A 53,885-nucleotide genomic window follows, 5' to 3' on the forward strand; every position below is an offset into this window, starting at 1 on the left:
GTGCCTGTAACGGGAATAGAACACCGCCCCCGGGCACCATTCCCAACAGGTAAGCTACTGTTTCCCTTCAGCTTTAACTGGAGCTGACCAAGGGCGTAGTACATGCTGGAGCTATGCCGTTGCTTCCAGCCATTTGCTCAGCACTTCAAGCGGATAACCCTTACCATATCCATGCCCTACGCCTTCGGTTTGCCAGCCACCTATCTGGTCGACGATGTCGGACGGACACTCGACAGCGCGAAGCCTGTCACGCATCGAATGACGAAAGCTGTGCATGGTGCAACGGCTCGGTACATATGGCTTCATCCATTTGTTCAGCGCGGCACTGGCAGAATTAGCGTTCGTGGTTTTCGATTTGTTGTACCGGGGAAAAGCGAACTGGCTGTCAACGTTCTCAGAGAGCAAGCGCTTGGCGGCCCACAGTGACGCCCCGACCAGAGGCACCTTTCGGTTGCTACCTGATGTCTTCAAGCGACGCCAAGGATGCTCTTGGACAACTACGTGAGGCACTGGGTCATTCAGCTCGAAATCCTCTTTGAGCAAACCCGCAGCTTCTGCAAGCCGCATCCCTGTGTCCGAGATCAGAGCAACCAGCCATCGCAAGTCGTCATCAAGGGACCGGCATTGAGATTGCAGAGAGCGGATCGCTTCGATTGGCATAGGGTCTCGATCTTCGACACCAGCACTCCTGTCATAATACACACCAGAGAATGGGTTGGTCAGTGTGATACCGGCTTCAGAAGCAGCGAAGTTGATGACTGATCTGACGGTCCCAAAGATGCGGGTGATACTGCTACCCGCCAATTCTCGCTTCACCAGCTCGTCGCGAAACGCATTGGCATCCACCTTGGTATAGCTTCTGATGTCTTTGTCCCCGCAGACATCCAAGACATAGCCACACGACCGCTCAGCAGCCCTGTGGAAGGTGATTGGGCGTCCTTGCCCCTTCAGCTGCAGATAGACTGATACGGCTTCTGAGAGCTTTACAGCGTCAACGCTGGCTTGATCGCTGCATGACATCGAAGACCCAAGCTCGGCGGCAGCTCCCATCCTCAGAAGATGCTTACCCGGTAGGTCTACGTCTTGGATGCGTAGGTGATACCAGTGTTCATCCAGTTGCTGAGCAGCTCTTTGCGCTCGGGACTTTGCGACCGCCTCTGATCTTGTCCGCAGCGAGAACGATATTTTTCCGGTGGTATAGTGGTGATCGAGGTCCTTCGGGACCCGTCGTGTGAAGTAGAAGACCCCTGCTTTCACAAATGAGAAGGGAACGGTTTTGTTCTCCAGCATGTACTACGCCCTTGGTCAGCTCCAGTTAAAGCTGAAGGGAAACAGTAGCTTACCTGTTGGGAATGGTGCCCGGGGGCGGAATCGAACCACCGACACGAGGATTTTCAATCCACTGCTCTACCCCTGAGCTACCCGGGCACGGGAATGGCGTTTGCCATTGGGTGGAGGCCTTCTATGACTTGCCACAGGCAGTGTCCAGAGGCTTTTTGACATTTTTTCAATGCGGGCGAGACGTGGGGCTTTCGGTTGGTTCCGAGGTCGTCTCGGCGTCTTCTTCACGTTGCGATGGCACCGCATAAGAACCGTTTAGCCATTTTGCCAGATCGATATCCGCGCAGCGTTTGGAGCAGAATGGTCGAAAGGCCTGCTGGGTATCTTCTCCGCAGATCGGGCAGCTCATTTCAGGATCTCCGTCAATGGGATACGACCACGTTTGCGCTGTAGTTCGAAATGGCCAAGCGGGGTCCAACCGGCCAGGATCGTCTCGTCAGGATCGGACTTGAATGCCGACCGCAAGGCCGATTCGAAACCCCTCCGGTCTTTCTTGGGCATCGGTGCAAGGTCCAGAGTGATCTGCCCCCCCAACCCGCGCACGCGCAGGGCGCGCGGCAGGGCTTTGGCGCAGGCGAAGTTAGCTTTGGTTCCCGCCGCGAGAGATGTGTCGGCGCCGGTGTTCACATCCACCGCAACCAGCGCGCGGGTCGGTTGGATATAGAGGTGTCCTCCACCGGGAAGCGTTTCGGAAATCCCCTTTGCTGTATCGAGCGCATCAACGACACCGTGGTCCTCAAATCCGCCGGATGTGGTCACGACCTCAGCCGGGTCCGTCCAATCACGCCAGGCCAGGATATGCGGACCATCGCCCTCGCTCAGCAATTCTGGTTCACTGCCCGTATCAGCCAATACCTGCTCGGCAAGTACCAGCATGGCTGAGATATCTTCAGCGATTTCATCTGCATCCGCCGCCTGACAGCACGAGCGCAGGATCAGGCCGTGCGTGCTGTTTCCCATTTGCTCATGCGCGATTTCGAGAAGTTGGTCGCGCATATCTTCATCACGGATTCGGCGCGAGATGTTCAGGCCGGGCGCGTCAGGTGTCACGATCGCAAAGCGGCTTTTGAACAAAATACGATTCGAGACGGGTATGGCTTTGCCGGGCTCGGCATATCCGGTCACCTGCACCAGTAGCAAAGCGCCGGGTGCCAACCCTTTGACTTGCCTCAGAAAAGCCGGGCCGTCGGGTGTGGTGAGAAACATGCCGCCCTGACCTTTGACCGGACGATCGGCGCGGGCGCGGTAGATCGTACCTGGCGCAGGGGCATCTGTGGCGATCAGGAAATCGTCGAGAACACCATCCACCATCAGAGCTGCAGCTTCGCGTCCCTGAATATGATCCAGAATGATGGTACGACCCTTCATGATACCTCGCGATATAAGGGATAGCCGATGCCTTGCAGCAGTGCAGCCGTTTCGGACAGGGGCAGGCCGACGATACCGGTGAACGAGCCTGAAATCCACGGGATGAACGCACCGGCAGGACCTTGTATTGCATAGGCTCCGGCCTTGCCCTGCCAGTCATCGGTCGCAAGATAGGCATTGATTTCGCTGTCGGACAGACGTTTCACTTTTACCTGAGAAACCACGTCACGCTGGAGGATTTTATCCCCGCGCCGCACAGCGACCGAAGTGATCACCCGATGGCGTCGGCCGGACAGGGCGTGCAGAAACTCTGCAGCTTGTCCCGCGTCTTCGGGTTTGCCAAGAATGCGGCGACCCAGTGCGACCGTTGTGTCAGCACACAAGGTGATATCATCGCTATCAGCTTGAACAGCCTGAACTTTTTGCCGGGTGATGCGGCTGCAATAGGGGGTCGGCAGTTCGCCATTCAGCGGGGTTTCATCGATATCTGGCGGACGGATCGCATCGGGCTGAACGCCAAGCTGCGCCAGCAGGTCCAGCCGCCGCGGGCTGCCCGATCCGAGGATAAACGCCATGTACGAAGCGTTACTTGAAGCGATAGTTGATCCGACCCTTGGTCAGATCATATGGGGTCATTTCGACCTGAACTTTGTCGCCGGCCAGAACACGGATGCGGTTCTTGCGCATCTTGCCTGCCGTATGTGCGATGATCTCATGGCCGTTTTCCAGCTCGACCCGAAACGTCGCATTAGGCAGGAGTTCCTTCACGACACCGGGAAATTCGAGCGTATCTTCCTTGGCCATGTTGTCTCCATCATTAGGTTGCACCTGCAGAATCTGCAGATCGTGCGCTTAAATGAGCCTATTTCGGCCTTATTTCAAGGGCGAAGTCACCTAAAGGGGTGATATTGTGACTGAATCGACCCGAGCGTCTTGCTCGGTCCAGTGCGTGCGGTTCAACACCCACCCGTCTGCGCGGACGTTTGCAATTGTGGACAGGTCGGCCTCGGCATAGGTCCAGCCGGCGGTATTCAGCGTGCCCTCGGCAAGCACTCCCGTCGGTGGGAACCCGATATCGGGCGGGCCAAACACGCCACCCATGCCGGTATTCATGTCGACTGCTTCGGACCATTCATTGCTGCCAACTAACGATGACATTACCGTAACACATTGATTTTCAAGGGCACGAGACATGGCGCCGATCCGCACACGCCAATACCCGGACAGGGCTTCGGTGCAGGATGGTACGAGGATCAAATCGGCCTCGCTCAGGGCCCGACCCAAGAGAGGGAACTCACTGTCATAGCAGATCAGAACGCCGATTTTACCCAATGCGGTATCAAACAGTTTCAACGAACCGCCCGGGGCGATGTCCCAGGCCTCGCGTTCAAACCGTGTCATGATCTGCTTGTCCTGATGATCGAGACGACCGTCAGGAGCGTAGAACACTGCGCGGTTCACCGGGCGCCCTGGTCCGTCGATGACCGGGGCGGAAGCCCCCAGAATGTATGTGTTGTACATCTTTGCAAGGCGCGAATGCACAACTTGTACATCTTCCATCCGGTCGGAAACCGCCCGGATTGAGCGTTCGAGATCACCGGCCACCTTAGGGCCGTCGAGCGTCGACAACTCCATTGCGCCATATTCGGGAAAGACCAGAAGGCCGGCACCTTGTCCTGCGGCCTCGGAAACCCATGCCTCAAGCTTGTCTTCATATTGAGCCCAACTATCGAGCCAATCGAGGTCGTAGGCGGCGGTGGCGATTTTCATTCCCGAGTCCTATGTCTGGTCGCTGCGCGACACTAGAACAGCAGATCGTCCAGGGCTACTGCAATCGCGGCACGGGTGATTCTGAAACCTATGTTGCGACTTACTGTTTCGAGGCGGGTGTGTGTTTATTGGCAGGTTTTCTCGGCCGCCGGTGCAGAGATTGCATCGAATGGCTGATCAGAGGTCGATTTGACCTATCGAAGAACCTGAACGAAACAGGCAAGGAACTCCACCTCGGGCATCAGTTTTTCAAGTTCTTCAAGCGTGCGAAGGGGCAGTTTTACATCAAGAACATTGGCCCCGGGGATATCGGCTCACGGAAACAAGGCGCTGTCATTTGTAACGGCATCGAGCACCAAGGATGCGGTCTGAAGGGCAAATCCGGAGATCAGGTATGTCGTCGATCCGGTCGGTCAGGCTGGTTTGTGCAATCCCGAAAAAGCGGTGAAATGCCCTGTCCAGACTTTCGTGAATCTCGAACCCTTCATCGAAAGCGAGGAAGGCAAATCCTAGTGAAATCTACAGCCAGATGATGTGCTTCCGTAGCAGGAAAACCTGAAAATTAGCCAAGGCGACTTAATGGACGCGATCAGGCTGTCGCAAAACGGTCACTAACACGCGCTCTGATCGTCGATAAACTGCGGCTCAATCGAGGCTTCAGGTTCATTTTGGGTGTGGATGTCGGGCTTGATTATCGGATCGGATCACTCGGGATTTTCCGCACGGAACAGGGCCCATGCGTCCTGCGAGGTGCCGTCCGGCTTGGTGCATATACCCACCTGACCCGAACCAGTGTCTTTGATCTTGTAGCTGCCGCCGATCTCAAGGCAGTAGGCTGCTGCGGGGTTCACCACCTGATGCGTTTTTCCATGTGCCTTGCGGTACAGCTCCCATGCATCGGCGGACGTACCGTCGCTCAGTGCGCAGCGAGACGTGGTCAGGTCATATTCGCCTCCAATTGAGCCACAGTACACGGCGGCGGGATTTGCAAGGCCGACCGGCTTGCTGCCATCCGCGCCCGCATGGTGTTCGCGAAAATAGGTCCATGCATCGATCCGGGTGCCGTCGGGCAATTGGCAGATACCGCTCTGACCGTCCGGACCGTCATGGATACCGTAGAGCCCGCCTTGCGCGATGCAATATGTTGCCGCGGGATTGGCCAGACCGGTGTTGGCAGAGCTTGCGGCGGGCAGGGCCATTGAAAAGGCCATCGTCAGGGTCGCAATCGTGCCTGCGGAATTCAATAGACGCTTTGTCATGGTCACCTCGCAACATTGTGGACAGGGCAGGTTCTGAGGATTTTCGCCGTTTTGCAGATCGATCCGGTCCTGCACGGATACTGGGATCAGAGTTGTTCCACCTTGATCGAGTCTGCGGGATAAAAGGCCAAGTGATCCTTGATTTCGGCCACCGCGTCGATCGGGTTTTCATAACTCCAAGCGGCGTTTTCGGTGACTGAGGATTTGTTTACGATCGAGAAATGCGTGGCGTCTCCCTTGCCTGCGCATTGGGTGACTTTGTTGGTCCGATCTAGAAAGGCCATCGCAATGTCCGCACGCGGGAAGTAGATAACCGGGTCTTTGTCGCCTTCCAGAAGTTCCAGCGCGTTGTTGGTTTCACCCAAAATCGCGCCGCCTGAACGGACGCTCCATTTGCCCGGTGCTTTGCGGATCGTGATGGTGTCTGTCATTCCTGTTCCTTCCCTCGTCGTGTCAGGGCTTCTCCTCTGCCCAAACTATGTAACAATCCTGTGTCAGACCGGTGCGGTTGCGGCATCCAACCACAGTTGAGCGGCGTCGCCCAGCCTTGGCCGGACTTTTTCCGCCACGTCGCGGTGATAGGCGTTCAGCCAAGCACGTTCCTCTCGTGTCAGCATTTCGACTACAATCAAACGCCTGTCGATTGGGACATAAGTCAGCGTACGCCAGTTCAGCATGGCGCGTTCGTCGTCACCGCTGGGCAGGTTTGGGGCCTCTTCCACTACGACAAGGTTCTCAAGCCGGATGCCAAAAGCACCCTCGCGGTAATATCCCGGCTCGTTCGACAGGATCATACCCGGCTCAAGCGGGACATGGCTGACCCGAGACAGGCGCTGAGGGCCTTCATGCACGCTGAGATAGGTACCGACCCCATGACCGACCCCATGGTTGAAATCCTGCCCGGCCAGCCACAGCGGCAGCCGCGCTACGCATTCGATATCGCGTCCTGCCAAGCCAACAGGCCAGCGTAGCATCGACATGGCGATCATGCCTTTGAGGACGCGTGTAAAGCAGGCCTTCTCCTCATCCCCAACATCGCCGATTGCAATTGTGCGGGTGATATCGGTGGTGCCGTCCAGATATTGCCCACCGCTGTCCAGCACCAGCAGGTGACCGTTTTCCAGCCTGCTGTCGGTTTCCTCGGTCACGCGATAATGCATGATGGCCCCGTTCGGCCCGGTGCCCGCGATGGTGTCGAATGAGATATCCTGCAGCGCGTTGTCCCGGCGGCGGCTTTCTTCCAGCCGCGTTACTACCTGTGTCTCTGTCAGGGTGCCGGGCTTCTGCGCGTCCAGCCAACACAGCAGTTCGATCACCGCTGCGGCATCTCGCAGATGTGCCTCGGCCGTGCCTGCGATTTCGGCCGGGTTCTTGCGGGCTTTGGGCAGGGCGCAGGGATCGCCGCCATCGACCATACGGTCCCCCAACGCATCCGCTACGATCTGCGGAACCGTTCCCGGATCGACCTGTACCTTGCCTTCAAGTGCCTCAACCGCTGTCAGGAACGCGTCGGGTTGGTGTTGGGTGACCTGCGGGACCAGATGATCCTTCAGCCCGTTCAGTTTGGCAGCGGCCATGAACAGATCCACCCGCCCATCACCGTGCAGGATGGCAAAGCCATGGGCCACAGGGTTGTATGCGATGTCCGCGCCGCGGATATTCAACAACCACATGATCGAATCCGGCAAGGTGATCACCGCTGCCGCGCGATCTGCGCTCTGCAGGTCACTCGCGAGGCGCTTGATTTTGCTCTCGGCGCTTTCACCTGCAAATTCAATCGGATGTGCCCTGACAGGATTCATCGGAGGGTCGGGTTGATCCGCCCAAATTCGGTCTACAAGGTTATCACAGCGCACCAGTTCGACGCCGCTGCCTTCAAGCTCTTTCTGTGCAGACGAAATCTGTCCTGCAGCGTGGAGCCACGGATCAAACCCGACTTTGCCGCCATTTGGCAATTGCTCTTTCAACCACGCGCTCAGGCTGACATCTGGCCATGGGACCGGAGTGTAATCCTGTGCGACCTGGGCCTTTACCTGAGTGCGATAGCGCCCGTCGATGAAAACCCCGGCAATGTCCGTGAGCGCCGCGCAAAACCCCGCAGAACCGGTGAATCCGGTAAGCCAGGCCAGCCTTTCATCCCGAGGGGCCACATATTCACCCTGATGCGCATCCGCACGCGGGATCAGGAAGCCCTGCAGGCCTTCGCGCGCCAGCTCGTCCCGCAAAGCGGCCAATCGTGGTGGGCCTTGCTCGGGGCGTGCGGTCACTTCGAAACTCTGGAACATGGGCGGCCTCATTCGTCGGTCTTGCTGCGCGCAAACCTGCGGCCTGCGGTAGGAAATGTCCAGCGCCCCGGCGCACACTATTCTTCTGTCTCAAGAAAGCGTTGAATGGCCTGGATATACGGGTTGTAGGCCTCATTTCCAGGCAATGGTATCTGGTTGCCGGTCTCAAGGATCACGAGCGAGGCATTGGGGATTCCAGCCGCCAGTTTGCGCGCCTCGGATAGGGGGTGAACGGCTGTGTGCCGCCCGTGCAGAACCAGAGTGGGGCATTGCACCATCGGAAGAAGTTGCAGCACCGAGGTGCTATTGGCGATGTCACGGTAGTGAAGTCTTTCCTCGCTTGAATAAAGTGTCTGCAATTCATTGACCATGTGCCGAACGCTATCCAGCGGACCTTCTGGAAAATAGCTGAATTCAGCGCCCATAGCATAGCCGCTGCCCGGCGTGTTCCACCCTTCCGCGATCAGTGACCGGATCGAGTCGGGTTGTTTGGTATCTTCCCGGTAATCTCGCCCTTCTGCCCATCCGCCGGAGATAATCAGCTTGTCAATCCGCTCGGGGTGCCTTGCGGCGAAGTGTAGGGCAGGGAAGGTGCCGCCCATTTCACCGAGAATGGAAAAGCGGTCAAACCCCGCTGCATTCACGACGGTCAGGATTTCTTCTATTCTGCGGTCATACACCGCCTGATGGTCGATGTTTGAGCTGACGTCATTGTCCTTGTTGTAGCGTAACAGGCGGAAACGGTTTGCCATGTCCTGTAACCGGGTACGCTCGGACGGGATGCGCCATTCCGCCTCCAGATCGTGCACGACCGAACCGATGCGCAGTACCGGCAACCCATCACCGGAAAGCGTGTATGGAACAGCGCGACCCTTCGCACCGCGCGCGTAACGCAGCCGTTGCGTATGGTTGTCTACGCCTGAATCGGTGTCGGCGTCACAGGTCACATCCGCCGCCATTTGCAACCCGCGCCGTACGACTGTCCGAATGATCCGCTGCGCTTTGCCATCGTCGCCGACTGCTTTACGCGCCGCTGCAATTCGTGCGCTGATGGTAGAATCCGAGACAAAGCGGCCACTCCATACACGCGCGATGATCTCGTCCCGGGGCACCAGCTTACCTGGGTGCTGGGCCAAGAGGACCAACAGATCGAATACCTGAGGTTCGATTGCGACGGGCTCACCCCGGCGGGTCAGGACGTGTCGATCCACATCCAGAATACAGTCTGCAAACTCATAGCGCATGGGGCAAATACACTCCGTTTCTCGCGGAACGACAAGGTTCAACAACAATCTCAAGGGTTTCTAGGGCGTATCTCAGGACCAGCTACAAGCAGGCCGGGCAGGGTTGGGACACTATCCAAGCAGATAAACAGGAGAACGAATAATGTTCCTGCCCTTCGATATAGCGCTTATGCGCTATCCGTTACGCCACCATAAGCAAAGTCGACTTCAGCGGTGCAAAAACTGGCTTGGATGGCACTAAGTCTGCACCGTCGAAGCAGGGCCGTCAACTGGCCCGCTTCATCCCCATCACGCGCGCGCGGGCGCGCGGGTCGCTGTCGAACAGTGCGGCCAACTGCTCGGTCATAGCACCTGCAAGCTGCTCGACATCGGTGATCGTGACGGCGCGATCATAATAGCGGGTCACGTCATGGCCGATCCCGATGGCCAACAATTCCACCATCTTGCGTTTTTCCACCATTGCGATCACGTCGCGCAGGTGTTTTTCCAGATAGTTCGCCGGGTTCACGCTGAGCGTGGAATCATCCACCGGCGCGCCATCCGAGATCACCATCAGGATCTTGCGGGCCTCACGCCGCGCGAGCATCCGGCGATGCGCCCATTCCAACGCCTCACCGTCGATGTTTTCCTTCAGCAGGCCCTCTTTCATCATCAGACCCAGATTGGGTCGCGCGCGACGCCATGGGGCATCGGCGCCTTTGTAGATGATGTGGCGCAGATCGTTCAGTCGCCCCGGTTGTTGCGGGCGGCCATCGTTCAGCCACGCCTCGCGCGCCTGACCGCCTTTCCAGGCCCGGGTGGTAAAGCCCAGAATCTCGACCTTGACGTTGCAACGTTCCAGCGTCCGCGCCAGGACATCTGCACAGATCGCGGCAATCGAGATCGGACGGCCCCGCATCGAGCCGGAATTGTCCAGAAGCAGCGTCACCACTGTATCGCGGAATTCGGTATCTTTTTCGACCTTGAAGCTTAGCGGCGTGGTCGGGTTGGCCACGACGCGCGCCAGACGTCCGGCATCCAGAATGCCTTCCTCGCGGTCGAATTCCCAAGACCGGTTCTGCTGTGCCTGCAAGCGGCGTTGCAGCTTGTTGGCGAGACGGCTGACCGCACCTTTCAGCGGCTCCAACTGCTGATCCAGATACGCACGTAGGCGCTCCAGCTCTGCCGGTTCCGCCAAATCTTCAGCTGCGATCTCTTCGTCGTGGGTGTTCAGATAGACCTTGTAATCCGGGTCCGCCTCGGACGCAGGTGGCGGGGCAGGCGGTTCTAGCGGAGCCTCGCCCTCGGGCATTTCAGCCTCATCGCCCATCTCATCCTCGGCCATCTCGTCCATCGAGACCTGGGCTTGAGACTGGTCCTGCTGTTCTTCCTGAGTTTGCTCAGGCGTCGCGTCGGCGTCCTGTTCGTCCTGATCATCCTGCCCGGTGCTGTCGGGATCGGGCTGCTCTTCGGCGTCTTCTTCGGCCTGATCTTCCTGTTCGTCGTCCAGTTCATCCGGGTCATCACCCAGCTGATCGCCGTAACCCAGGTCTTTGATCATCTGTCGGGCGAATTTGGCAAATTCGGCCTGGTCCGAGAGGATTTCGTCAAGATTTTCCAGCGTCCCGCCGGCCTGTTCCTCGATAAATCCGCGCCACAGGTTCATGACATTCTCGGCGGCAGGCGGCATGTCGCGGCCCGTGGCCAGATGCCGGATCAGATAGCCTGCCGCCACAGCCAATGGCGCATCCGCAGGCTGTTTGCACTGATCATAGCCGCGCCGGATCGCCTCGTGCCCGATCTTGACGTCGATATTCGACGCGGTGCCGGGCATGTCCCGCGCACCCATCGCCTCGCACCGGGCGGTCTCCATCGCCTCATAAAGATCCCGCGCCATATCACCTGGAGGGGCATATCGCGCATGGGTCGCGTCATCATGATATTTGCGTTGTAAAGCTAACGCGTCTGCCGTTCCGCGCGCCAACAGAACCTCTTCGCGCGTCATCCGGCGTGAGACCTGCGGCAAACGCATCGACTCGCCCGACAGGCCCGATGGATCAACAGTGTAGCTCACCGACAATTCGGGGTCGTCGGCCATAACTTTAGTAGCCTCGGCCAGAGCCTTCTTGAACGGATCAGCAGGATTGTCGTTCTTCTGCACCATGTTCAATCGCCCTTTGTGTTGCAGTGACCCGCCGCATCAATGCGAAACCGGATCCCCCTTCATCTGGCCAAAAATACCTCCGCCGGAGGCATTGCGCCCCGCAGGGCGCAATTCATATTGCTTAGCCCAAGCTCGCGCTCGCCGCGCTTTCCGGCAGTTCCTCATCAAAGCAGCGCTGATAGAACTCAGCAACCGTCTGGCGCTCTAGCTCGTCACATTTGTTCAGGAACGACAGGCGGAAGGCATAGCCGATGTTGCGGAAGATTTCTGCGTTTTGGGCCCAGTTGATCACGGTCCGGGGGCTCATGACGGTCGACAGATCGCCGTTCATGAAGGCGGTCCGGGTTAGGTCGGCGACGGTGACCATCTGGCTGACGGTCTTGCGGCCCTCGGCGGTGTTGTAATGCGGCGCTTTCGACAGAACGATCATAGTCTCGGCATCGTGGCTGAGATAGTTCAGCGTCGAAACCAGAGACCAGCGGTCCATCTGCGCCTGGTTGATCTGCTGTGTACCGTGATAGAGGCCGGTGGTGTCGCCCAGACCCACAGTGTTGGCCGTCGCAAACAGGCGGAAGTTCGGGTTCGGTGTGATGATCTCGTTCTGGTCCAGCAAGGTCAGTTTGCCGTCATGTTCCAGCACGCGCTGGATCACGAACATCACATCCGCACGGCCTGCGTCGTATTCGTCGAAGACGATGGCAACGGGGTTGCGCAGCGCCCAGGGCAGGATGCCTTCGTGGAATTCAGTGACCTGCTTGCCGTCGCGCAGTTTGATCGCGTCCTTACCAATCAGGTCGATCCGGCTGATATGGCTGTCGAGGTTCACGCGCACGGCAGGCCAGTTCAGACGGGCGGCAACCTGTTCGATATGGGTCGATTTCCCGGTGCCGTGATAGCCCTGAATCATCACCCGGCGGTTATGGGTAAAGCCCGCAAGAATCGCCAGCGTGGTTTCGGGATCGAACTTGTAGGTCGGATCGATCACCGGCACGCGGTCGCTGCGTTCGGCAAAGCCTTTGACTGCCATATCGCTGTCAATGCCAAACACCTCGCGAACCGAAATGTCCTCGGTGGGTTTTGCGTTGATGTCGATCGATCCGTCAGCCATGCGCCTTGTCCTTATCCTTTGGCCCGTTCACCGGGTTTGAACCCGTGTGTGGTGCAACATATTGCGGGCAAGGGCAAGGGAAAGAGGTGACCGGATCACGTTAGCCAGATGTTTCTTTGAAACTGGCCTTATGCTGGCGCGGGTTCTAGTGAAAATCCCGGCTCGGGAACAGACGCTTGGCCTGTTCGCGCGGATGGCGGGCGCTTGGGCCGTTCTGCCGGGGGCGCGGGGTGTCATCCGCTTGCGGTTGGGTGATGCCGATGGCCTCATCCAGCGGATGCCCAAGCTCGGACAGTTTATGCGACATATCGGTGATTTCCTGCGCGATCAGATGCACGACGATCCCCTCGCGCTGCAGATACCCGCAGACCTGCAGCAACCGCCCGCCCATCACGATGCGGCGAAAGCGTTCATAAACCTTGGGCCAGACAACCACATTGCTGACCCCGGTTTCATCTTCAAGCGTCAGAAAGATCACGCCCGAGGCGGTTCCCGGCCGTTGGCGCGTGATCACCAGCCCGCAGACGCTGTAGCGGCCCAGCGGGATGTCCTGCAGCGTGGCATGCGGCACAAGGCCGGGGATGGATGGGCGCAACAGCTCCATCGGGTGCGAGCGTAGGGTCAGACGGGTCGAGACGTAGTCTTCGACAACCTCCTCGCCCAGATGCATCACCGGCAGGTTGACCTGCGGCTCATTGATGCTTTCGCCATCGATAGGGTCATTGAACAGCGGCAGGGCGGTCCGGCTGCGGATGGCTTTGACATGCCACAGGGCGTCGCGCCGGGTCAGGTCCATGCCGGAAAACGCATCCGCCTCGGCCAGACGGGTCAGCACATCCGGGCGCAGCCCTGCGCGCAGCCACAGCGTTTCGGGGTCCGGATAGCCATTGCCCCGCGCAGCCACGATCCAATCTGCGTCCTCCTGCTTGAACCCTTTGATCTGGCGAAAGCCCAGCCGCAGGGCCAGCGCCCCATCGGCGCGGCGTTCCAGCAGATTGTCCCAGGTCGAGGCGTTGACGCAGACTGGGCGGATCTCGACCCCATGCTCGCGCGCGTCCCGCACGATCTGGGCGGGGGCATAAAACCCCATGGGCTGCGAGTTCAGTAGCGCGCAGGCAAAGATCGCCGGGTGGTGGCATTTCATCCAGGCCGAGACATAGGCCAGCATCGCAAAAGCCGCCGCATGGCTTTCGGGAAAGCCGTAATCGGCAAAGCCTTCGATCTGGCCAAAGCAGCGGTCGGCGACCTCGGGCGTATAGCCGTTGTTCAGCATCCCTGCGATGAACTTGTCACGATATGTGCCAATCGTCCCCATGCGCCGGAACGAGGCCAGCGAGCGGCGCAGGTGATCCGCCTCTTCCGCCGAAAACCCTGCACCAACCACGGCGATTTGCAGGGCCTGTTCCTGAAACAGCGGCACGCCCAGCGTGCGCCGCGTCACCTCTTCCAAGGCAGGGCCGAAGGGTTCGGACTTTTCCAGCCCGTTGCGCCGCCGGATATAGGGCTGCACCATATCGCCCTGGATAGGGCCGGGGCGGACGATGGCAACCTCGATCACCAGATCGTAGAATTCGCGCGGCCTCATCCGGGGCAGGAAATTCATTTGTGCCCGGCTTTCGACCTGAAACACGCCCACCGCATCAGCGGCACACAGCATGTCATAGGTCGCCACGTCCTCTTGCGGGACGGTCGCGATGCTGAGGGTTTCGCCGTCATGCTGCCGCATCAGGTCAAACGCCTTGCGGATACAGCTGAGCATCCCCAGCCCCAATATATCCACCTTCAGAATGCCAAGCGCGTCGATGTCATCCTTGTCCCATTCGATCACGGTGCGGTCTTCCATCGCGGCGTTTTCGATCGGGCAGAGCTCATCCAGCCGCTGCTTGGTGATGACAAACCCGCCCACATGCTGCGACAGGTGGCGGGGGAAGCCGATGATCTCGCCAATCAGGCGAACCGTCTGCATCAGGCGTCGGTCCTTGAGGTCGAGGCCCAGTTCCTGCAGCCTCTCGGCATCAACGCCGCCATTGCTCATCCCCCAGATCTGGCCGGACAGGCCCGCGGTCACGTCCTGAGACAGGCCCATCACCTTGCCCACCTCGCGGATTGCCGCGCGGGATCGGAAATGGATGACCGTGGCACAGAGGCCCGCGCGGTGGCGGCCATATTTCTCATAAATCCACTGGATCACCTCTTCGCGCCGCTCGTGTTCGAAATCCACATCGATATCCGGCGGCTCACCCCGGTACTTCGAGACAAAACGCTCGAACACCATGGCGATCATGTCGGGGCTGACATCGGTGATGCCCAGCAGATAACACAGGATCGAATTGGCGGCTGATCCGCGCCCCTGACACAGAATGCCCTGCGAGCGGGCGAATTGCACAATGTCATGCACGGTCAGGAAATAGGCCGGGAAATCCAGATCCGCGACCAGGGCCAGTTCCTTTTTCATTAGGCTGATGGCCTTCTCGGTCGGGCCGCCCGGATAGCGCCGTTTCAGCCCCTCGCGCGCCAGACGTTCCAGCCGCGCCTGCGGGGTCTCGGTGCTGGCAATCTCGTCTGGGTATTCGTAAGACAGCTCGCTCAGGTCAAAGCTGCAGCGATCGGCGATTTCCAGCGTGCGGCGCAGCGCGCCGGGGTGGTCCTGAAACAGCCGGGCCATATCCGCATAGCCTTTCAGCCGCCGTTCGGCATTGGGCAGGGCGCGGGTGCCGATCTGGTCAATCGTGATGTGCTCGCGCATGCAGGTCAGCACATCGGCCAGTTGGCGACGGTTGCCACGGTGCATCAACACATCGCCCACCGCCACCATGGGGGCCGAGGCCCGCAGCGCCGCCTGCGCACAGGCCGCCAGATAGGCCCGGTCACTGCCGTCATAACGCGGTACGGCCCCCAGAAAGACCGCGTTGGGAAACTGCCGCCGGACGGTCTGAATGTCGGGGATGGCCTGTTTCAACCCTGACTGAGGCAGCGCGATCAGGATCATCCCCTGACAGGCCGCCAGCATGTCTTTCAAATCCAGATGACAGTCGCCTTTCTCGGCCCGTCGCTTGCCCAGGGTCAGCAGCCGGGTCAGCCGCTGATAGGCGGCGCGGTCGCGGGGCAGGGCCAGCCAGTGCACCGCGCTGTCGCGCAGAACCAGACGGCAGCCGACGATCAACTTGGGCAGGGCGGGTACGTCCGGTTTGTCGATCGGCTGCACATGCCCGACCTCTTGCCGGGATGAGGAATCGAGCCGGTGTTGCGAGCGGATTTGAACTGCGCCTTCCGCCTCGCGCCGCAGTTCTTTCAATGCGCTCCAGCCCCGGACCACCCCGGCCAGTGAGTTCCGGTCGGTGATCGCGATGGCCTTCAGGCCCAGCTCTGCCGCGCGGGTTACCAGCTCTTCTGGGTGCGAGGCTCCGGTCAGGAAGGTGAAATTGGTGGTCACGCACAACTCGGCATAGCCGGGGTCCTGCGCGTGTGAGCTGGGCGGGTTCGGTTTGCTCATGCGAATTCCCCATGCACGAACCATCCCGGATTCTGCGGCGTGTAATACAGCCACAATCGCCGCCCCTGCCGGGTTTCAACCTGCCAGTAATCGCGCAAGCCTGTGCGCCAGTTCTCATCCTCCAGCCACCATTCGGGGCAGATGCGTTCGGGACCGGTTGAGCGGCCTGTGGTCAGCGACATCCGCCGCCAGCGAAAGCGGCGCGGCGGGTGCGGGCCCGATCCGGCGATGGGTTCCGGCGGAAACAGCTGCAGGGGGCGCGGGCGCAGGGCGCACCAACCCCCTGCAGGGTCGGAATAGGCGGCGGGCGAGATGATGAAGCTGCGCTCGGGGATATGGCTTTGCGCGGGCAGTAGGCGGTGGACCTGTTCCAACCCGATCCGGGTGCCGATGCGGGTGATCAGGTCATCCAGTTGATCCTTGCCCCGGCTTGCGGCGCGGCTGATCTGGCGCACGGGCAGGGGTTCCACCAGCGTGGCCTCCAGCCGCAGCTGATCGACGCCAAAGCCTGCATCCACCTCGGCCAGTCCACGCTCGAACAGGGGCAGGATGCGATATGGATCACGCAAGGGGCGGGCCAGCCGCAGTTCGACCTGCTGATGATCCTGATCCACCCGGCGCAAGGTCATGCACAGCTTGCGCGCGCCCATTTCCTGCGCTTTCAGCTTGTCGCAGAGCCGTTCCAGCAGCCGTTCCGCCCCGGCCATCATGTCGGACAACAGCCCAATGGGCTCGGGCAGGGTCATGCGCACGCCGTAATGGGGCGGATCGGCCAGCGGGGTAATCTGTTCGGGCTGATCCCCCAACGCCTGATCCAGCCGCATCAGTACCTCGGGGCCAAAGCGGCGTGTCAGCGGCGCGCGCGGGGTTTGCGCCAGTTCGCCAATCCGGCGCAGGCCCAACCGTTGCAGCGCGACCGAGGTATCCTCATCCAGCCGCAGCGCTGCCACCGGCAGGGCGCGGATGGCCTTCAGCGTATCCTGGGTCGCGACCCCTTCGCCATAATGCGCCAAGGCCCAGGCCGCACCGCGTGTGGGGGCAAGGCCGATCTGCACCGCCAGCCTGGCCCGGGCCAGACGCCTGCGCATATCGGTCAGCATCATCTCTTCCCCGCCCGCAAGATGCGCCGATCCTGTGATGTCCAGAACCAGCCCATCCTCACCTTCCAGCCCGACCCAGGGGCAATAGCGCGTGGCCCAGCGGCGCAGGGCGTGCAGAAACCGTTGATCTCCTTGCGGGTCGGCGGGATGGCTTTGCAGATCGGGACAAAAGGCGCGGGCATCAGAATAGGGCATGCCGCTGTGCAGGCCCTGCCGCTGGGCCTGTACATTCAGGCAATACACCCGGTTTGCATTGTTCTGTTTCAGCGTCAGAACAAACGGCCCATCGACCGGGCGCACACGCAAAGCCCGGTCACTTGCCAGCCGGGGAAACCAGAGTGAAACGATGCGGCGCTGCATCCCGCCGAACATATAAAACCCCCAAATGTTCTACATTTGTTCTTATATGTTCTTGACCCTCAAAGAGTCGAGTCCTTGAGGGTCAGATTGTCAGGGATTCAGAACCCAGGCGCTTACTTCAACGCCCGCGCCAAAAAGGCTTGTGTGGTCTGGTGCGAAGGGTGGTCAAACACCGCTTCGGGCGGGCCTTCTTCGATGATCCGACCGCTGTCGAGGAAACAGATCTTGTCGGCGGCCTCGCGGGCAAAGCCCATTTCATGCGTGGCCATCATCATCGTCATGCCCTGTTTCTTGAGCATCAGCAGAACATCCAGCACCTCGCCCACAAGTTGGGGATCGAGGGCCGAGGTGATTTCATCAAACAGCATGACCTCGGGCTGCATGGCCAAGGCGCGTACGATGGCGACGCGCTGCTGCTGCCCGCCCGACAATTGGTCGGGATAGTTGTGCATCCGGTCGGCCAGTCCGAACCGGGCAAACAGCGCTTCGACCTCGGGCTGCAATTCAGCGCGCGTCAGCCCACGCACCCGGCGGGGCGCGAGCATGACATTCTCAAGCGCGGTCATATGCGGAAACAGGTTGAAGCTCTGGAACACGATCCCGATCCGGGCACGCACCGATTGCGGGTTCAGACCGGGGATTGAGATATCCTCGCCATCCAGAAAGATCGCGCCGTCTTCGATGGGTTCCAGCAGGTTGATACAACGCAGCAGAGTCGACTTGCCCGACCCGGATGCGCCGATCAAGCAAACCATTTGGCCCTCATCAACGGTGAGATTAATCCCGTCACAGACCGTGCGGTCGCCAAAGCGTTTCACCACGCCCTGAAGTTCCAGTTTGGGCATCAGCGCCTCTCTCGCATTTGGCGGGCCATCAGGTGATCGGCGTAGCGTGTGGCGGGGATGGTGACGATCAGGAAGATGATCGCCGCGCCCACATAGGGAGTGAAATTCGCCAGCAGCGACTTGAACACTCCGGCCTGACGGAAGATTTCGACCGGGCCGATGAAGCTGAGCAGAGAGACATCCTTTTGCAGCGCAATCAGCATGTTCATCTGTGAGGGCACCACGTTGCGGATCGCCTGCGGCAACACCACGTCGCGCATCACCTGCCGTTCCGACAAACCCAGCGATAATGCGGCGGCGCGCTGGCTGTGGTGGACGCTGTCGATGCCCGAGCGGAAGATTTCAGCCACATAGGCCGAATAGGTCAGGATCAGCGCCAGCGAACCCCAGATATAAGGTGAATTCCACGGGCGCGGCAGGCCCAGCCCCGGAATACCGAAGCCGATCAGATAGACCGTCAGGATCACAGGCACGCCGCGGAAAATGTCGGTGAACGCCGCGCCAAAGATGCGCAGCGGAAACAGGGCGGGCGATTTGGCATCCCGCGCCAAGGCAATCAACAGGCCAAGCACGGCGATCGCCGGTGCGGACCACAAAAAGATCATCACGTTGATCCGAAACGCCTCAAGCAGTTTCGGGAAGGTTTTGACAAGCGTCTCGCCGTTAAAAAAGCTCTGCTGAACCTTCGACCAGCCCGGCGCGAGCGGCACCAGAAAGTAGATCGCGGCCACAACAGTGACCGTGCTAATCGTGGCGATCACCAACGACCTGCGTCGTTGGTGCGCCTCATACCGTTCGCGGCGGGTCATCCCCGCCGCCTTATGATCTGCCATGTTATTTGATCAGAGGGACACCAGTGGTGTCCTGCAGCCATACGGCTTCGATTTCGGCCAGTTTGCCGTTAGCTGCCAGTGCCGCCAGCGCCTCGTCCACGCAGGCTTTCAGAGGGTTGCCTTCTTCCATCAGCATGCCGAAATGATCCGGATTGTCATTTTCATCCGCCGGGAACTGACCGATGACCTTTGAGCCTTCGATCATCACTGCGCTCAGGAACAGGGCGGTGGGCAGGTCGAACAGGGCCGCATCGATCTGGTTGGCCGACATGGCGGCGTTAACGTCAGCATTGTCACCATAAAGCAGCGGATCACTGTCAGGTTGGATGATGCTGGCCAGTTTTGGCACCGCCGTGGTCGAGCCAACGGCCCCCCATTGCAGGCCTTTCAGCGCTTCAAGCGTCGGGGCTGTGTCGGTCGAATTGGGGCTGACCAGAACTGCCATCGGGGCGGTGTAGTAAGGGGTAGAGAAATCAACCACCTGATCCCGTTCGGGCGTGATCGAGTATTGCTGCATGTTGACGTCAAATTCCTTGGCGCCGGGTTGGATCGCCTCGTCGAAGGACGAGCGGACCCAAACGACATCATCAGCTGCGAACCCCATTTCTTCAGCCACGGCATAAGCAACGGCTGCCTCGAACCCTTCGCCGCTTTCTGGCGCGTCATCGATCACCCACGGATAGTAGGCCGGGTTGCCCGTTGCGATGGTGAATTTGCCGTCTGTCAGCGTTTTGCCAGCAGCGCATTGTTCTTGCGCATAGGCCGCTGTTGACAAAAACAGAATTGAAGTTGCCGCGATCGAGAGTGTCTTGGACATCCGATACAAACCTCCTGTTGGATTGGGTTGCGGTCAAAGTAATTCTGCCTAACCCGACTGTCCAGCGGATGCTTGATCGTCGACCTGCAGGACGGGTTGGCGTTCATGTGTCCGATGACATTGTGCCGGTCTCTTCGCCTGCCAGGAATCCCAGGGACGGCACAGTGAGGAAACCTGTTGCATAAGTGACCGCACGCTCGGCCAACGGTCGGAATGCGGCGCAGGAACTGGCAATATTCTGCCGGAGAACAGTTGGGCTCTTTTCTTTTTCTTAAAGATATTATTAAAACTGCTTCACCACTCAAACCGGCAAAGAACCTTCTTGCAGTACAACGCACGCAATACCGATACGATCTGGTCGCGCCTGCCCGGCGTCGCGCGAATTGCCGTTGTTTTGGGACTTTTCAGTCTGATCTCGGCCTGTGCTAAGAATCCGAATGAGGTGGACTTGGATCCCGAACGTCAGGCCATGGCGTTGCAAGAGGTCTCAAGAAAACATGCGCTGGGACAAAGGGTGTGGTGCGTGCCCTACGCACGCAACCTCAGCGGCATCGAAATTCGTGGCAACGCCAAGGATTGGTGGGGCAAGGCTCGCAATGGGTTTGACCGGGGTAATGAACCGGAGGTCGGTGCGGTGATGTCGTTTCGGGCCACCAGAGGGATGCCCCTGGGACATGTGGCTGTCGTATCCGATATTGTCACCGAGCGGGAAGTCATTGTGAACCACGCAAACTGGCTCCGGAATAAGGTGTCGTTGCAGATGGGCGTGAGGGACGTGTCCAAAAACAATGATTGGACGCTTGTTCGGGTTGAAAGCCGGCCGGGCAGTTACGGCAGTTCGTACCCGGTGAACGGGTTTATCTATCCGAATTTTGGTGAGTAATCTAAGCTCTCCGCGCCCCCGCCGATAGCTGGTACGGTGAAACCGAGCGTCCGACGTGCCGCTGACATCCGGGCGCGTGTGTTCGGTGGCGGGTATGTTTACATTGACACATGATCAATGACTGCAGGGCAGCGCAAAGCAGCCACTTGAAAACCAGGTGGCTTCCTCATCTAACGATATCCGTCTGGGTCGTTAGGGGTGTGTAGCAATGTGCCTTCAAACGCGTCGAGATCATCAGTCATTTGCAGCCAAGGCAATTTGCTTTGCTTGTTGACGTGAAAAGTCGGTTTGAAATCTTCCGGGTTTTCGAGCGACGCTGCGTAAAGGTGCATACCACCAGGATAATGATCGGCTTCAAATCCAATAGGTGATCCGCACGTCCCGCAAAAGTGCCTGAAAACGCCTTTGGAACTTTCATAAGTGCCGGGTTTATCGCCGGTCCACTCAAAGTTCTCTATCGGCACGCCTAACCAGGCAACCACCGGCGCGGCACAATTCCGACGGCAATCATCGCAGTGGCAATAGCATGCCCATGTTTGACTGCCCTGGTAGGCCCAGCTCGTTCTTTTACACAGACAATACCCGTGCGTCGCCATTCGATTTCCCTCCCAACCTCCTGAAACATAGGACGCAGGTAAGTTTTGAGATGGATATTTTGGGACGTTTCATCAGCAGAAAACGTCGGCGCTCAGGGCCAATTTGGACTCTTTCCCGCCATTTGAATGAAAATTGAGTATCTTTGGCATCAGCTCATACGCTTGGCTGATGTCCTCATGAAAAGAAACCCGCCGAAATTTGGCGGGTTTCATGTGGTTCAATGGTAGTTCGTTGCCTATATCAGCCGAACACACGCCCCAGCGCGCCGTCTACGGCGTCGGTGATCTGATCGATGTCGTCCGCTGTCGCGATCAGCGCCGGTGAGAAGCACAGCGTGTTGTTGCGGCTGGGGATTGAGCGGTTGGTGGCACCGATGATGACGCCCTGCGCCATACAATCTGCGACAACGGCCTGAACGCGCTTTTCGTCCATCGGATCCTTGGTGGACCGATCGGTTACTAGCTCGGCGCCAAGGAACAGACCCTTGCCGCGCACGTCGCCGATGACTTTGTGCTTTTCCATCAGCGCCTGCAGGTTGCCCATCATGCGATCACCCATGTCGACGCAGTTCTGCAGCAGGTTTTCATCCTGAATGATGCGCATGTTTTCAACCGCTGCCGCCGGACCGGCAGTGCAGCCGCCAAAGGTCGAGATATCACGGAAATAGTTCATCGGGTCTGCCGCGTCGTCTTTGAACATGTCAAAGACTTCCTCGGTGGTGACCATGCAGGCGATCGCGGCATAACCCGAGGCAACGCCCTTGGCCATGGTCACGAAGTCCGGCTTGATGCCGTACTGCTGATAGCCGAACCACGTGCCGGTCCGACCTACGCCGCAGACAACCTCGTCAATGTGCAGCAGGATGTCGTATTTCTTGCAGATCTCCTGCACGCGGGGCCAATAGCCTTCAGGCGCTTCGATGACGCCACCGCCTGCGGTCACGGGCTCAAGGCACAGGGCGCCAACGGTGTCGGGGCCTTCGCGCAGGATGACCTCTTCGATCTGATCTGCAGCCCATTCGCCAAAGTTCTCTTCCGGTGCGCCGTCCAGCTCGTGCTTGCGGTACTCCATGCAGTGAGGCACGCGCACGAAATCGGGTGCAAAGGGACCGTATTGTGCGGTGCGCTCGTCCTGACCACCTGCCGACATGGTCGCCAGGGTGGAGCCGTGATAGTCGCGGTCGCGATACAGGATCTTGGTTTTCTTGCCGCCATATTTCTTGTGCGCGATCTGGCGGATCATCTTGAACGCCTTCTCGTTCGCCTCAGAACCTGAATTGGTGTAGTACACGCGGCTCATGCCCGGCATCTTGTCGATCAGCATTTCCGCGAAATTCGAACCGGGGATCGAGCCTGCGGTGTTGGCGAAGTAGCACAGCTTCATCAGCTGGTCATAAACCGCCTTACAGATAGATTCGCGGCCATAGCCCACGTTCACGGTCCAGACACCGCCTGATACGGCATCCAGGTGCTCTTTGCCCTTTTGGTCCCACACGCGCATGCCTTTGCCTTCGACAATGATACGGGGATCGTTGGTCTCAAACGGCTTGTGCTGGATCAGGTGATGCCAGAGGTGGGCGCGGTCGGCTTCGACGACGCGGGAAAGATCGTTTTCGTTGAACGTGCCGTCCATGACATGTCCTTTCAAAAGTGGGGCGCGCGGGGAATCAGTAGGTCCCGGCGGGCACAAAGTGACGTGATACTGCAGATCAACGCGAATGGTGCGCGTGAAGTAGGGCCAGATTAGCCCATAGGATATCTCCAGTGTAGCTCAAACGCGTATTAATACGGGTTTGTTATGACGTAAACTTTGTGCTCAATACGACAATCTGACGAGTTTGGGAGGATCGCCGGATGACAGCCACACCTATCTACCAGCAACATCTGGATAAAACCCCGGCGAATTTCACGCCGTTGTCTCCGCTGAGCTATCTTGAGCGGACGGCGGCAGTGTATCCGGATTACCCATCCGTTGTGTATTGCGAGCGCCGGTATAGCTGGGCAGAAACCTATGCGCGGAGCCGACGTCTGGCCAGCGCGCTGACTACGCGTGGCGTAGGCGTGGGGGATACAGTCTCGATCATCGCAGCCAATATCCCCGAGCTGTATGAGGCGCATTTTGGCGCGCCCATGGCAGGGGCGGTGCTGAACGCGATCAACACGAGGCTAGATGCGCCGATCATCGCCTTCATTCTGAACCATGCCGAAGCCAAGGTTCTGCTGGTCGATCCCGAGTTTTCAGGCGTCGTGAAACAGGCGTTAGCGCAGGTGGATCACAACATTCTGGTGATCGACATCGAAGACGCCAGTTTTGACGGTGGCGAGCGATTGGGAGATCTGACCTATGAGGGTCTGCTGGCCGAGGGTGATCCAGAGTTCGACTGGTCTTTGCCCGCAGATGAATGGGATGCGATCACGCTGAACTATACTTCGGGCACCACCGGCAACCCCAAAGGTGTAGTCTATCACCACCGCGGCGCGGCGCTGAATGCAACGTCGAACATTCTGACATGGGGGATGCCGCAGCATTCGGTCTATCTGTGGACCTTGCCGATGTTCCACTGCAACGGCTGGTGTTTCCCGTGGACGATGGCGGCCAATGCGGGCACCTCCGTCTGCCTGCGCGCCGTACGGGACGAACCGATCTATCGCGCCTTCCGAGAAGAGGGCGTAACTCATTTCTGCGGCGCGCCGATCGTGCTGAACATGCTGGCCAATGCACCGGATCACCTCAAGGATTTCACGCAGCAGATTAAGGCGATGACCGCTGGCGCTCCACCGCCGGCCAAGGTGATCGAAGCGATGGAAGGGATGGGTGTCGAGGTGACCCATGTCTATGGGTTGACCGAGACTTATGGTCCATCCGTCGTCTGCGCGTGGAAGGACGAATGGAACGACAAGGGTGCAGAAGACCGCGCCGCGCTCAAGGTGCGTCAGGGTGTGAAATACGTGGCATTGTCTGGCTTGATGGTCGCAGACCCTGAAACCATGGAGCCTGTTCCTTCGGATGGCGAAACCATGGGTGAGATATTCATGCAGGGCAACATTGTCATGAAGGGCTATCTCAAGAACGCCGAGGCGACAGACAAAGCCTTCAAGGGCGGGTGGTTTGCCTCGGGCGATCTGGGCGTGATGCATCCGGATGGCTATATCGCGCTGAAGGATCGGTCCAAGGACATCATCATCTCGGGCGGCGAGAATATCTCATCCGTTGAGGTCGAAGACACGCTTTATAAACACCCGGCCGTGATGGAGGCGGCGGTGGTGGCCCGCCCGGATGAGAAATGGGGTGAAACGCCGTGTGCATTTGTTGAATTGAAACCGCAGGCAGAGGCGAATGAGGCGGAGATCATCGCTTTCTGCCGGGATCATATGGCCCATTTCAAAGCACCCAAGACGGTTGTGTTTGGGGCGTTGCCCAAGACGTCGACGGGGAAGATTCAGAAGTTCATCCTGCGCGACCGGGCGCGTGAATTGGCTTAATCGAAGATCGACAGATCAAGTGGCAGCATCTCGCCCATCCAGATAGCGCGATCCCGGTGATCAGCCACGTGATCGCCGGTTTCTGGATGGGTGAAAATGGTCAGCCCTTGCCGGTTCAGGATCAGCCAGGGAAAGACCTGATCAAAGGCTTCGGCTGGAAAGCCCAGCTGGCAACTCCATCGCGGATGCGGGCCAACATTGCGCGCATGCATGTGGCCCATCTGGACAGCGGGAAACAGACGCGCGGCCTCTTCACAGACCTGCCGTGCCGTGTCCTGAGTGTCGGCGTCGAAATAGACATGGGCGTGGTAGCCGGTGATCTTGGGCATGGGGTTCTCCATCTGTCGTTGCATAGAAACCTAAGGACGGCGCGAGGATTTGTGCACCCGCACCGCCACACAGACTCTGTGCGCCGGTTCAGAGCGGAGCGTGCAGGTCAGGATGGGCTGCGGCAAAGGCCGAATGCTCGGCGCAGACGGCCTCGACTGCTGTCAGGCGTGGCATATCGGATAGATCAACTTCCCACCGGCGCGCATTATAAAGCTGTGGGATCAGGCAGATATCGGCCAGACCCGGCGTTTCACCGGTGCAGAACGGGGATTGATCAAAGCCGCCCAGCAGCGATTCAAACGCGAGCAGACCCGGCCGGATGAAGTGACGCATCCAGTCGCCGGGCATGTCGCCTGCACCTTGGGTGAGCGCGGTGGCATGTTTGGCAACCGACAGATTGCAGACCGGATGGATATCCACCGCGATACTGTGCGCCAATGCCCGCGCAGCAGCTCGCTTGGCCGGATCGGTTGGCAGCAGACCCAGTTCGCGGGTCTCATCCAGATAATCGATGATGGCCAGCGATTGGGTCAACCGAACCCCATCGATATCCAGCACCGGGACCAGACCTTGCGGGTTGCGGTCCAAATGATCCGGGGCGCGATGCGCCCCGTTCACCAGATCCACGACGACCGGGCGGTAGGTGATCCCAGCCAGATTCAGTGCAATCCGCACCCGGTAACTGGCGGACGAACGCCAGTAATCAAACAGAACCACTTCGGACATACGATGGTTAGCCTTTGCTTAGTTCCTTGGCATGCAGCCAGTCGGCATGCTGAGGGGCTCGTTTGGTGCGCGACCATTCTTCGAGCATATCCCATTTGACCGAATCCAGCCGGGCCAGCATGGCCTCTTCCTCGGGGTCGGGGCAAGCCAGTTCCACCCGGTGACCGTTCGGATCGAAGAAATAGATCGAATGAAAGATCGAATGATCCGTGACACCCAGAACCTCGACGCCGTTGGCTTCGAGATGGTCCTTGAATGCGATCAGCTCATCACGGTCCTTCACCTTGAATGCGATGTGCTGCACCCAAATCGGCGTGTTGGGATCGCGCCCCATTTCCGGCTTGGTAGGCAGCTCAAAAAACGCCAGCACATTGCCATTTCCGGCATCCAGAAACAGGTGCATGTAGGGATCAGGTTCATGGGTGGAGGGCACATGATCTTCGGCAATCGCCAGAATGAAATCCATGTTCAGCATCTTGCCGTACCATTCAACGGTCTCTTTCGCGTCCTTGCAGCGATAGGCGACGTGGTGAATCTGTTCGATTTTCATGGGCTTACTCCTGTTTCAGGGCTGCGGCGACCAACGCCTGCTTCAGCACCGCGTTGTCGCCGATGTGGTTTGCCAGAACCAGCACAAGGCGCGCGTTGAACGCATCGCTTTCGGCTTTCTCAAGCCCTTCATGGGCGGCCACCAGATCGGCATAGAAATCGTCTGCCTGGGTCAGATTGGATGAGAGGATCAGATCAGCCATGTCGCTTACTCCTTGCCTGTGGCGCGGCGCACCGCGTGCCGGAATGCATTTTCTTCGTAGGTGTCGCGGCGGGCGGCCACGTGCTGATCGGGACGGATCAGATAAACCGCTCCGCTGGCATCGCCTAAATAGCGGCGCTTCAGCGTTAGGGTCGGGTCGTCTTTGACCGAGAGTGCCAGGCGTTTGACGATGATGCCATCGACCTCGATCTCATCTGGTGCATCGGCGTCGATGGTCAGCAGCGTGAACTGTCCAGCCAGTTTAGGCAGTAGAAAGCCATCACCCAAAGGCGCATCCGGACAGGACGCTCCGGGACGCGTCTGCGTCGGCCCGTTCAACGCATCCGCCGAATTCAGCGACGAGCCGTCATAGACGCAAGGTACGCTCAAGCGGCCAGAATTCACCATCGGGCGGGCGAAGTCATAGTGCTCGCTCAAGTCCAGCACCGCGTCGCGCAGGATGCGGGACATCTGCGATTTCGGGGTGATGAAATCGGTCGAGCGGGTCGAGTTCAGGATGTTTTCGTCCGCACCGTGAATGCGTTCCTGATCGTAGCTGTCCAGCAGCGACTCAGGCGCTTTGCCGTCAATCACCAGTTTCAGTTTCCAGCACAGGTTGTCGGTATCCTGCACGCCCGAGTTTGCGCCCCGTGCGCCAAACGGGCTGACCTGATGGGCACTGTCACCGGCAAAGAGCACGCGGCCATGGCGGAATTGCTCCATCCGGCGGCACTGGAAGGTGTAGATGCTGACCCATTCCAGCTCGAAATTTACCTCCTCGCCCAGCATGGCCTTGAGGCGCGGGATCACGTTTTCCGGGCGCTTTTCGCGTTCCTTGTCGATATCCCATCCCAGTTGCAGATCGATGCGCCAGACGCCATCGGGTTGTTTATGTAGCAACGCAGATTGGCCTTTGTTGAACGGCGGATCGAACCAGAACCAGCGTTCCGAGGGGAAATCGGCCTCCATAATCACATCAGCGATCAGGAAGTTGTCTTCGAACACGCGGCCCACAAAATCCTTACCCATCATGGCGCGCATGGGTGAGCCCGCGCCGTCGCAGGCGATGACCCAATCCGCCTCGATGGTGTATGAACCCTCAGGCGTTTCGACCTCAAGCTTGACGTGATCGGGGTGGGTTCCAACGGCTTCGACCTTGTTGCGGCCGCGGATTTCGATCGGTGCACCCTGCGCTTGCAATTCGCGGACGCGGTCGACCAGAAACTGCTCGAAATAGTATTGCTGCAGGTTGATGAAGGCCGGGCGCTGATCGCCGCTGTCGGGCTGCAGGTCGAATTCGTAAACCTGACGTTCGTCGAAGAACACTTTGCCCTTGTTCCAAAGAACGCCCTTGTCCACCATCGGCTGCCCGCAGCCCAGACGGTCGAGGATTTCCAGCGGGCGCTTGGCAAAACAGATGGCGCGGCTGCCAAAGCTGACCTTGTCGTTGTCGTCCAGCACCAGCACCTCAACCCCTTGCTGGGCCAGATCGATGGCGGCGGCCAGACCCACCGGACCGGCCCCAACGACGATGACCTTGTGGCGCACGGGCGCTGGCGCGGATTGATCCGGGCTGGCCTCGTAGGCATAAAGTGGAACTTCAAAAATCTTGTTCACTCTCTCTCTCCCATTTCTGGCGCATCGGGCGCACCCCATCTGTTCCCCGGCACAGTTGCGCCGGAGGTCTTGCGTTAGAGTTTCACCGTCAAATCCGGGCCGCCACGATCTGGATCAAATCCGGCCCGGAATTCTTAGCCCTGAAGGGCCTCCCACATCTCCAGATCGCGCTGGGCGGTCCAGATACGGGGCGTGTCGATGCCGCGGGCCTCGTCATAGGCGCGGGCAACATTGAAGGGCAGGCAGTGTTCGTAGATCGCATAGTCGGCGAATTTTGGGTCGCATTCTGCGCGCACGGCGTCCCATGCTTCTTTCAGACTGCCGCCGCGCGCCGCAACCTTGGCGGCCGGTCGGTAGGTGCTTTCTACGAAATCGCGGGTGTTTTCGATGGCCGCGTTGACCATGTCTTTACCGACCAGAGCGTCGCCGCGCCCCGGCGCGATAGCGTCTACGTCGAACCACTTGATTTCGTCCAGAGTGTCGCCCCAGTCGCTGAAATGCCCGTCGCCGCAATAGCAGGCCGAGTGGTATTCGACGATGTCACCGGTGAACATAACGTTCTGATCGGGCACATGGATGACGATATCACCTGCCGTATGGGCGCGGCCCAGATGCATCAAGTCGATCCGGCGCTTGCCCAGATAAACCGTCATTGTGTCGCTGAAGGTGGTGGTGGGCCATGTGAGGCCGGGGATGCTTTCGTGTCCTTCAAAGAGACGCGGGAAGCGTTGGAATTCGCTGTCCCAGTCTTCCTGACCGCGTTCAACCACCATGGCGCGCGCCATATCCGACATCAGGATCTGTTGCGCACCAAAGGCGCTCGCGCCCAGCACGCGTACTGCGTGGTAATGGGTCAGCGCCACATGGTTGATCGGCTTGTCAGTCACCGACCGCACGCATTCGATCACCTTGTTGGCCAGACGCGGGGTCGCCTGTGCCTCGACAATCATCACGCTGTCATCGCCGATGATCACGCCCGAATTCGGGTCGCCTTCGGCGGTGAAGGCATAGAGCCCTTCGCCCACCTCGGTGAAGCTGATTTTCTTTTCCGACATGTCCCCCTGGGACGCAAATGCCTTGGTCATATCAGTGATTTCCCTTCTGGACAGCGACTGGCTTTGATGATGTTGTCGCCATATGTTTGAGCGTCGATTTTTGCCCTATTGGGCAACCGCTTGTGTTGTCATTGCCTGCGCCATCATCCTGCTGTGGATGGGCCGCGAACCGATTTGCAAATGCGGTTATGTCAAGCTGTGGCATGGTGAAACCTTCAGTTCCGAAAGCTCGCAGCATCTGACCGATTGGTACACGCCCAGCCACATCATTCATGGCTTTCTGTTTTACGGTCTTCTGTGGCTGGTGGCGCGCCGCCTTGCCGTTGGCTGGCGGTTGTTCATCGCCACCTTGATAGAAGTCGCGTGGGAGATTTCCGAGAACACCAATGCCGTGATCGAACATTACCGCGCGGTCACGATCTCGCTGGATTACTACGGCGACAGTGTCGTCAACTCGATCGCCGATATTGGCGCGATGATGCTGGGGTTCTGGTTGGCGCGTCGCCTGCCGATCTGGATGACGGTCACCATTGCGCTGGGATTCGAGATCCTGACCACCACGCTGATCCGCGATGGTCTGACGCTGAACGTGCTGATGCTGCTTTATCCCATCGAGGCCGTTAAGGACTGGCAGAGCGCGCTCTGAATATGCGGGCTGGACCTGCATCAATCTCTGGCGAATGGATTTTCGAGTGCGGGCAGCACGGTGCCGGTGCAATCGCCGAACCCGATGGTATAGCCGTCGCCCTTGGCTGCGCCGGTCAGGGTCAGCGTGTCGCCGTTTTCGATGAAGGTGCGGGTCTCGCCTGTGTCCAGCGTCAGTGGCTCTTTCCCGCCCCAGCTGAGTTCCAGAAGTGATCCGCGCTCTGGCTTGTTCGGCCCCGAAATGGTGCCGGACCCCAACAGGTCGCCCGTGTTCATCGGACACCCAGACGTCGAGTGATGCGCCAACTGCTGCGCCGCCGAGTAATACATCTCGCGATAATTGGTTCGTGCGATGGTCGTGGCGTCTTTATTCTCGGGCGCCATCGTTACGGATAGATCGATGTCATAGAGCATCGGGCCGCAATCCTTCAGGTGGTCCAGCAGGGCGAACTCACGGTCGGGCGTATCGCAGCGGAACGGTTCCAGCGCCGCTTTGGTCACGATCCAGGGGCTGATCGAGGTCGCGGTCGCCTTGGCCTGAAATGGCCCCAGCGGCTGGTATTCCCAGGCCTGAATATCACGCGCGGACCAGTCGTTTAGCAGGACATAGCCAAAGATGTTGTCATCGGCTTCCTGCACCGTGATCGGCCCATCCGAGGGTGTGCCGACGATAGCGCCCATCTCAAGCTCGATGTCAAAGCGGCGGCTGGGCAGGAAAGCAGGCAGCTCCTGATCGGGCGATTTCAATTGACCCCAGGGGCGACGGATATCCGTGCCTGAAACGACAACAGACGACGCGCGGCCGTTATAGCCGATGGGGATGTGCAGCCAGTTCGGCGGCAACGCGTTTTCCGGGCCGCGGAACATGGTGCCCACGTTCTGGGCATGGTGGCGGCCCGCGTAGAAATCGGTGTACTCGCTGACGGCAAAGGGCATGTGCATCTCGGCCTCGTCCTGCGGGATCAGCAGACCTTCGATCTTGTGCTGTTCGTCCGAATCTTCAGCCAATAGCTTAGATAGGCGGTCGCGCAATGCAGCCCATACGGCAGGGCCTTCTTCCATCAGCGGATTCCAGAAGGGCAGATCGAACAGCGGCTCATCCGACAGCGCGATTAATCCATCAGCTTCGGCAGCAGTCACGTCGAAGATCATGTCGCCGATGGCAACGCCGCAGCGGGGCTCGGTGGTTTCGGTCGAGAACACGCCATAAGGCAGGTTGTTCAGCGGGAAGGGGTGGTCGGCGGAATTGGCCGATGCGACCCAGGATTTCTTCAAAGGCATATTGCGTCCTTATGTCTTTCGGTTACGAGGCGGCGCGCAGGGATTTGAAGCCCAGCAGGACTGCCGCCAATATCATGAAGCTGCCACCGATCCGGTCGAGCCAAAGCCTTGCCGGCCCCTGCAGTCGCCGGGCCAGCCAACTGGCAGTGGAGCCATAGGCCATCAGAAACAACCCGTCTATGATCAGATATGTGGCCGAGAGGATGGCGAATTGCGGCCAGAAAGGCAGCGCGCCATCGATGAACAGCGGAAACAAAGCGGCGAAGAACACCACCGCCTTGGGATTCGCGGCAGAGGTGATGAAGCCCTGCATCCAGAGCGCCTTGCGGCTGGCACGTGGCGCATCGTTGGTTTCGGCAACACGTGCCTTCACGATTTGCTTGACGCCGAGATAGACCAAATAGGCCACGCCCAACCACTTGATCACGGTAAAGGCCGTCCCGGACGTGGCGATCAGGGCAGCCAGACCCAGACCGGCGGCCAACATTTGAAAGAAATTGGCCGTCAAATCACCCGCAGCGGTAAAAAAACCTCGCCGCAGCCCATTGGTTGCCGAGTTCGACAGCATCAGCAACTGGCTTGGCCCCGGTGTGCTCATCAGCAGCAACACCGTCGCCACATAGGTGATCCAGATATCAAAACTCATCTCGTCTCCGGTGATCCTTCAACTTGTCACTTGTCGAATAATAGTTGATTTTGTAACTAACAAGGATGACCCAGCCTAAAAATGACCAAAAAGATGAGTTTGATTTGCGAAATTTCCTTCCGTTCCTGTTGAATCAGGCGGCCGAGGAAAGTTCGCTTGAGTTTCAGCGCGTTTACAAGGATCGCTACGGAATGCTGCGCACCGAATGGCGGGTGCTGTTTCATCTGGGCAATCATGGTGAGATGACCGCACGCGACATTGTTGAGCGTGCCAAAATCCACAAAACCAAGGTCAGCCGTGCGGTCAGCCGATTGCAACAGCGCCGATATTTGCAAAGGCTGCGGGATGAAAATGACCGGCGGGTTGAGCGGCTATCGCTGACCTCGGCTGGCCAGAAGGTTTATCGCGAGTTAAGCGGTATCGCACAGGATTATGATCAGAAACTGGCATCGCGTTTCACCACGGGTGAGGCCGCCTTGCTGCGCATGATGCTGCGACGTCTGGCCGGAATGGATTAGGGTACTGGTAATCCGGTACAGCTGCCCCCAGATCAACGTCATAACGGACACAGGAACGACACATGACAGCGCCGGATTCCCCAACGGCAAAATCCCATGATCTGATAGATTGGTTGGTGACCCGCGGCCTGGAAGGGGCCGACAAACAAGAACTTCTGGACGGGTATTGCACCCGTTTAGTTGATCTTGGTGTGCCCTTGATGCGCTTTCATGCGGCGCAACCGGCCTTGCATCCCGTCTATGGCGGAACGGGCTATAGCTGGTACCGCAGCAAAGGAAGTAATCTGGAAACCTTCGAGTATTCCGAAGAGCCCAGTGAAGTTTGGACACAAAGTCCGCTGTACGCCGTATTGCACGAAGATATCGATGCTATCCGTGAACGGCTGGTCGACCAGAACGAACCCAGCCGCTTTCCTCTGCTAAACGAGTTGCGGGAAAACGGAGCCACGGACTATTACGCGACTGGCATCAGCTTTGATGTGCCGGCTCAACGCAACCCTTATGATGCGAAAGAGGCAATCGACGGCGTCTTGATGTCCTGGTCCAGCAATGCGCCGGAAGGATTCTGCGACGATGATCTGGACGTGATCAATACGGCGTTACCGCATCTGGGGCTGGCTCTGAAGTCAGCCTCGAACGCGCGGGTGTCGAAAGATTTGATGCGGGTTTATCTGGGGCGCGATGCCGGTCGTCGGGTCTTGTCCGGTGAAATCCGTCGCGGGTCACTGCAGCAGATCGATGCGGTGATCTGGAACTTCGATCTAGAAGGGTTCACCAGCCTGTCAGAAGAGATGCCAGGGATCGAAGTTATAGATATGCTGAATGACTACCTGGGTGTGGTGGTCGATGTTGTTCATCAATGCGAAGGCAACATCCTGAAGTTCATGGGCGACGGTGTCATGGCGATGTTTGATGTCGGCGAGATCGATGCCGATGCCCGCGCCGCGCTGGCTGCAGCGACCATGCTGCAAGAGCGTATGGCCGAATTGAACACTCAGCGGAGTTCACGGGGTCAACCGGTTTCGAACTATACGCTGGCATTGCACTCTGGTGAGATCCTCTATGGAAACATCGGCTCCGAAAGTCGGCTGGATTTCACCGTCATTGGTCCGGCGGTCAACCAGACGTCCAGAATTGCGGGGATGCATCGGTCACTGGGGCAGCGGATCCTGATTTCCGACGATGTAGCCCGCGCTGCCCATCCCTGCGATCAGGATCTGATCTCGGTCGGTCGCTATATGTTGCGGGGCGTGGCAGAGCCAAAAGAGTTGTTTACGATCTACAGAACGGCTGGCTAGGTCTGGCCATTGTACAGCTGCTTAATGCGGTAGCTTAAGGCCAGAGGTCAACACCACTATTTTTCAACGCTGACCAATCCAGAATAATCTGTCTTGGCAACGCTGCGAATGGCGTCTGAGATAAAGCTGAATGCGCGATGGTGGCCACTGGAGGCGCGCCAGACAAGGCCAATCGACCTATTCAGGCGGCCGGGCCTATAGGGCACAAGTGCCACGTCCCCGCCAAATTTGGGCACTTCGGACGCCACATAAAGTGATGGAAGGAATGAGATTCCGATATTCATAGCGGTCATCTGACGAATGGCATCCAAACTGGTGCCTTCATAGTCATACAGCAGATTTGCGCCGACCTCCTTGGTCAGGTTTTCGATCTGGCTGTGGAGGGTGAAGCGCCGCGACAGGACCAAAACGTTTTCCCCCTTTAGATCTTCGTCTTCTACGTATTCCTTTTTTGCCAGCGGATGGCTGAGGGCCACAGCCAGATGAAGAGGCTCTCGCAGTAATCGCTGAACAAAAACATCGGCCGATTTCACCGGCAGTTGCGTCAGAATAACGTCGTGCATTCCGCTCAGCAGTTCTTGCAGCAGTTCTGAGGGGGGGCCGTCACGCACGATCAATCTCAGATCCGGATGGTTCTGATGCAAATGCAGAAAAACGCGCGGCAACAGATAGGGCCCCAGCGTTGGGGATGAGCCAAGGCGAAAACTTCCTGAAAGTTCGGATTTCATCCGATTGTGTGTTTCTTGTAGGGCCATCACATCAGATAGTATGCTTCGGGTTTGCTCAAGAATTTCTCGTCCTTCAGGCGTCAGCATCGCTCCGGCGCGGCCTCGTTCGACGAGGTTCAGACAAAGCACAGATTCCAAATTGGCAATCTGCAGGCTAAGGGAAGGCTGGCTAATGCCGATACGCTCGGCGGCTTTCCTGTAGTGGCCAGTGTCGGCCAGCGTACGGAAATAGGACAGTTGTTTCAATGTCAGCTGGATGTCGATCAATAGGTTTTTCCAATCAAATATTGTTGAATAATAGGCTATCCTATTTTGTTGGAATATCCAACAATTGGCGCAGTCTCTTGTTTCAGAGCACTTGGTGTTGGTGTGTTCGCTCGGAGGACGTCATGAACATTCAAAACAAATCTATTCGATCTGAACACTCCTGCGGGCATTCGAGATCAGTTGATCTGCGCAGATTGAGGTCGCAGGGCGTTCTTTCCGAACGTGAAGTCAAATGGTGTCAGTCGAACGGTGTCGAGGTCGCTTACGACCCGATTCAAATAGGCTGGGTCCCACTGGAATGTGAGGATGACATCCTGGGCACATTTGGGCGTCCGAATCCCCGGCCATTCCACTTCCGTGCATGGGATCTGAAGGACTCGGCAGAGTATGCGGCGATGCTTTCCTCTGAGCGCCTGTGGCGCTATCTGCCGGAGGTCTATCCAGGCCCAATCAGTGCGGACGATGCCGCCCAATTGATCGAACTGGGTTACGAAGATCATCATCAGGTGTTGGCCATCGAGAAAGATGGGCACGCAATCGGACAGGTTCGTATGCTAGAAAAGGGATCGGGCAGCGCCGAAGTCAGCTATTGGTTGGGTGAGAAGCATTGGGGCAAGGGGTACGCCAGTTCGATCGTCGCACAGTACTGTGACGAATACTTGCGCCAACGCCCCAATGTTTACCGGGTGATCGCGGTTGTGCACGCAAACAACTTGGCATCTCAAGCTGTTCTCCGGAAATGTGCGTTTACTGACTCTGCGCGCGACGGAGAGTGGCTTACACTTGAGCGGCTACGTAGAGCATCTTAAGGCACTTGGATTTACTTTGGTTAGCTGTGCAGGCGCTGCCACGCGGCTAGAAGTCGATCTCAACACCCGGCAAGCTCAGTTCCTTCATCATGTCGCGCAATTCCTGACGTGCGGCGATGTTTGAGATGTTTAATTGCTTGACCCCGATATCCTTGAGGTCCAGCAAAGTCAGTCCGCGCGGGAACAACTCGCGGAAAATCACTCGCTCGGAAAAGCCCGAGGCGACGCGGAAGCCGATGCGCTGTGACAGCATCTCGATCGCGCGTTGCATCTTTTCCTTGTTGACCATGCGCTGGGTGCCGACCCGGTTGCGGACGACGACCCAGTCGATCGGTTTCAGCCCAGCTTGGGCGCGCAATTGGCGGGCATTCCAGACCATCTCGGAATAGACTGAGGGGCCAAGGATTCTCTCACCTTTGGAATCGATCCGCGCCAGCAGGTCAAAATCGATGAAACTGTCGTTCAGCGGTGTAATCAGTGTATCGGCCAGCGAATGTGCAACCTGGCTGAGTCGAGTGTGCGAACCGGGGCAGTCGATCAGGATGAAATCGCTATCGCTTTCCAGTTCGGCCACGGCGGCCGAAAGGCGGTGGTCATAGATGTTTTCACCGGGTTGCAGAGCGCTGGCGTCAATCTCGGGCAGGTCGTGGTGGCGTGGGCTGGGCAGAGACAGGTCCGAGCCGTTCAGGAAGTTCAAGCGGTTCTCGAAATACCGGCCCAGACTGCGCTGCCGCAGGTCAAGATCGAGTGTGCTGACCTTGTGCCCCAGCCGTGCCAATGCGGTGGCCACATGCATCGACACGGTTGATTTGCCTGCGCCGCCCTTTTCGTTCCCGACCACAATGATATGTGCCATGCCTGTATTCCCAAGTCCCGCCGTGTTTGCCTACACGTTGTTGGCAGCCACTATATGTTGTGTGAGCTGAGAAGGGAAGAACCTCGGGCCGTCTTGAGCGCTATTATCAAGCCTCAAATTGGAAAAGTGCTTGGTACTTGGGGGTTAGGGTAAATCCTTGCCAAACACACACCCCTGTTTCACTGTCCATCCTATGGATTTGTGATCGAGGGCAGCCATTGGATCATCTGTTTCTGAACGTTTTGAACGTGGTTCTGCCTGTCCTGATTTGCGCTGGAATCGGTTACGCTCTGGCTTTGATCAAGGCCCCCTATGACAACAAAGTTATTGGCGGGATCGTCTCGCGGGTCGGGTATCCGACGCTGATTATCTCGCACCTTTCAACCACCCAGATTGCGGTCGGCACCTTTCTTGATGTCATGATGGCCGCCGCTTTGGCGATTGCAGGTTTTGGGCTGTTGGGGCTTGTCGCGCTCAAACTGATGCGGCTGCCGGTGCGGGCATTTCTGACGCCACTGATGCATGGCAATGTCGGCAATATCGGCCTGCCCATTACCCTTTTGGCGCTGGGCGATGCGGGAATGGCCTATACGATGGCATTTGTGGTGGTTGTGCTGATCAGTATCTTCACGATCGGCATGTGGATTCCGGCCGGAGAGTTCTCACCCAAGAAACTGGCGACTTCGCCGATTATTTACGCGGTCGCACTGTCGCTGGTGTTGATGGCGACGGGCACCAGCCTGCCGCAACCGGTGGCCAAATCCTTTGATATTCTGGGCGGTCTTTCAATCCCGCTGATGTTGCTGACGCTGGGCCACACGCTGGCGACCCTGCGGATCAAAAGCCTTGGCCGAGCCGTTTTGCTGACAGCGCTGCACCTGCTGATGGCTGCGGTGATTGCCAGCGCGTTGGTCTGGAGCTTCGGCTTCACCGGGGCTGAGCGGGGCGCGGTGATCCTGTGCTGTTTGATGCCATCCTCTGTCGCGACCTATTTGTTCATCGATCAGCATGTGCCGGAATACGGACCCGATGTGGCCGGGTTCATTCTGGTTTCGACTCTGTCCACGATCCTGGTGCTGCCAGTGGCGCTGTCCTACTGGATCTAATAGGCGCTGGGCGCGCAGCGCGCTAAAAACAGTATCTATCAGCAAAAAACCGTTTAATAATAGGCACAACACGGTGCCCGAAGGGCCAGCGCGCTATTCCTGAACGGGGGACAGGCAGATGCCAAAAGACGTCACTGAGGACATATCCGGCGCGGGAGGGGCACGTCTGGTTCTGGTGATGACCGCGCTGTGCATGATGGTTGTTGGCTTCAACACAACCGCCGTTGCGACGATCCTGCCAAATCTGAAGGCCGAGTTCGATCTGTCGCCTTCCAGCCTGCAATGGGTGATGGCGATCTATACAGTGGTTAGCGCGACCCTCGTCACCATCGTCAGCCGACTTGGCGATATCACCGGCAAGATGGGCGTCTTCTTTGCCGGAATGATCGTGTTCGGTCTTGGCTCGGCCCTTGTGTTGTTTTCACAGGATGCAGCCATGTTGCTGGCAGGCCGCGGGGCCCAAGGTGCCGGGGCGGCAGCGCTGTTTGGCACCTCGCTTTCGCTGCTGACTGCCGCCACGCCCGAGGAACAACGGGCCAGCGTCACCGGTGCCTGGGGCGCGATCGTCGGGCTGGCAATTGGTGTTGGTCCGATCGTTGGCGGCGCGTTTGCGCATTACCTCAGCTGGCGGGGCGTGTTTGCCACCGATCTGGCGCTGCTGATCGTGGCGTTTGCGGTCGGGTTGCGGGTCAGCAAAGAGCATTACGTCCCCGACACCCGTCTTGCAGGCGCAAAGTTCGATCTTGCGGGTGCAGTCGCATTGGTCCTGCTGCTTGGCCCGCTATCCTTCGCGCTCAGCAACGGGGAAAGCCACGGATGGGCCACAAGATCGACCCTGATCCCGCTTGCCGTGTCGGCTGTAGCGGTGATTGCACTGATCATCACCTCGCGCCGCAGCGCGGACCCTCTGATCGAGCTGCGCTACTTCCGCCACCCCCGTTATTTCATGGCGGCGGCAGGGATGTTCATTACCGGCTTCGCGCTGTTCAGCTTTTTCGTCTATTTCAACGTCTTCGTGCAATCGCCAGATGCGTTTGGCCTGTCCGCTGTTGGGGCGGGGGTGGCGATCCTGCCGTTGAGCCTCAGTATGTTCGTCGTGTCCGTGGTGGCTCCGCGTTTTCTTGCACCTTACAGTTTTCGATGGCCGGTGATCCTGGGCATGGGGTTCATGACCTGTGGGTTCATGCTGTTGACGACAACGACGAACACAACAGGCATGGGTGCGATTTGGTGGAAGCTGGTGATTATCGGGATCGGGCTTGGCATCGGTTTTTCGTTATTGCCGCGTCTCGGGCTGCGCTTGTTGCCGGAAGAACATATGGGGCAGGGCTCGGGCGTGGTGAATGCGTTCCTCTATTTTGGTGCCACCCTTGGTGCCGTGGTTGGAGGTCTGGCCGAAGCAATCACTACCCGACGCGGCCTGTCCGAAGTGATCAACGCCTTGCCCACCGGGTCCGAGCAACGGGCCGACCTGGCCCATGCACTGACACATGGCACCGCCAGTCAGGTGCAGCAGCTTATAGCGGCGCTTGATCCGACCACGGGCGAAGCGTTGGCGCGCGCCTTGCGAGATCTGCAGGATGATGCATTTAACAGTGCCATGCTTGTCGCCGCTATCGCTGCGCTTTTGGGGATGATCCTGGCTGCCGTAATGCTGCGAGGCCCGGTGCCTCCACCGCACAGCGCGGTTGATCTGACAAGGGACTGATCGTCGGTGGGGCCACTTGTGACCGGCACTCAATCGGCCTAGGCTTTTGTCATGTGTGGAAAGTTTGCAGCCGGTCACCTGACGCAGCGGGAAATGCTGGCGATTACCGAGTATTTTCTCTACGGCAAGGTCTCGCCTGATCTGCCCGAGCAGCTGCCTTCGGGTGGGTACAATGTGTCCCCCACCAATCGGGTTGGCATGGTCCGTTGGGACGGCGATCAGGCCGAATTGGCTACTGCGCGCTGGCAAATCAAGGATCCGCGCAGCAAGAAGCCGATGATCAATTCGAAGATCGAAAATGTCAGCTTCTGGCAGCAATACTGGAACAAGGGGCGCTGTCTAATTCCGGCACTGGGATATTACGAGTGGCCCAAGGACCAGGGCCATGATTGCCCGGTCTACATCACGGTTCAGCGCAATGCCCCGGTGATGTTTTTTGCGGGGTTTTACAGGACTGATGACGGCAGCCATAGCTGTACGATCCTGACCCGGACACCCAGCCCGCAGATCGCGCATATTCACAGCCGAATGCCGGTGATCCTGACCCCGGATGAAATCGAAAACTGGCTATCAGGCGTCACGACCGCGCAAGAGGCGCAGCAGTCGTTGGGTGCGCAGTACGAAGGCCGGTTTGAATATCACACCGTCAAACCCATCAAGCGCGGAGCTGAGGGCGAAGATATGATTGAGCCTTACACGCCCCCGGTCCAGACCGGGTTTGATTTCTGAAACAGCCGCAAAGTGCAGTGGGGTAATTCCAAAACAAAAAAAGGCCGCCCAATTGGACGGCCTTTCGCATTTCAACCAGGTCGGGATTAGAAGCCCAGACCTTCGTATTTCTTCTTGAACTTCGACACGCGGCCGCCTGCGTCCATCAGGCGCGACGAACCACCGGTCCATGCGGGGTGCACGGAAGGGTCGATTTCCAGAGCCAGCTGGTCGCCTTCGCTGCCCCAGGTGGATTTCATCTGAACCACGGAGCCATCGGTCATTTTGACGTTGATGACGTGATAATCGGGATGGATGTCTTTTTTCATCTTTCCGCTCCTTACGCCTCGGCGCCAGCCTTGGGCTTGTAGTTGGTGACTTCTGCGATACGCGCGGATTTACCACGGCGCGAGCGCAGGTAGTACAGTTTGGCGCGACGAACGCGGCCACGGCGGACAACGGTGATGCTGTCGATATTGGTCGAATGCAGCGGGAACACACGCTCCACGCCTTCGCCAAACGAAATCTTGCGAACGGTGAACGAACCGGCGATGCCGCTGCCACCTTTGCGCGCGATGCAGACGCCTTCATAGTTCTGCACACGGGTACGCGACCCTTCGGTCACTTTAAAGCCGACACGGATGGTGTCACCGGCTTTGAAATCGGGGATGTCTTTCCCCAGGGCGGCAATCTGTTCCGCCTCAAGCTGTGCGATCAGGTCCATCGCATTTACTCCTATATGCTCGCGGTTGGTCCACGAAGTTTGGGCACGGCCTGAGAGCTCTTGGTCTTCACCGGGTCCTGCGTACAGCCCGCCAGAGGTCAGATCGAATGTTCCTTTTGGTCCGGTCCGCCCTGTCGCGCCGTGGCCGAAGAAAGCCGGGCGTCACGTCAGGATGCAAACCAAAACACCGGAGTCGCGTAACGCCACACCGGATTGGGCTGCTTTACGGGCTTTGTGGGCGGGGATCAAGCCTTATTCTTGGTGAAACAGGTGAGTTTTTGCCACCCGTCAAATCCACCGTTGCCTTGTTCACCAGATCAGGCATTCTGGGGTTAATTATAAGAGCAGATATTTGATACAGGATCATAAGATGCGCAAAGCACTTCTGCTGGCCGTTATGGCGCTCGCACTTGTCTCATGTGGTCGCCGCGGCCCGCAACCTCAGGCGGTTGAGCCGCAGGCCTTCGCGGACACGACCCCGCCTTCGATCATCTACCCCGCCTTTGGTGACGCTGACCCGCACCCGTGGGAAGGTCGCCACCCCGGCCAGTACCCCGTGCACGGGCTGGATGTCTCGCGTTGGCAGGGGCCGATTGATTGGCGCACCGCACAGAAGAACGGTGTCAGCTTTGCCTTCATCAAAGCCACCGAGGGCGGAGATTTTACCGACCCGATGTTCGACGAGCACCGACGCGGCGCACAAGCTGCCGGAGTGCCGTGGGGGGCCTATCACTATTACTATTTCTGCCGTCCGGCCCATGAACAGGCGCGTTGGTTCATCCAGAACGTGCCCAAAGGGGCCGACCTGCCGCATGTGCTGGATATGGAATGGACGCCTCATTCCAAAACCTGCACCCTGCGCCCTGATGGCCGAACCGTTCGGGCCGAGGCGCAGCGGTTCCTTGATATTCTCGAGCGCCACTATGGCCGACGCCCGATTGTCTACACGACGGTAGATTTCTACGGCGACACCGATATCGGACGACTTCCCAAAACCGAGTTCTGGCTGCGCTCGGTCGCGGGCCACCCGCGCAACGTTTATCCAGGCTCGGTCTGGCGGTTCTGGCAATACACCGGCACCGGGCTGGTGCCGGGGGTTCAGGGTAAGGTGGACATCAACACCTTCAACGGCACGCCGGAAACCTGGGCGTTGTGGAAGGCAACCCGTTAGTCTTAGCCCTTATCTTCTGATTTTCGATAGGCGTCCCACAGATCGGGCCGCCGTTCGCGGGTGATCTGTTCCGACATTTCATGACGCCAATCCGCAATGCGTCCATGGTGGCCTGACATCAGGATCTCGGGGATCGGGCGGCCTTTCCAGTCGGCGGGGCGGGTGTATTGCGGATGCTCCAATAAGCCAGAGGAAAAGCTCTCCTCCTCGGCTGAGGCCTGATTGCCCAGAACGCCCGGGATCAGCCGCACGGTGGCGTCGATCAGGGCCTGCGCGGCGATTTCACCCCCGGTCATGACAAAATCACCCAAGCTGATCTCTTGCACGCCGTAATGTTCCAGCACCCGCTCATCGACGCCTTCGAAACGACCACATAGCAGTGTCATGCCATCGCAGCGAGCCAGGTTTTGCATCATTTTCTGATCCATCCGACGCCCACGCGGGCTGAGGTAGATCAACGGCCAGTTGCCCCGGATGCCCGCCATCGTATGCTCAATGGCCTCACCCAGCACATCGGCACGCAGCACCATGCCCGCACCGCCGCCCGCAGGGGTGTCATCCACATTGCGGTGCTTGCCGATCCCGAATTGGCGCAAATCCACAGTTTCCAACTGCCATAGCCCTTCTTGCAGGGCCTTGCCGGTCAGGCTTTCGCCCAGAACACCCGGGAAGGCAGATGGGAACAACGTGATAATCTTGGCCTTCCACACCCCGTGCAGATCGGGCGTCGGCGTCATCAACTCGCGCGGCTTCAACGTTGGACGGATGGCTTTGCGGCCATGGGACTTTCCGGGTTTATCTGTCATCTCGAGCCGATCAGATCGTTCTGGGTGCTTTGAACCAAAGCCGTCTTTTGATCGATCAGTGCAGCATCGTCCAGATCGGATCGGTTCATTTCCAGCATCTGCTGCAAGACATCCTCGGGCAGGCGTGGGTTTGATCGGGTCGGGCCTACCAATTCGGCGGCTTTGTCCGCAGGCAGGTCAAGGAATTCAGCAAAAGTGCTTCCAAGCCCATGTCGCTGGCCCTGCAGGTCTTCCAGCCATTCGGTGCGGACCGAGACCGAGGGCAAACGGTCGCGCACAGCCGCAGCAGCAATCTGAGGCGACGGCACCGGTTCAAGCCGGGCGCGAAAGGTCTCAAAATCCTGAATCAGGCGCGAGCGTTGAAGATCATGTGCCCACAGGCTGCGCAGCCAGCTTCCGCGTTGGCGCAGCGAGTAGTAGATCGTGATATGCACCTCTTCCCCGGCAAACCGGTCGCGGATCAGGCCGACAAGGCAAGAGGCAAGCTCGGGCGCGGCCTCATATCCCACCGCGACATTGCGGCTGGGGCGCAGGCCCGAGAAATTCTCTTCGCTCAGAATCAGCCCACGCTTCTGGCCGAACTCCAGTGAATTCAGGAAGTGCCGCATCTGATCCTTGAAATCGCTCATCGCGCCGGGGGTGCCGTAGACGGAATAGCGTGTGGCTGCTTCGGACAGGCCTGTTTTGCGGGTCCGATAGGGCAGGACCAACGCATGGTGCGGCCAGATCAGTGACCGGTTTTCGAACAGAAAGGACTGTGCCGCCGTTGTCCCGGTCTTGTGCAGACCCAGATGCAGCAACACGCGTCGCATTACAGCAGGCCCTCAGGCGGATCAGCGATGATGCGGCCCTTGTCCAGATCTACGGTCGGAACGGATTCGAGTGTAAACGGCAGCAGCACGGTGGCCTTTAAGCCCGGCCCGTGCAGTTCCAACAGGTCTGCCGCGCCGTGATTTTGAACCGATTTCACCCGACCCAGCAGGGTGCCGCCGGTGTCATAAACCTCAAGCCCGATAAGGTCGGTGTGGTAAAACTCATCATCCGGCAGCGACGGCAATTGATCGCGCCGCGCGTAAAGGCGCAGGCCATTCAGCGCATCCGCCGCTTCCTTCGTCTCAATGCCACCCAGCCGGGCGGCAAAGCCGTTCTTGATCGCGCGGGTCAGGACTACGGGATAGCGCTCTTTACCTTCTTCGTCTGTCAGCGGCGAATAGCCTTCGATATCCTCGGGGACGGCGCAGAAACTTTTCAGCCGCACCTCGCCGCGCACCCCATAGGAGCCCGCGATGCTGCCTACGCAGATCAGATCACTCATTTCGACCATCCGTCACACATAGCCCGTCCCGCCATTGTCCGATCACCTCGCACGCCTCGCGCTGGTTCGAGCGTTCGAAGAATACGCCCACAATAAATGCGATCGCCAGCAGGATGGGAAGCCGTAACAAACCGAACATGTCTAGCGCACCTCGATCGGCAGAGAGGCGTCGCGGCATTCCCAGCCGACCTGCTCCAGCTCCGGCGTATCGGATTGGGCCTCGGGCCAGCCCAAGCAGAAATATCCGATCAACCGCCAGTCCTCGGGGACATCCAGATCGCGCACCATCTGGTCCGGGTCGAGGATCGAGACCCAGCCTAGGCCCAAGCCTTCTGCCCGCAAGGCCAGCCAGAACAAGGTGATGGCTGAGACGACCGAATAGCGCCGCATCTCGGGCATTGTGCCCGCGCCCAGCCCTTGTCCCTTGTCAGTGGCATCGTCGCAGAACACCGCCAGCTGCACAGGGGCTTCCTTCATCCCAGACAGTTTCAACTGGCTATACAGCTGCGCTTTCTCGCCGGAATACCCGGCCAGCGCCTGTTCGTTCGCGGTTTGGAAATTCTTCAACGCCGCGTCGCGCGCGGCCTCGCTTTCAACGCGGATCACGCGCCAGGGTTCGCTGAGCCCAACAGAAGGGGCCAGTCGAAACGCGTCGAGGCAGCGCGTAAGCACTGCCTCGTCAATTGCATCGGTGCGAAACCGGCGCACATCACGCCGGAGCCGCATCAACAGATCGAACTGCGTGCGAAAATCGTCGGAAAAGGCCTGATCCTGCACGCGCCCGACTGCTTATTCTTCTACAGCAGCTTCTTCAGCCGGTGCAGCAGCCGCTTCGGCAGCTTCAGCAGCCTTGGCAGCTTTCTCTTCCGCGCGTTCCTGAGCTTTCTTGCCCGGGGTACCCTTGTTGGGGTTGTTGCGCTCGGCCTTGTCACGGGCGCCGGCAGCTTCCAGCATACGTGCGATCCGGTCGGTGGGCTGTGCGCCCTGATCCAGCCAGTACTGGATGCGCTCCATGTTCATTTTCACGCGCTCTTCGCTGTCTTTCGGCAGCAGCGGGTTGTAGGTGCCCAGTTTTTCGATGAAACGACCATCGCGCGGCATACGGCTATCAGCCGCAACAATGCGATAGAAGGGACGCTTTTTCGAGCCGCCGCGGGCGAGACGAATTTTCATTGCCATGGTGGTATCTCCTTTGAATGGCGTATCCGGTGCTAGACCGGCTCAGTTCTGGTGTTTCTTGTGGTGTCGGATGACTTCCTGAATGATGAAATTCAGAAAAGCCTTGGCGAAATCGGGGTCCAGATCGGCCTCTTTCGCCAGGTCTTCTAACCGTGCGATCTGCGCAGCCTCGCGCGACGGATCGGACGGGGGAAGGTCGTGTGCGGCCTTGAGCTTGCCAACGGCCTGCGTGTGCTTGAACCGCTCGCCCAGCGTATAGACCAGGATCGCATCCAGCCGGTCGATGCTTTCTCGATGGTCTTTCAACAGCGCAGCAGCCTGTGTCACGGGGTTGTTCATTGGCCGGTCCTTTCGGTGGTCAAATCAATCTGCGGATGACGCCAGATCTGAGCGTGCTTGCCCAAAAGCTCGGCTCTCTCAATCTCCAGCGTTGCGCCCAGCCGTTCGGCCAGCGCGCGCGAGCGATCATTGGCATGGGCGATGTAAGAAATTACACCGTTAAGCCCCTGATGCCGCGCTGCATAGTCGCGTGCAGCCGCGGCGGCCTCAAAGCCCAGACCTTTGCCTTCGGCCTCGGCCATCAGCGTCCAGCCCAGCTCGGGCTCCGCCCAGCCGGGTACGTAGATCATGCCTGCCCATCCCACGAATGCGCCGCTGGTCTTTTCAGTCAAATGCCACAGACCATAACCGCGCAGCGCCCAATGACCCAATCTGTTCGAAAGAGAGCTCCAGCTTCCAAGCGCGTCCTTGGGACCACCAACCATATGGCTGCGCTCGGTCGCGTAGAACGCGGTCATCGCAGGAAGATCGTCCAGATGCGGCGCGCGAAGGATCAGGCGATCGGTTTCGACGGTGGGTATAGTGAACGAGGTCATGCGTATGCCTCCACGCCACCGTTTACCAGATCGGCAGGCGCCGAATGACGCCAGACCTGCATCGCCCCGAAAGCCGGGTGTTCGAACATATATTCGAACTGCGCGCCCAGCCGTTCCGCGACAGCCTTGCTGCCCAGATTATCCGGATCGATCAGCGAGATTGCGGTTTCCCAGCCCAGCACGTCATAGGCATGTGCACGTGCAACCAGTGCCGCTTCGGTCGCATAACCCTTGCCGGTGGCGTGGTTCATCAGGGTCCAGCCAATTTCGGGCTCGGGCCAGCTATGCGGGTTCCACAAGCCAACATGGCCTACATAGGTGCCCGTGTCTTTTTCCTCGACACCCCAGAAGCCATATCCCCGCATCGCCCAGTGGCCTAACAGCATCGCAACAGCGCGCCATGTCTCATCCGGGCGTTTCGGGCCGCCGACGAATTTCGAGGCGTCGCTGGCAAAAAACTCTGCCTCAGCCTCAAAATCGGCCTCGCAGGGGGCCCGCATGATCAGGCGTTCGGTTTCCAGCGTTGGTATGGCCATGGCAAGTGTCATGCCTGCACCTCGCCGTATCGCCAGACATGCTGTGTTGGACCAAAGGCGCTTTCGGCAACGGCGTCGCGCGTTGCACCCAGACGCTGTGCCAATGCGTTCGAACGAGCGTTGGACTGCGAAACGTAGCTTACGAACTGGCCGGATCCGAGCAGATCAAGCCCAAAATCGCGAACGGCGCTGCACGCTTCGGTCGCGTAACCTTGCATGCGGAACTTGCTATCGAACATATAGCCAAGCTCGGGCTCGTGATCGTCCCATTCGAGGCCCAGAATGACGAAGCCAATGACCTGATCATCGTCTTTAAACGTGACGGTGAACAAGCCGTGACCATGCAAAAGCCAGCCTGATGTGTAGTAGGAAAACTCAGTCCAGGCGTCTTGCTCGGTATCGCCAAAGCTGTCCTTGCAGATCGACGTCCAAACCGGCAGGTCGTCCAGAGTGGGCGCACGCAGAACCAGCCGCCGGGTCTCAATGACCGGCAGGGCCGCGCGATACTGCGCTGCTGCCATCGCCGCCTTTCCGGACGGGGGCTGGGTGCAGCGTGCTGACGTCACTTTTTCTTTCCAAAACCGCTCAACCCCGGGGGCAGGCCCATGCCGCCGCCCAGTCCGGGCAGACCGCCGGGCATCTTACCGCCCATCGCTTTGGCGGCTTGTTCCAGCGCCTTGGGGTCCATGCCCGCAGCCATTTCCTCGGGGCTTGGGCCGCCTTTGCCGAACATGCCTTTCATGGCCTGTTTCAGCATCTTGCCTTTGCCCATCTTGCCCATCTTTTTCATCATGTCGGACATCTGCCGGTGCATCTTGAGCAGCTTGTTGAGGTCGCTGACCTCCATACCCGAACCGGCGGCGATGCGTTTCTTGCGGCTGGCTTGCAGCAGTTGCGGGTTGGCGCGTTCGCGTTTGGTCATCGACTGGATCAGCGCGATTTGCTGGCGCAGGATTTTATCGTCCAGACCGGCCTGATCCATCTGCTTGGCCATCTTGTTCATGCCCGGCATCATGCCCATCATGCCCTGCATGCCGCCCATCTGGATCATCTGCTCCAGCTGCATTTTCAGGTCGTTCATGTTGAACTGACCTTTGACCATGCGCTTCATCATGCGCTCGGTCTGTTCCATCTCCATCGTTTCCTGGGCTTTTTCGACCAGAGCAACGATGTCGCCCATGCCCAGAATACGACCGGCGATCCGGTCCGGCTCGAAGGTCTCAAGCGCGTCCATCTTCTCGCCCAGACCGACAAAGCGGATCGGTTTGCCAGTGACTGCGCGCATCGACAGCGCCGCACCACCGCGCCCGTCACCGTCCATCCGGGTCAAGACCACGCCTGAGATACCAACCTTGGCGTCGAACTCCTCGGCCACTTCAACGGCGACCTGACCGGTCAGGCCGTCGACCACCAGCAGCGTCTCACGCGGGTCGACCACGTTACGAACCTGCTCGACCTCGTCCATCAGGACTTCGTCGATATGCAGACGGCCCGCGGTGTCGAGCATGTAGACGTCATAGCCGCCCAGCGTTGCCTGTTGCTTGGCGCGCTTGGCGATATCAACCGGCGTCTGGCCGGGAACGATCGGCAGCGTATCTACACCAACCTGCGTGCCCAGGACCGCAAGCTGATCCATCGCCGCCGGGCGATAGACGTCCAGCGAGGCCATCAGGACCTTCTTGCCCTCTTTCTCTTTCAGGCGTTTCGCCAGCTTACCGGTGGTGGTTGTCTTACCGGAACCCTGCAGGCCGACCATCAGGATCGGGGCAGGCGGGTTGTCGATCTTCAGCGCGCCGGGGTCTTCTTCGCCACGCAGTGTATCAACCAACGCGTCGTGCACGATCTTGACGACCTGCTGGCCGGGCGTGATCGATTTGGTGACAGCTTGACCGGTCGCCTGTTCCTGTACTTTCTTGACGAACTCGCGCGCCACCGGCAGCGAGACGTCGGCCTCAAGCAGGGCAACGCGGACTTCGCGCAGGGCGGTTTTCACGTCTTCTTCAGACAGGGCACCCTGTTTGGTCAGCCGGTCAAAGACGCCGGAAAGGCGTTCGGATAGATTTTCAAACATGCCTTCGGCCTCCTTAGCCGGTTATCTGGTGGCGTGCCCTAGATAGGACGCGTCGGTTAAATGCACAAACGCCCCCACGGGCGAAACTCGCTGGTGGGGGGCGATCCCTGAACGACTCAAGGGACCGGAAGATCAAACGCTTCCGGATGTTGGCGGCGATTTAGGCCGATTGGCTGGCAGAGTCAACCTTGCGCGCCGGAAGCCAGTCATTGATCGCATCAACCAGCCGATGCGCGCCGCGCCCGCTGGAATAAGCCTCGACAATGGGATGCCGCCCGGCGCTCATGCCTTCATCCAGTATTAGGACAGGGCGATAGAGGGTCGATGTGCCATTGTCGCTACGCGAGGTCGTGCTTTCGGTTTCCGCGTGCGAGAGGTGCGAGAGCTCATGTTCCACCGCATCATATCCAAAGACTGACTGTCTGCGGATCAGGATGCTGTTATTATTGCGATCCAGTATGACCTGCACGCGCCGGACAAAGGCGCAAAATGCACCAAAACCCATGCCTCCGCCGAATAGTGCGAAGAAAATGCCGAACAAGATACCCTCGCCACCTTCACTGGCCAAGAAGACGCCCGCGCCGACAAATGCCAGAATGAAGAAAACCAGCGTGATGCCGATGAACCATGGCGTGTTGGACAGGATCAGTTGGCTCGGAGTGTTACGCGTGACTTTCATGGCGGCACGCTAGCACCGAATGCCGCGCCTGTCGTGGCTTGAATTTACCTGTCGGTTGGGCGATGAGCGCGCCATACGAGGAGGTTCCCATGGACGCATCATCTGCCTTTCAGGATACGTTGCCGCTCAGCTCGGATGCGCTTTTGGTGCAGTTGGATGAATGGGGGCTGCCCTATCGGTTGCATACTCATATCCCGCTGCGCACCGTTGAGGATGCCAAAGGGGTCGAGGGCCAGTTCATGGCGCCGGGTGAAAATACACTGCGGCTTAAGAACCTGTATCTGCGCGACAAGAAAAAGCGGAATTATCTGGTGACGCTGGAACAGAGCCGCGAGATCGACCTCAAGGCGCTGGGCGCGGAGTTGGGGGTTGGCAACCTGTCCTTCGGCTCGGCGGATCGGCTGTTCCAGAACCTCGGCATCCGCCCTGGCGCGGTCAGTCCGCTGGCGATGATCAACGGCGTTGAGAACAACGTTAAGTTCTTCATGGACGCCGCCGCGCAACAGGCCGATGTCATCAACATGCACCCTTTGGTCAACGACCGAACCGTCGTTTTGTCGCGCGATGATCTGATGGTGTTCTTTGATAAGATCGGGTGCGAGATAAACTGGCTGCCGTGATCATCCTTCAAGCGCTTCGTTCAAAGCGGCAGCGACATGGGCGGCGGAGGGGTTGACGAACAGGTGACCGTCCGCCTCGAACACCGGATCGTCCAGATGATCGGGGAAGGCCAGAGGCAACTCGGTACAGGCCAGCAAGATCGCGGTTCCGGGTGTGGCGTGTTTGTTGCAGAAGGCCAGCAGGCGCGCATGTGCGGTGTCGGATGCGCCGCCGTAGAAATCACTGTCGATCATCGCCTGCATCTCGGCGATCTCAGGCTCGGGCAGGCGTGTGTTTGCCGTGATACCCTCGGCGGCCAGCCGGTCGGCATAGTTTGTGGCCTGCATGGTGACTGCGGTTCCAAGGACCAAAGCATTGGTGGCGCCGGTCGAGGCGGTCGCGTCGGCGGTTGCGTCAAAAATGCTGAGAATAGGCATGGAGACGCCTTCGCGGATCGCGTGAAGCCGCGCGTGTGGCGTATTGGAGGCGATGATGCCGAAATCGCAGCCTGCGTGTTCCAAAGTCAGCAGTGCTTCGCGGAACACCGCGTCGAAAGCGGCCCAGCTGTCTTCGTCACCGGCCACGCCGCGCAAGGCGCGGGTTTTGGCTTGGGTGACGGATTCGATGGTCATGGGTGGGATGGGCAGCGGCGATCCGTGGCCGCGTTCAGCAAAATACCGACCCGCGCCTTCAGCGATCGCCCGGTAGTAGTCGACAGTTGAGGCCCAGCCAACACCGCCCAATATTCCAATCTTCTTCATGTGAAACGCCCAGTCTGCCGATTTGCCTTGGCGCAGACTGGACGGTTCAAGGGGGTCAGGTCAATCAGGCTGCCAGCTTGGTGACAGCTTTCTGCGCATTGGACAGGGTTGTTTCGGGGTCCAGTGCCATGCGATCTGCGGCGATGACCTCGACATCATGGATGCCGATGAAGCCCAGAACATGCCGCGCATAGGTGGTGGCAAAGTCGATCTCGGAGCCCACCGCCGTACCGCCCGATGCAACAGCAAGGATGGCGCGTTTGCCTTCCAGCAGACCTTTCGGTCCTTCTTCGGAATAGGAGAATGTCAGACCGGCACGGGCGACCAGATCAATCCAGGCCTTGAACGCGGCGGGAACTGAGAAGTTGTAGATCGGCAAGCCGATGACGATCGTGTCGGCCTTTTGCAACTCGGACACCAATTCGTCCGACAGGGCCAGCAGGTCTTTCTGTACCGCGTCACGCTGGTCGGCGGGGGTGAAATTGGCGCCGATCCAGTCTTCGGTCAGCAGGGGCAGGGGGGTGGCCAGATCGCGGCGGATGATGCGGCTGGCGTTCAGGTGGCGAACCACGCGGTCGGACAGATCGCGGGTGGCAGATCCAGTGCGGCGGGCCGAGGCGTCGATATGCAGGATGGTTTTGGTCATTTCGGGGCGTCCTTTGTTGCGGAATTAGCTTCTGTTGCCCCAATATGGCTGTTGCGTGCATGAACAAAACTCGGATATATCAACAAGCATTGTTAGAATTTGCACATTGGATCAGATGCAATGGACAATTGGGATGAAGTGAGAACCGCCTATCAGGTGGCGCGCATGGGAACGGTCAGCGGCGCGGCGGATGTGCTGGGTGTGCACCACGCCACCGTGATCCGCCATATCGATGCGATCGAGGCACGGTTGGGCGTCAAACTATTCCAGCGTCACGCGCGTGGGTACACACCAACCGAAGCGGGTGAGGACTTGTTGCGGGTCGCGCAGGCAACCGAAGATCAATTCAACCAGTTGGTTGGTCGCATGAAGGGGCGCGGAGACGATGTCTCGGGCGAGATCGTGGTCACCTCACTGGCCTCACTGGCCCCGCTCATCGTACCGACGCTGACCGAGTTCCAGCAGACCCACCCGGGATTGATTGTGCGCTATCTGACCGGCGACCGCCTGTTCCGGTTAGAATATGGCGAGGCGCATGTGGCGATCCGCGCCGGGGCCGCGCCGGATCAACCGGACAATGTGGTGCAGCCGTTCATTCCACAAGAGGTCGGACTATTCGCTAGCAAGGCCTATCTCGCGCGCCACGGCAAACCTGCAAACGTTGCAGATTTCGCCAATCACTACTTCGTCGGCAATGATGACGAAAACAGCCGCGCGCCGTTTTCCCGCTGGCTGCGTGCCAACGCGCCGGAGCAGGCGATCACTTTCCGCTGCACCAATAATTTCTGTATGCGAGAGGCTGTTCTGGCCGGTGCAGGCATCGGCTTTATGGCCCGTTGGGAGGCCGCGCGCGATCCCGATCTGGTCGAGGTGATGGCACCGTTGCCCGAGTGGTCTGGCAAGCTGTGGTTGGTGACTCATGTGGATCTGCACCGGACCACTAAGGTGCAGGCTTTCCTATCCTTCCTGAAAGATCAATCCAAGGGCTGGCTGCCGTGACACCGCAGGCGCGCGGCCATCTGGCCATGCTAACATTCTCGGCTTTGGTGGCGGGCAGTTTCTCGCTTGGCTCAATGGCGGCAAATGAGATCGCACCGTCGGCGATCACGGCAGCGCGCTTTGCGATTGCGGCGGTTGTGATCGGCATCGCTGCGATTGCCACAACGGGCATTCCGCGCAGCGCGGCTTGGGCACCATGGCGCTATCTGGTGCTTGGCGGATTGTTCGGAGCCTACTTTGTCCTGATGTTCTACGGATTGAAAACCGCTCCCCCGGTCAGCGCGGCGGCGGTCTTTACGCTGACCCCGGTCATGTCGGCGCTGGCCGGGTGGGTGCTGCTGCGCCAGATCACCACCCCACGCATGGCGCTGGCCCTGACGGTCGGTGCGGTCGGTGCGCTGTGGGTGATCTTCAGAGCGGATTGGCAAGCCTTTCAGGTCTTCGAGATCGGAGGCGGCGAGATCATCTATTTCTGGGGTTGCGCCGCGCACGCCGTCTATACGCCGATGATACGGCGATTGAACCGGGGCGAGCCTGCGGTGGTGTTCACCTTCGGTACGTTGGTTGCGGGGTGTTTGATCCTGACGGTCTGGGGCTGGTCCGATATCCGTGCAGTAGATTGGGGCAACCTTCCCGGGATTGTCTGGGTGACGCTGCTTTATATCTCGTTGTTTGCGACCGCCGCCAGTTTTGTACTGGTTCAGTTTGCAGCCCTGCGTTTGCCCGCGGCAAAGGTCATGGCCTACACTTACCTGACGCCCAGCTGGGTGATCCTGTGGGAAATCGCCCTGGGACGTCCTGCGCCGACGGCATTGGTGTTGGTTGGTGCCGGGCTCACCGCTGTTGCGCTGTTGTTGCTGCTGAAAGGAGAAGACGCGCCTGCAAATACTCCGGTGCGCTCGAATTGAAGCTTGTGATTTCTACCTGATGTGGCAGCCTGCCTGTCACCACCAAGGAGCTGGGCCATGAAAACAATGTCACTTATTCCCGCATTGCTGGCGCTGTCCGCCTGTGCCCCCGGTAGCGCGAAAGACGCTGCAGAGGCGGACCTGCAAGCCAGCTGCGAAGCTCTGGTGGGCGCCGAAACCGGCACAGGGCCTGATGGTGTCAAAGCGATGTCTACCCAGTCCAGCCCGACAGGCTCGGTCACCAGCGTATTCGTGGCAGGGGCCGAGGCTCCGTGGCTCTGTCGTGCCGACCCAACGGGGGTTGTGACCGGGGTGGAATATAGCCGCGAGGGCTGAGCCTGCCGTTTGGATCGTCCCGACGGGTCAGACTGGCGAACTGCCCGGGTCGACATATCTCAGGATCAGGAGGACGCCAATATGTTCAAACACATCATGGTCCCGGTCGACCTGCACTTGCCGCCCGAGGTCAAGAAAGCCACCGAGGTTGCCGCGCAATTGGCCAAATGGCAGGGCGCCAAAGTGACCATCGTCAGCGTCACCGGCCCACAGCCTGGGGATAGCCACCTGACAACAGACGCGATCAAACAAGAATTGCTGACATGCGCCAATGAAATCGCGATGCAAAGCGGGGCGCAGGT

General features: G+C 58.9%; 60 protein-coding genes and 1 tRNA gene (1 of these 61 running past the window's edge). 15 read left to right on the forward strand and 46 right to left on the reverse strand.

The annotated features are described in order from the left end of the window. Nucleotides 1-111: 111 nt before the first annotated feature. The 18 genes from ACR0NM_RS19455 to ACR0NM_RS19540 all read right to left on the reverse strand — a co-directional run bounded on the left by ACR0NM_RS19455 (nt 112) and on the right by ACR0NM_RS19540 (nt 19,966). Nucleotides 112-1,290, reverse strand: coding sequence for a DUF6538 domain-containing protein (locus tag ACR0NM_RS19455; RefSeq protein ID WP_480616258.1), 1,179 nt, complete (start codon nt 1,288-1,290; stop codon nt 112-114). Nucleotides 1,291-1,353: 63 nt separating this feature from the next. After that, nucleotides 1,354-1,428, reverse strand: a tRNA-Phe gene (locus ACR0NM_RS19460). A gap of 79 nt (nt 1,429-1,507) precedes the next feature. After that, a complete protein-coding gene (locus ACR0NM_RS19465) occupies nt 1,508-1,690 on the reverse strand; it encodes a DNA gyrase inhibitor YacG (protein ID WP_170513305.1) in 183 nt (60 codons plus the stop codon). Continuing rightward, nucleotides 1,687-2,709: a ribonuclease E/G gene (locus ACR0NM_RS19470; RefSeq protein WP_480616260.1), complete on the reverse strand. Its 1,023-nt coding sequence runs from the start codon at nt 2,707-2,709 to the stop codon at nt 1,687-1,689. Before ACR0NM_RS19470 ends, ACR0NM_RS19465 begins: the two co-directional genes overlap by 4 nt. Then, the gene (locus ACR0NM_RS19475) at nt 2,706-3,284 is read right to left on the reverse strand and encodes a Maf family protein (RefSeq protein WP_480616262.1); all 579 of its coding nucleotides are present in this window, start codon (nt 3,282-3,284) and stop codon (nt 2,706-2,708) included. Before ACR0NM_RS19475 ends, ACR0NM_RS19470 begins: the two co-directional genes overlap by 4 nt. 10 nt (nt 3,285-3,294) lie before the next feature. Next, on the reverse strand, nt 3,295-3,513 hold the full coding sequence (infA, locus tag ACR0NM_RS19480) for a translation initiation factor IF-1 (protein ID WP_005978431.1): 219 nt from the start codon (nt 3,511-3,513) through the stop codon (nt 3,295-3,297). A 90-nt stretch (nt 3,514-3,603) separates the two neighbouring features. Beyond that, nucleotides 3,604-4,479: a carbon-nitrogen hydrolase family protein gene (locus ACR0NM_RS19485; protein ID WP_480616264.1), complete on the reverse strand. Its 876-nt coding sequence runs from the start codon at nt 4,477-4,479 to the stop codon at nt 3,604-3,606. 704 nt (nt 4,480-5,183) lie between these two features. After that, nucleotides 5,184-5,738 (reverse strand): DUF333 domain-containing protein, encoded by a 555-nt coding sequence (locus ACR0NM_RS19490; RefSeq protein WP_170597492.1) that lies wholly within the window; start codon nt 5,736-5,738, stop codon nt 5,184-5,186. Between the two features lie 86 nt (nt 5,739-5,824). Further along, complete coding sequence (locus ACR0NM_RS19495) at nt 5,825-6,169, reverse strand: DUF427 domain-containing protein (protein ID WP_170392698.1); 345 nt, start codon at nt 6,167-6,169, stop codon at nt 5,825-5,827. 63 nt (nt 6,170-6,232) lie between these two features. Next, on the reverse strand, nt 6,233-8,023 hold the full coding sequence (locus tag ACR0NM_RS19500) for an aminopeptidase P family protein (RefSeq protein ID WP_480616266.1): 1,791 nt from the start codon (nt 8,021-8,023) through the stop codon (nt 6,233-6,235). A gap of 77 nt (nt 8,024-8,100) precedes the next feature. Beyond that, the gene (locus tag ACR0NM_RS19505) at nt 8,101-9,267 is read right to left on the reverse strand and encodes an alpha/beta hydrolase (protein WP_170392696.1); all 1,167 of its coding nucleotides are present in this window, start codon (nt 9,265-9,267) and stop codon (nt 8,101-8,103) included. A gap of 265 nt (nt 9,268-9,532) precedes the next feature. Continuing rightward, nucleotides 9,533-11,410 (reverse strand): cobaltochelatase subunit CobT, encoded by a 1,878-nt coding sequence (gene cobT, locus ACR0NM_RS19510; RefSeq protein ID WP_170392695.1) that lies wholly within the window; start codon nt 11,408-11,410, stop codon nt 9,533-9,535. A 121-nt stretch (nt 11,411-11,531) separates the two neighbouring features. Next, the gene (gene cobS, locus ACR0NM_RS19515; protein WP_010437533.1) at nt 11,532-12,518 is read right to left on the reverse strand and encodes a cobaltochelatase subunit CobS; all 987 of its coding nucleotides are present in this window, start codon (nt 12,516-12,518) and stop codon (nt 11,532-11,534) included. Between the two features lie 145 nt (nt 12,519-12,663). Beyond that, nucleotides 12,664-16,011 (reverse strand): error-prone DNA polymerase, encoded by a 3,348-nt coding sequence (locus tag ACR0NM_RS19520; RefSeq protein WP_480616268.1) that lies wholly within the window; start codon nt 16,009-16,011, stop codon nt 12,664-12,666. Next, nucleotides 16,008-17,483, reverse strand: a complete 1,476-nt coding sequence (locus ACR0NM_RS19525; RefSeq protein WP_480616270.1) for a Y-family DNA polymerase — start codon at nt 17,481-17,483, stop codon at nt 16,008-16,010. The genes ACR0NM_RS19520 and ACR0NM_RS19525 overlap by 4 nt, the downstream gene beginning before the upstream one ends. Before the next feature lie 101 nt (nt 17,484-17,584). Beyond that, the gene (locus tag ACR0NM_RS19530) at nt 17,585-18,316 is read right to left on the reverse strand and encodes an amino acid ABC transporter ATP-binding protein (protein ID WP_170475686.1); all 732 of its coding nucleotides are present in this window, start codon (nt 18,314-18,316) and stop codon (nt 17,585-17,587) included. Beyond that, nucleotides 18,316-19,149: an amino acid ABC transporter permease gene (locus tag ACR0NM_RS19535; RefSeq protein ID WP_010437538.1), complete on the reverse strand. Its 834-nt coding sequence runs from the start codon at nt 19,147-19,149 to the stop codon at nt 18,316-18,318. Before ACR0NM_RS19535 ends, ACR0NM_RS19530 begins: the two co-directional genes overlap by 1 nt. Nucleotide 19,150: 1 nt before the next feature. Beyond that, entirely contained in the window at nt 19,151-19,966 is an 816-nt protein-coding gene (locus tag ACR0NM_RS19540; protein ID WP_170402438.1) for an ABC transporter substrate-binding protein, read from the reverse strand. Nucleotides 19,967-20,288: 322 nt separating this feature from the next. Here ACR0NM_RS19540 and ACR0NM_RS19545 point away from each other — a divergent pair, with 322 nt between their 5' ends. Beyond that, nucleotides 20,289-20,849: a CHAP domain-containing protein gene (locus ACR0NM_RS19545; protein WP_170392689.1), complete on the forward strand. Its 561-nt coding sequence runs from the start codon at nt 20,289-20,291 to the stop codon at nt 20,847-20,849. A 170-nt stretch (nt 20,850-21,019) separates the two neighbouring features. Here the strand turns inward: ACR0NM_RS19545 and ACR0NM_RS19550 are convergent, their stop codons facing one another. Together ACR0NM_RS19550 and ACR0NM_RS19555 are read right to left on the reverse strand one after the other, a co-directional pair. Next, nucleotides 21,020-21,445, reverse strand: coding sequence for a GFA family protein (locus tag ACR0NM_RS19550; protein WP_223116959.1), 426 nt, complete (start codon nt 21,443-21,445; stop codon nt 21,020-21,022). 241 nt (nt 21,446-21,686) lie between these two features. Continuing rightward, entirely contained in the window at nt 21,687-23,078 is a 1,392-nt protein-coding gene (locus tag ACR0NM_RS19555) for an aminotransferase family protein (RefSeq protein ID WP_480616272.1), read from the reverse strand. A 221-nt stretch (nt 23,079-23,299) separates the two neighbouring features. Here ACR0NM_RS19555 and ACR0NM_RS19560 point away from each other — a divergent pair, with 221 nt between their 5' ends. Further along, nucleotides 23,300-24,928, forward strand: coding sequence for an acyl-CoA synthetase (locus ACR0NM_RS19560; protein WP_480616274.1), 1,629 nt, complete (start codon nt 23,300-23,302; stop codon nt 24,926-24,928). On the opposite strand, the gene ACR0NM_RS19565 is transcribed toward ACR0NM_RS19560, so the two are convergent. From ACR0NM_RS19565 to ACR0NM_RS19590, 6 genes are all read right to left on the reverse strand, one after another. Beyond that, a complete protein-coding gene (locus tag ACR0NM_RS19565; RefSeq protein WP_170802222.1) occupies nt 24,925-25,257 on the reverse strand; it encodes a DOPA 4,5-dioxygenase family protein in 333 nt (110 codons plus the stop codon). The two genes, ACR0NM_RS19560 and ACR0NM_RS19565, sit on opposite strands and share 4 nt — an antisense overlap. A gap of 88 nt (nt 25,258-25,345) precedes the next feature. Further along, nucleotides 25,346-25,984: a maleylacetoacetate isomerase gene (gene maiA / locus ACR0NM_RS19570; RefSeq protein ID WP_170402426.1), complete on the reverse strand. Its 639-nt coding sequence runs from the start codon at nt 25,982-25,984 to the stop codon at nt 25,346-25,348. 7 nt (nt 25,985-25,991) lie between these two features. Continuing rightward, nucleotides 25,992-26,534, reverse strand: coding sequence for a VOC family protein (locus tag ACR0NM_RS19575; RefSeq protein WP_170392683.1), 543 nt, complete (start codon nt 26,532-26,534; stop codon nt 25,992-25,994). Nucleotides 26,535-26,538: 4 nt separating this feature from the next. Further along, nucleotides 26,539-26,736 carry a DUF2783 domain-containing protein gene (locus tag ACR0NM_RS19580; protein ID WP_480616276.1) on the reverse strand — a complete coding sequence of 66 codons (198 nt, stop codon included), beginning with the start codon at nt 26,734-26,736 and terminating at the stop codon, nt 26,539-26,541. A 5-nt stretch (nt 26,737-26,741) separates the two neighbouring features. Continuing rightward, nucleotides 26,742-28,352, reverse strand: coding sequence for an FAD-dependent oxidoreductase (locus ACR0NM_RS19585; protein WP_480616278.1), 1,611 nt, complete (start codon nt 28,350-28,352; stop codon nt 26,742-26,744). 134 nt (nt 28,353-28,486) lie between these two features. Continuing rightward, nucleotides 28,487-29,437 (reverse strand): MBL fold metallo-hydrolase, encoded by a 951-nt coding sequence (locus tag ACR0NM_RS19590; protein ID WP_480616280.1) that lies wholly within the window; start codon nt 29,435-29,437, stop codon nt 28,487-28,489. Nucleotides 29,438-29,489: 52 nt separating this feature from the next. Between ACR0NM_RS19590 and ACR0NM_RS19595 the strand changes: the two genes are divergently transcribed. Beyond that, the gene (locus tag ACR0NM_RS19595; protein ID WP_170402422.1) at nt 29,490-30,053 is read left to right on the forward strand and encodes a DUF2585 domain-containing protein; all 564 of its coding nucleotides are present in this window, start codon (nt 29,490-29,492) and stop codon (nt 30,051-30,053) included. Between the two features lie 20 nt (nt 30,054-30,073). Here the strand turns inward: ACR0NM_RS19595 and fahA are convergent, their stop codons facing one another. Both fahA and ACR0NM_RS19605 read right to left on the reverse strand, forming a co-directional pair. Next, nucleotides 30,074-31,333: a fumarylacetoacetase gene (gene fahA / locus ACR0NM_RS19600; RefSeq protein ID WP_170402420.1), complete on the reverse strand. Its 1,260-nt coding sequence runs from the start codon at nt 31,331-31,333 to the stop codon at nt 30,074-30,076. A gap of 22 nt (nt 31,334-31,355) precedes the next feature. After that, nucleotides 31,356-31,979: a LysE family translocator gene (locus ACR0NM_RS19605; protein ID WP_170392677.1), complete on the reverse strand. Its 624-nt coding sequence runs from the start codon at nt 31,977-31,979 to the stop codon at nt 31,356-31,358. Nucleotides 31,980-32,044: 65 nt separating this feature from the next. Between ACR0NM_RS19605 and ACR0NM_RS19610 the strand changes: the two genes are divergently transcribed. Then, nucleotides 32,045-32,497, forward strand: coding sequence for a MarR family winged helix-turn-helix transcriptional regulator (locus ACR0NM_RS19610; RefSeq protein WP_170392676.1), 453 nt, complete (start codon nt 32,045-32,047; stop codon nt 32,495-32,497). A gap of 62 nt (nt 32,498-32,559) precedes the next feature. Then, on the forward strand, nt 32,560-33,795 hold the full coding sequence (locus ACR0NM_RS19615; protein WP_170392675.1) for an adenylate/guanylate cyclase domain-containing protein: 1,236 nt from the start codon (nt 32,560-32,562) through the stop codon (nt 33,793-33,795). 56 nt (nt 33,796-33,851) lie between these two features. On the opposite strand, the gene ACR0NM_RS19620 is transcribed toward ACR0NM_RS19615, so the two are convergent. Continuing rightward, entirely contained in the window at nt 33,852-34,790 is a 939-nt protein-coding gene (locus tag ACR0NM_RS19620; protein ID WP_255611813.1) for a hydrogen peroxide-inducible genes activator, read from the reverse strand. 122 nt (nt 34,791-34,912) lie between these two features. Here ACR0NM_RS19620 and ACR0NM_RS19625 point away from each other — a divergent pair, with 122 nt between their 5' ends. Further along, the gene (locus ACR0NM_RS19625; RefSeq protein WP_480616283.1) at nt 34,913-35,599 is read left to right on the forward strand and encodes a GNAT family N-acetyltransferase; all 687 of its coding nucleotides are present in this window, start codon (nt 34,913-34,915) and stop codon (nt 35,597-35,599) included. A 46-nt stretch (nt 35,600-35,645) separates the two neighbouring features. Here ACR0NM_RS19625 and ACR0NM_RS19630 read toward each other — a convergent pair whose 3' ends face one another. After that, complete coding sequence (locus ACR0NM_RS19630) at nt 35,646-36,455, reverse strand: division plane positioning ATPase MipZ (RefSeq protein WP_170402416.1); 810 nt, start codon at nt 36,453-36,455, stop codon at nt 35,646-35,648. Nucleotides 36,456-36,673: 218 nt separating this feature from the next. Between ACR0NM_RS19630 and ACR0NM_RS19635 the strand changes: the two genes are divergently transcribed. The 3 genes from ACR0NM_RS19635 to ACR0NM_RS19645 all read left to right on the forward strand — a co-directional run bounded on the left by ACR0NM_RS19635 (nt 36,674) and on the right by ACR0NM_RS19645 (nt 39,998). Further along, the gene (locus tag ACR0NM_RS19635; protein WP_170425102.1) at nt 36,674-37,561 is read left to right on the forward strand and encodes an AEC family transporter; all 888 of its coding nucleotides are present in this window, start codon (nt 36,674-36,676) and stop codon (nt 37,559-37,561) included. A 118-nt stretch (nt 37,562-37,679) separates the two neighbouring features. Next, nucleotides 37,680-39,269, forward strand: a complete 1,590-nt coding sequence (locus ACR0NM_RS19640; protein WP_480567469.1) for an MFS transporter — start codon at nt 37,680-37,682, stop codon at nt 39,267-39,269. Nucleotides 39,270-39,320: 51 nt separating this feature from the next. After that, on the forward strand, nt 39,321-39,998 hold the full coding sequence (locus tag ACR0NM_RS19645) for an SOS response-associated peptidase (RefSeq protein ID WP_480562527.1): 678 nt from the start codon (nt 39,321-39,323) through the stop codon (nt 39,996-39,998). 86 nt (nt 39,999-40,084) lie between these two features. On the opposite strand, the gene rpmE is transcribed toward ACR0NM_RS19645, so the two are convergent. Continuing rightward, nucleotides 40,085-40,306, reverse strand: coding sequence for a 50S ribosomal protein L31 (rpmE, locus tag ACR0NM_RS19650; protein WP_170392669.1), 222 nt, complete (start codon nt 40,304-40,306; stop codon nt 40,085-40,087). 11 nt (nt 40,307-40,317) lie between these two features. Further along, the gene (gene rplS, locus ACR0NM_RS19655; RefSeq protein WP_170328369.1) at nt 40,318-40,701 is read right to left on the reverse strand and encodes a 50S ribosomal protein L19; all 384 of its coding nucleotides are present in this window, start codon (nt 40,699-40,701) and stop codon (nt 40,318-40,320) included. A 370-nt stretch (nt 40,702-41,071) separates the two neighbouring features. Here rplS and ACR0NM_RS19660 point away from each other — a divergent pair, with 370 nt between their 5' ends. Further along, nucleotides 41,072-41,872: a glycoside hydrolase family 25 protein gene (locus ACR0NM_RS19660; RefSeq protein ID WP_170625083.1), complete on the forward strand. Its 801-nt coding sequence runs from the start codon at nt 41,072-41,074 to the stop codon at nt 41,870-41,872. A gap of 2 nt (nt 41,873-41,874) precedes the next feature. Here ACR0NM_RS19660 and trmD read toward each other — a convergent pair whose 3' ends face one another. The 12 genes from trmD to ACR0NM_RS19720 form a co-directional block, all read right to left on the reverse strand. After that, nucleotides 41,875-42,678 carry a tRNA (guanosine(37)-N1)-methyltransferase TrmD gene (gene trmD / locus ACR0NM_RS19665; RefSeq protein ID WP_170392667.1) on the reverse strand — a complete coding sequence of 268 codons (804 nt, stop codon included), beginning with the start codon at nt 42,676-42,678 and terminating at the stop codon, nt 41,875-41,877. Then, the gene (locus ACR0NM_RS19670) at nt 42,675-43,490 is read right to left on the reverse strand and encodes a hypothetical protein (protein WP_480616285.1); all 816 of its coding nucleotides are present in this window, start codon (nt 43,488-43,490) and stop codon (nt 42,675-42,677) included. The genes trmD and ACR0NM_RS19670 overlap by 4 nt, the downstream gene beginning before the upstream one ends. Then, the gene (gene rimM / locus ACR0NM_RS19675) at nt 43,490-43,993 is read right to left on the reverse strand and encodes a ribosome maturation factor RimM (RefSeq protein ID WP_170392665.1); all 504 of its coding nucleotides are present in this window, start codon (nt 43,991-43,993) and stop codon (nt 43,490-43,492) included. Before rimM ends, ACR0NM_RS19670 begins: the two co-directional genes overlap by 1 nt. Next, nucleotides 43,986-44,132 (reverse strand): hypothetical protein, encoded by a 147-nt coding sequence (locus ACR0NM_RS19680; RefSeq protein WP_170392664.1) that lies wholly within the window; start codon nt 44,130-44,132, stop codon nt 43,986-43,988. The genes rimM and ACR0NM_RS19680 overlap by 8 nt, the downstream gene beginning before the upstream one ends. Nucleotides 44,133-44,134: 2 nt before the next feature. Beyond that, complete coding sequence (gene bluB, locus ACR0NM_RS19685) at nt 44,135-44,770, reverse strand: 5,6-dimethylbenzimidazole synthase (RefSeq protein WP_480616287.1); 636 nt, start codon at nt 44,768-44,770, stop codon at nt 44,135-44,137. A 12-nt stretch (nt 44,771-44,782) separates the two neighbouring features. Continuing rightward, nucleotides 44,783-45,172, reverse strand: a complete 390-nt coding sequence (gene rpsP / locus ACR0NM_RS19690) for a 30S ribosomal protein S16 (protein ID WP_480616289.1) — start codon at nt 45,170-45,172, stop codon at nt 44,783-44,785. Between the two features lie 42 nt (nt 45,173-45,214). Further along, entirely contained in the window at nt 45,215-45,511 is a 297-nt protein-coding gene (locus tag ACR0NM_RS19695; protein WP_170392662.1) for a chorismate mutase, read from the reverse strand. Continuing rightward, a complete protein-coding gene (locus ACR0NM_RS19700; RefSeq protein ID WP_170392661.1) occupies nt 45,508-46,047 on the reverse strand; it encodes a GNAT family N-acetyltransferase in 540 nt (179 codons plus the stop codon). The genes ACR0NM_RS19695 and ACR0NM_RS19700 overlap by 4 nt, the downstream gene beginning before the upstream one ends. Continuing rightward, complete coding sequence (locus ACR0NM_RS19705) at nt 46,044-46,595, reverse strand: GNAT family N-acetyltransferase (protein ID WP_480616291.1); 552 nt, start codon at nt 46,593-46,595, stop codon at nt 46,044-46,046. Before ACR0NM_RS19705 ends, ACR0NM_RS19700 begins: the two co-directional genes overlap by 4 nt. Then, a complete protein-coding gene (locus tag ACR0NM_RS19710) occupies nt 46,592-47,104 on the reverse strand; it encodes a GNAT family N-acetyltransferase (RefSeq protein ID WP_170776226.1) in 513 nt (170 codons plus the stop codon). Before ACR0NM_RS19710 ends, ACR0NM_RS19705 begins: the two co-directional genes overlap by 4 nt. 41 nt (nt 47,105-47,145) lie before the next feature. Then, nucleotides 47,146-48,654: a signal recognition particle protein gene (ffh, locus tag ACR0NM_RS19715; RefSeq protein ID WP_170402391.1), complete on the reverse strand. Its 1,509-nt coding sequence runs from the start codon at nt 48,652-48,654 to the stop codon at nt 47,146-47,148. Nucleotides 48,655-48,814: 160 nt separating this feature from the next. Beyond that, entirely contained in the window at nt 48,815-49,333 is a 519-nt protein-coding gene (locus tag ACR0NM_RS19720) for a hypothetical protein (RefSeq protein WP_170818880.1), read from the reverse strand. Nucleotides 49,334-49,422: 89 nt separating this feature from the next. On the opposite strand from ACR0NM_RS19720, the gene ACR0NM_RS19725 reads away from it, so the two are divergent. Then, a complete protein-coding gene (locus ACR0NM_RS19725; RefSeq protein ID WP_480616293.1) occupies nt 49,423-49,953 on the forward strand; it encodes a prolyl-tRNA synthetase associated domain-containing protein in 531 nt (176 codons plus the stop codon). On the opposite strand, the gene ACR0NM_RS19730 is transcribed toward ACR0NM_RS19725, so the two are convergent. Continuing rightward, the gene (locus tag ACR0NM_RS19730; RefSeq protein WP_480616295.1) at nt 49,954-50,694 is read right to left on the reverse strand and encodes an aspartate/glutamate racemase family protein; all 741 of its coding nucleotides are present in this window, start codon (nt 50,692-50,694) and stop codon (nt 49,954-49,956) included. A gap of 64 nt (nt 50,695-50,758) precedes the next feature. Continuing rightward, the gene (locus ACR0NM_RS19735) at nt 50,759-51,340 is read right to left on the reverse strand and encodes an NAD(P)H-dependent oxidoreductase (RefSeq protein WP_170565116.1); all 582 of its coding nucleotides are present in this window, start codon (nt 51,338-51,340) and stop codon (nt 50,759-50,761) included. A 120-nt stretch (nt 51,341-51,460) separates the two neighbouring features. Here ACR0NM_RS19735 and ACR0NM_RS19740 point away from each other — a divergent pair, with 120 nt between their 5' ends. The 4 genes from ACR0NM_RS19740 to ACR0NM_RS19755 all read left to right on the forward strand — a co-directional run. Further along, the gene (locus ACR0NM_RS19740) at nt 51,461-52,339 is read left to right on the forward strand and encodes a LysR family transcriptional regulator (protein ID WP_170609772.1); all 879 of its coding nucleotides are present in this window, start codon (nt 51,461-51,463) and stop codon (nt 52,337-52,339) included. Beyond that, nucleotides 52,336-53,247: a DMT family transporter gene (locus tag ACR0NM_RS19745; RefSeq protein WP_480616297.1), complete on the forward strand. Its 912-nt coding sequence runs from the start codon at nt 52,336-52,338 to the stop codon at nt 53,245-53,247. Before ACR0NM_RS19740 ends, ACR0NM_RS19745 begins: the two co-directional genes overlap by 4 nt. A 57-nt stretch (nt 53,248-53,304) precedes the next feature. Then, nucleotides 53,305-53,583, forward strand: coding sequence for a hypothetical protein (locus tag ACR0NM_RS19750; protein ID WP_170392651.1), 279 nt, complete (start codon nt 53,305-53,307; stop codon nt 53,581-53,583). 81 nt (nt 53,584-53,664) lie between these two features. Further along, nucleotides 53,665-53,885 carry the 5' portion of a universal stress protein gene (locus ACR0NM_RS19755; protein WP_170402365.1) on the forward strand. Its footprint extends 193 nt past the window's final position, so only the first 221 of its 414 coding nucleotides appear in the window; the start codon lies at nt 53,665-53,667; its stop codon lies off the right edge, out of view.

The organism is Ruegeria sp. AF2 (genome assembly GCF_056542025.1).

What these genes read in the sequence shown, in the direction of transcription:
- ACR0NM_RS19455 (WP_480616258.1), bottom strand. Translation starts at nt 1,290, where the DNA reads ATGCTGGAGAACAAAACCGTTCCCTTCTCATTTGTGAAAGCAGGGGTC.
- ACR0NM_RS19465 (WP_170513305.1), bottom strand. Translation starts at nt 1,690, where the DNA reads ATGAGCTGCCCGATCTGCGGAGAAGATACCCAGCAGGCCTTTCGACCA.
- ACR0NM_RS19470 (WP_480616260.1), bottom strand. Translation starts at nt 2,709, where the DNA reads ATGAAGGGTCGTACCATCATTCTGGATCATATTCAGGGACGCGAAGCT.
- ACR0NM_RS19475 (WP_480616262.1), bottom strand. Translation starts at nt 3,284, where the DNA reads ATGGCGTTTATCCTCGGATCGGGCAGCCCGCGGCGGCTGGACCTGCTG.
- infA (WP_005978431.1), bottom strand. Translation starts at nt 3,513, where the DNA reads ATGGCCAAGGAAGATACGCTCGAATTTCCCGGTGTCGTGAAGGAACTC.
- ACR0NM_RS19485 (WP_480616264.1), bottom strand. Translation starts at nt 4,479, where the DNA reads ATGAAAATCGCCACCGCCGCCTACGACCTCGATTGGCTCGATAGTTGG.
- ACR0NM_RS19490 (WP_170597492.1), bottom strand. Translation starts at nt 5,738, where the DNA reads ATGACAAAGCGTCTATTGAATTCCGCAGGCACGATTGCGACCCTGACG.
- ACR0NM_RS19495 (WP_170392698.1), bottom strand. Translation starts at nt 6,169, where the DNA reads ATGACAGACACCATCACGATCCGCAAAGCACCGGGCAAATGGAGCGTC.
- ACR0NM_RS19500 (WP_480616266.1), bottom strand. Translation starts at nt 8,023, where the DNA reads ATGTTCCAGAGTTTCGAAGTGACCGCACGCCCCGAGCAAGGCCCACCA.
- ACR0NM_RS19505 (WP_170392696.1), bottom strand. Translation starts at nt 9,267, where the DNA reads ATGCGCTATGAGTTTGCAGACTGTATTCTGGATGTGGATCGACACGTC.
- cobT (WP_170392695.1), bottom strand. Translation starts at nt 11,410, where the DNA reads ATGGTGCAGAAGAACGACAATCCTGCTGATCCGTTCAAGAAGGCTCTG.
- cobS (WP_010437533.1), bottom strand. Translation starts at nt 12,518, where the DNA reads ATGGCTGACGGATCGATCGACATCAACGCAAAACCCACCGAGGACATT.
- ACR0NM_RS19520 (WP_480616268.1), bottom strand. Translation starts at nt 16,011, where the DNA reads ATGAGCAAACCGAACCCGCCCAGCTCACACGCGCAGGACCCCGGCTAT.
- ACR0NM_RS19525 (WP_480616270.1), bottom strand. Translation starts at nt 17,483, where the DNA reads ATGTTCGGCGGGATGCAGCGCCGCATCGTTTCACTCTGGTTTCCCCGG.
- ACR0NM_RS19530 (WP_170475686.1), bottom strand. Translation starts at nt 18,316, where the DNA reads ATGCCCAAACTGGAACTTCAGGGCGTGGTGAAACGCTTTGGCGACCGC.
- ACR0NM_RS19535 (WP_010437538.1), bottom strand. Translation starts at nt 19,149, where the DNA reads ATGGCAGATCATAAGGCGGCGGGGATGACCCGCCGCGAACGGTATGAG.
- ACR0NM_RS19540 (WP_170402438.1), bottom strand. Translation starts at nt 19,966, where the DNA reads ATGTCCAAGACACTCTCGATCGCGGCAACTTCAATTCTGTTTTTGTCA.
- ACR0NM_RS19550 (WP_223116959.1), bottom strand. Translation starts at nt 21,445, where the DNA reads ATGGCGACGCACGGGTATTGTCTGTGTAAAAGAACGAGCTGGGCCTAC.
- ACR0NM_RS19555 (WP_480616272.1), bottom strand. Translation starts at nt 23,078, where the DNA reads ATGGACGGCACGTTCAACGAAAACGATCTTTCCCGCGTCGTCGAAGCC.
- ACR0NM_RS19560 (WP_480616274.1), top strand. Translation starts at nt 23,300, where the DNA reads ATGACAGCCACACCTATCTACCAGCAACATCTGGATAAAACCCCGGCG.
- ACR0NM_RS19565 (WP_170802222.1), bottom strand. Translation starts at nt 25,257, where the DNA reads ATGCCCAAGATCACCGGCTACCACGCCCATGTCTATTTCGACGCCGAC.
- maiA (WP_170402426.1), bottom strand. Translation starts at nt 25,984, where the DNA reads ATGTCCGAAGTGGTTCTGTTTGATTACTGGCGTTCGTCCGCCAGTTAC.
- ACR0NM_RS19575 (WP_170392683.1), bottom strand. Translation starts at nt 26,534, where the DNA reads ATGAAAATCGAACAGATTCACCACGTCGCCTATCGCTGCAAGGACGCG.
- ACR0NM_RS19580 (WP_480616276.1), bottom strand. Translation starts at nt 26,736, where the DNA reads ATGGCTGATCTGATCCTCTCATCCAATCTGACCCAGGCAGACGATTTC.
- ACR0NM_RS19590 (WP_480616280.1), bottom strand. Translation starts at nt 29,437, where the DNA reads ATGACCAAGGCATTTGCGTCCCAGGGGGACATGTCGGAAAAGAAAATC.
- ACR0NM_RS19595 (WP_170402422.1), top strand. Translation starts at nt 29,490, where the DNA reads ATGTTTGAGCGTCGATTTTTGCCCTATTGGGCAACCGCTTGTGTTGTC.
- fahA (WP_170402420.1), bottom strand. Translation starts at nt 31,333, where the DNA reads ATGCCTTTGAAGAAATCCTGGGTCGCATCGGCCAATTCCGCCGACCAC.
- ACR0NM_RS19605 (WP_170392677.1), bottom strand. Translation starts at nt 31,979, where the DNA reads ATGAGTTTTGATATCTGGATCACCTATGTGGCGACGGTGTTGCTGCTG.
- ACR0NM_RS19610 (WP_170392676.1), top strand. Translation starts at nt 32,045, where the DNA reads ATGACCCAGCCTAAAAATGACCAAAAAGATGAGTTTGATTTGCGAAAT.
- ACR0NM_RS19615 (WP_170392675.1), top strand. Translation starts at nt 32,560, where the DNA reads ATGACAGCGCCGGATTCCCCAACGGCAAAATCCCATGATCTGATAGAT.
- ACR0NM_RS19625 (WP_480616283.1), top strand. Translation starts at nt 34,913, where the DNA reads ATGAACATTCAAAACAAATCTATTCGATCTGAACACTCCTGCGGGCAT.
- ACR0NM_RS19630 (WP_170402416.1), bottom strand. Translation starts at nt 36,455, where the DNA reads ATGGCACATATCATTGTGGTCGGGAACGAAAAGGGCGGCGCAGGCAAA.
- ACR0NM_RS19640 (WP_480567469.1), top strand. Translation starts at nt 37,680, where the DNA reads ATGCCAAAAGACGTCACTGAGGACATATCCGGCGCGGGAGGGGCACGT.
- ACR0NM_RS19645 (WP_480562527.1), top strand. Translation starts at nt 39,321, where the DNA reads ATGTGTGGAAAGTTTGCAGCCGGTCACCTGACGCAGCGGGAAATGCTG.
- rpmE (WP_170392669.1), bottom strand. Translation starts at nt 40,306, where the DNA reads ATGAAAAAAGACATCCATCCCGATTATCACGTCATCAACGTCAAAATG.
- rplS (WP_170328369.1), bottom strand. Translation starts at nt 40,701, where the DNA reads ATGGACCTGATCGCACAGCTTGAGGCGGAACAGATTGCCGCCCTGGGG.
- ACR0NM_RS19660 (WP_170625083.1), top strand. Translation starts at nt 41,072, where the DNA reads ATGCGCAAAGCACTTCTGCTGGCCGTTATGGCGCTCGCACTTGTCTCA.
- trmD (WP_170392667.1), bottom strand. Translation starts at nt 42,678, where the DNA reads ATGACAGATAAACCCGGAAAGTCCCATGGCCGCAAAGCCATCCGTCCA.
- ACR0NM_RS19670 (WP_480616285.1), bottom strand. Translation starts at nt 43,490, where the DNA reads ATGCGACGCGTGTTGCTGCATCTGGGTCTGCACAAGACCGGGACAACG.
- rimM (WP_170392665.1), bottom strand. Translation starts at nt 43,993, where the DNA reads ATGAGTGATCTGATCTGCGTAGGCAGCATCGCGGGCTCCTATGGGGTG.
- ACR0NM_RS19680 (WP_170392664.1), bottom strand. Translation starts at nt 44,132, where the DNA reads ATGTTCGGTTTGTTACGGCTTCCCATCCTGCTGGCGATCGCATTTATT.
- rpsP (WP_480616289.1), bottom strand. Translation starts at nt 45,172, where the DNA reads ATGGCAATGAAAATTCGTCTCGCCCGCGGCGGCTCGAAAAAGCGTCCC.
- ACR0NM_RS19695 (WP_170392662.1), bottom strand. Translation starts at nt 45,511, where the DNA reads ATGAACAACCCCGTGACACAGGCTGCTGCGCTGTTGAAAGACCATCGA.
- ACR0NM_RS19700 (WP_170392661.1), bottom strand. Translation starts at nt 46,047, where the DNA reads ATGACCTCGTTCACTATACCCACCGTCGAAACCGATCGCCTGATCCTT.
- ACR0NM_RS19705 (WP_480616291.1), bottom strand. Translation starts at nt 46,595, where the DNA reads ATGACACTTGCCATGGCCATACCAACGCTGGAAACCGAACGCCTGATC.
- ACR0NM_RS19710 (WP_170776226.1), bottom strand. Translation starts at nt 47,104, where the DNA reads ATGGCAGCAGCGCAGTATCGCGCGGCCCTGCCGGTCATTGAGACCCGG.
- ffh (WP_170402391.1), bottom strand. Translation starts at nt 48,654, where the DNA reads ATGTTTGAAAATCTATCCGAACGCCTTTCCGGCGTCTTTGACCGGCTG.
- ACR0NM_RS19720 (WP_170818880.1), bottom strand. Translation starts at nt 49,333, where the DNA reads ATGAAAGTCACGCGTAACACTCCGAGCCAACTGATCCTGTCCAACACG.
- ACR0NM_RS19725 (WP_480616293.1), top strand. Translation starts at nt 49,423, where the DNA reads ATGGACGCATCATCTGCCTTTCAGGATACGTTGCCGCTCAGCTCGGAT.
- ACR0NM_RS19730 (WP_480616295.1), bottom strand. Translation starts at nt 50,694, where the DNA reads ATGAAGAAGATTGGAATATTGGGCGGTGTTGGCTGGGCCTCAACTGTC.
- ACR0NM_RS19735 (WP_170565116.1), bottom strand. Translation starts at nt 51,340, where the DNA reads ATGACCAAAACCATCCTGCATATCGACGCCTCGGCCCGCCGCACTGGA.
- ACR0NM_RS19740 (WP_170609772.1), top strand. Translation starts at nt 51,461, where the DNA reads ATGGACAATTGGGATGAAGTGAGAACCGCCTATCAGGTGGCGCGCATG.
- ACR0NM_RS19750 (WP_170392651.1), top strand. Translation starts at nt 53,305, where the DNA reads ATGAAAACAATGTCACTTATTCCCGCATTGCTGGCGCTGTCCGCCTGT.